This window comes from Janibacter endophyticus (genome assembly GCF_016888335.1).
In the GTDB taxonomy this organism is placed as follows: domain Bacteria; phylum Actinomycetota; class Actinomycetes; order Actinomycetales; family Dermatophilaceae; genus Marihabitans; species Marihabitans endophyticum.
In genome coordinates this window covers 2,648,055-2,705,725 of sequence record NZ_JAFEJG010000004.1, presented here as the reverse complement: position 1 = coordinate 2,705,725, position 57,671 = coordinate 2,648,055, and the positions used below count along the sequence as shown (strand labels likewise).

Genomic DNA, 57,671 nt, shown 5'->3' with positions numbered 1-57,671 from the left:
CATGGAGGGTGGCCCGGCGACCCCGGAGAACGGACTCCTCAAGATCACCGGTGACACCGCGCAGCTGTGGGAGTCGCCGGGCAAGGTCGGCATGCTCCTCCAGCTCGCCAAGGGACTGGTGAGCAAGGACAAGCCGGCCGACGACTCGGACGCACCCGTCGTCGACCTGTAGAGCGACCGCACCCCCCACCAAGGAGAGTCATGAGTGAGACCACCGGACCCGCGACCCCGACCAACCCCAAGGACAGTGCGCCGCAGGGCCCCAACCTCGGCAACGCCGGCCACTCGACGACCCTCGGTGGGGGCGCGGCCGCGTCCGACCGGCACAGCCTGACCCTCGGCCCGGACGGGCCGCTGCTGCTGCACGACCACCACCTCGTCAACACGCTGGCGCACTTCAACCGGGAGAACATCCCCGACCGCAAGCCGCACGCCAAGGGTGCCGGCGCGTTCGGCGAGCTCGAGATCACCGGCGACGTCAGCCAGTACACGTGCGCGGCGCTCTTCCAGCCCGGCACCAAGACCCGGATGCTCGCGCGCTTCTCGACGGTCGCCGGAGAGGCCGGCTCGCCCGACACCTGGCGCGACGTCCGCGGCTTCGCCCTGAAGTTCTACACGACCGAGGGCAACTGGGACCTCGTTGGCAACAACACCCCGATCTTCTTCCTCCGCGACCCCATGAAGTTCCCGCACTTCATCCGTAGCCAGAAGCGCATGGGCGCCTCCGGCCTGCGCGACCAGAACATGCAGTGGGACTTCTGGACGCTCAACCCCGAGTCGGCGCACCAGGTCACCTACCTCATGGGTGACCGCGGTCTGCCCCGCTCGTGGCGGTACATGAACGGCTACGGCTCGCACACCTACATGTGGCACAACGAGGCCGGCGAGAAGTTCTGGGTGAAGTTCCACTTCCACAGCAACCAGGGCGTCGAGAGCTGGACCGGTGCCGATGCCGAGCGGATCGCCGGCGAGGACGCCGACTTCCACCGCCGCGACCTCTTCGAGGCGATCACGCAGGGCGACCACCCGAGCTGGACGCTGCGCGTGCAGGTCATGCCGTACGACGAGGCGAAGACCTACCGCTTCAACCCCTTCGACCTCACGAAGACCTGGTCGCACCACGACTACCCGCTCATCGACGTCGGCACGATGACGCTCAACGAGAACCCGGAGAACTTCTTCGCGCAGATCGACCAGGCCTCCTTCGCGCCGAGCAACATCGTGCGCGGCATCGGCTTCTCGCCCGACCGCATGCTCCTCGCGCGGGTCTTCGCCTACGCGGACGCCCAGCGGGCGCGGGTCGGGGTCAACCACGACCAGCTCCCGGTCAACCGGCCGATCGTCGAGACCAACACGTACACCTTCGACGGGCCGATGCGCTACGACCACTCCGGTCCGGCGGCGACGTACGCAGCGAACTCGGCCGGGCGCCCGTACGCGGACGACGACGGCCCGGCGGCGGACGGCTGGGAGGCCGACGGCGAGATGCTCCGCGCCGCCCAGACCCTGCGTGAGGACGACGACGACTTCGGTCAGGCGGGCACGCTCGTGCGCGAGGTCTTCGACGACGCCGCGCGCGACCGCTTCGTCGAGACGGTCGCGGGCGGGCTGCTCTCGGGCGTCAGCGAGCCGGTCCTCGAGCGGGCCTTCTGGTACTGGAAGTCGGTCGACGCCGAGATCGGTCGCCGCATCGAGGAGCGGGTGCGCGCCGGCGGTGCCGACGGCGGGCCGGGCTTCGACGCCGACAAGGCCGAGGCCAAGGAGCCCCAGACGATCCGGGAGAGCGACACCAACGCGGCCACGTGAGGACAGAGCCGCAGGCGAAGGGGGTCCCGCCGGGGCCCCCTTCGTCGTGCCCGGGGAGAGGGGCGACCGTTCGCACCACGATCCTGGTCGGAGCAGCGGGGCGGGTCTAGCCTCGCCGCACGGCCAGCGGCACCCGCCGCCGACCCCATCACTCTGGAGGTCGTACCGATGACAGCTCAGCTCCGCCGCCCCCTGACGGCCACCGCTCTCGCACTCGCACTCACCGCCACGGGCGCCGCGACGCTGCCGGCGTCGGCCCACGGCCCGGACCACCCGCCGACCGTCGTCGCGACCGGCCTCAGCAGCCCGCGCCACCTCTCCTTCGCGCCGAACGGTGACCTCTACGTCGCCGAGTCGGGCGCGCCCTCGGACACCCAGGGGCCGTGCATCGAGCACCCCGAGTTCGGCGCGGTCTGCCTCGACGACACCTCCTCGATCACGAAGGTCTCGCGCCGTGGCGGGCAGTCCCGTGTCGTCACCGGGCTGCCGAGCCTCGTGAGCGGGCAGGAGTCCACCGGCGCCTTCGACGTCCTCGTCCACGGCAGCACCCTGACCGTCGCGATGGGTCTGGGCGGGACCCCGGACCTGCGCGCCCAGCTCGGGCCGAGTGCGGCCCCGCTCGGCACCGTCGTCGACGTCCGGCTCCGCCGGGGCACGGGCGACGGCACGAAGGCCCGGATCCGGACCGATCTTGCCGCGTACGAGGCGGCCCACGACCCGGGCGGCGAAGGGGTGGACAGCAACCCGGTCGACCTCGCACCGATGCGCGGTGGACGGGTCGTCGCGGTGGACGCCGGCGGCAACGACGTCTTCACCCTCAGCCGTCGCGGGCGCGCGGACGTCCTCGCGGTCTTCCCCTCCCCGGGGGAGGCTGAGCTGCCGCCCTTCACCGGTGCGCCTCCCGGGACGATGGCCCCGTTCGAGTCGGTGCCGACCGCGGCGGCCCAGGGGCCGGACGGCGCCTGGTACGTCTCGGAGCTCACCGGATTCCCCTTCCCCGCCGGCAGGGCGAGCATCTACCGGGTGGGCAAGCACGGCCAGCGCACGGTCTACGCGACCGGCCTAACGAACGTCACGGACCTTGCGTGGCACGGCCGTTCGCTCTACGCCGTGCAGATGGCGGACGAGGGCCTGCTCACCGGGTCGACGGGCTCGGTCGTGCGCGTCAGCACGCACGGCGCGCACCGGACGGTCGTCGACGACCTCCCGACGCCGTACGGCATCGCGATCCGGCACGACAAGGCCTACGTCACGACCGGGTCGACCTCGCCCGGTGACGGTCAGGTGGTCGTCGCGCGGCTGCGCTGAGGGTCAGTCGTCGGAGGCCGGCGGGACCTGCGCCCCGTAGGCCTCGTCGCGCTCGGCCTACCCGAGCAGCGGTGCGAGATCGACGTGCTCGTCGTCGATGCTCGCGTGGAGGTCGCCGAGCGTGGCGAAGCGGTCCGGGACCGTGAGCACGGTGAGGTCCTGCGGCTCGACGTCGGCGACCTCGTCCCACGTGATCGGGGTCGAGACCGTGGCCCGGGCGTTGCCGCGGACGGAGTAGGCGGCGGCGATCGTGTGGTCGCGCGCGTTCTGGTTGTAGTCGACGAAGACGGCGGTGGGGTCGCGGTCCTTGCGCCACCAGGTCGTCGTCACGTCGTCCGGCGCCCGCCGCTCGACCTCGCGGGCGAAGGCCAGCGCCCTTCGGGAGCCGCTTCTGGTGGACCTTCGGCCCGTCGATCCCCTTGGGGTACCGGTGCAGCATGGTCGGCCGCTCGCGCAGCGCGCGGAGGATGCCGTCGCCGACGGCGAGGTAGTACTGCGCGAGGTCGAGCTTGGTCACCCCGGCCTCGGGGAAGTAGACCCGCTCGGGCGAGGAGATCCGCACGCCTTCACCCTGCTGCACGAGAGCGAGCGCGAGGCCTTCGAGGCGCAGGTGGCGTCCCTGGGAGTCGGCACCACCCTGCTCGTGGACACCTACGACGTGACCGAAGGGGTGAGGACGGCCGTCGAGGTCGCCGGCACCTCCCTCGGTGGCGTGCGTCTCGACTCGGGTGACCTCGTGGTCCAGGCGAGCGAGGTCCGCGAGCAGCTCGACGCGCTGGGCGCGACCGAGACCAAGATCGTCGTCACCTCCGACCTCGACGAGTACGCCATCGCGGCCCTCGCGGTCGCCCCCGTCGACACCTATGGCGTCGGCACCCGGGTGGTCACCGGGTCGGGCCACCCGACGGCGTCGATGGTCTACAAGCTCGTCGCCCGCGAGGACGACGAAGGGCGGATGATCGGCGTCGCCAAGAAGAGCAAGGACAAGCAGTCGGTCGGCGGCCGCAAGTACGCGCTGCGTCGGCGCAACCCGCTCGGGCGCGAGCACGCCAGCCTCGAGGGCGCGCGTGCCCGGCACGAGGCCTCGGTCGCCGAGCTGCCCCGCTCGGCCCACCAGCTGAGCCAGGGTCAGCCCGCGGTGGAGACGGTCTTCCTCACCGAGACCCCGTAGCGGTCTCGACCCGCCCTCACAGCGCAGCGCCCCCGGGTGTGCGGGCAGGGTAACGCGGCCTTTACGTCCGCAGACCGGGCGCGAAACACGGCCTTGCGAGCCTCTCGGCATGACCACGACGCTGCCCACGAGCACCGCTGCCGCAACACCCGCCGCTGGTCCCGTCCGCCGAGCCGGGCGCTGGATCGACCACTGGGAGCCGGAGGACGCGGGGTTCTGGGCCGCCGGGGGTCAGGCCGTCGCCCGCCGCAACCTCGGGTGGTCGGTGCTCGCCGAGTTCCTCGGCTTCTGCGTGTGGGCGCTGTGGAGCGTCGTCGTCCCGCAGCTGAACGGCGTCGGCTTCGCCCTCACCCTCGACCAGCAGTTCTGGCTCATCGCGGTGCCGAGCCTCGTCGGCGCCTTCCTGCGCGTCCCCTACACCTTCATGGTCCCGCTCGTCGGCGGGCGCAACTGGACGATCATCTCCGCGCTGCTGCTCCTGCTGCCCACTCTCTCCCTGGCCTGGGTCGTGGGCCGGCCGGAGACCCCCTTCGCGCTGCTCCTCGGCATCGCCGCACTCGCCGGCTTCGGCGGGGGAAACTTCGCCTCGTCGATGACCAACATCTCCTTCTTCTTCCCCGAGGCGGAGAAGGGGAAGGCCCTGGGGCTCAACGCCGCTGGCGGCAACCTCGGCACCGGCATCGTGCAGCTCGTCGTCCCCGCCGTGATCGCGATCGGCGCCGGGATCCACCTCGAGCGGGCCGGCCTGCTCTTCGTGCCGCTCGTGCTGCTCGCCGCGCTCGGCGCCTGGCGCGGCATGGACAACCTCAGCACCGCGCGGTCCGACCACCGCAGCTGGGCGAAGGCCGCGACCCACCCCCACACCTGGATCATCTCCTTCCTCTACATCGGCACCTTCGGCTCCTTCATCGGCTACTCGGCGGCCTTCCCGACGCTGCTCACGAGCCAGTTCCCCGAGGTGACGACGTCGATCGCCTTCGTCGGCGCGGTTCTCGGTGCCGCGAGCCGGCCGCTCGGCGGGACCATCGCCGACCGGCTCGGCGGCGCGCGGGTGACCATCGCGGCCTTCGTCGTCATGGGGCTCGCCGCGGGGCTGGCGATCCTCGCCCTCTCCGCGCACTCCTTCGTCCTCTTCCTGCTCGCGTTCCTCGTGCTCTTCACCGGGGCCGGCATCGGCAACGGCGCGACCTATCGGATGATTCCGGCCGTCTTCCGGGCCGGGGTGCGTGACGGGGCCGAGCTCGCGATCGCCCGCCGCAGTGCCGCCGGCTGCATCGGGATCGCCGGTGCGGTCGGTGCCGTCGGCGGCTTCCTCGTGCCGCGTGGCTTCGCCATGTCGACGACGGGCTTCGGCTCGCTCGTGCCGGCGATCGGGGTCTTCATCGCGGCCTACGTCCTCATGGCGACGCTCACGTGGGCGGTCTACGTCCGCCGCGGCGCGCGCCTGGCCGGCGAGGGCATCTGATGGTCGACAGCCACTGCCCCTACTGCGCGCTGCAGTGCGCGATGACGATGGAGCCGGTGGGTCTCGGGACGGCAGGTCTCGAGGGTCGGCCGCGGACGGCCTCCCACCTCGACCAGCGAATTGAGGTGGAGGGCCGCGACTTCCCGACCAACCGGGGCGGCATGTGCCGCAAGGGGTGGACGTCGGCCGAGGTGCTGCGCGCACCCGACCGGCTCACCACTCCCCTGGTGCGCGGCTCCGAAGGCGAGCTGCACCCGATGGGCTGGGACGAGGTGCTCGACCTCCTCGCCGACCGGCTGCGGTCGATCGCTGCCGAGCACGGGCCGGACGCGGTGGCCGTCTTCGGCGGTGGCGGGCTGACGAACGAGAAGGCCTACCAGCTCGGCAAGTTCGCCCGGGTCGCGTTGCGCACCAAGCACATCGACTACAACGGCCGCTTCTGCATGGCCTCTGCCGCGGCCGCCGCCAACCGTTCGCTGGGTATGGACCGGGGCATGCCCTTCCCCATCACCGACCTGGACACCTCCGGCGCGATCCTGCTCCTCGGCAGCAATGTCGCCGAGACGATGCCTCCCTTCGTCGGGCACCTCGCGGGAGCTCGCGCGGCCGGTGGGCTCGTCGTCGTCGACCCGCGCCGCTCGGCCACGGCCGACCTCACCGACGACGGGCAGGGCGTCCACCTGCAGCCCGTCCCCGGGACCGACCTCGTCGTGCTCCAGGCGCTGCTGCACGTCGTCCTCGCCGAGTCGCTCGCCGACGAGGCCTACCTCGCCGAGCGGACGAGCGGGCTCGACAACGTCGCCCGCTCCGTCGCCGCGTGGTGGCCCGAGCGGGCCGAGCAGGTCTGCGGGGTGCCCGCTGACGACCTGCGGGCGACCGCTCGGCTGCTCGCGGCGGCCAGCCCCGCACGGGGAGGCGCGGGCGTCCACGTCCTCACCGGGCGCGGCGTCGAGCAGTCCACCCAGGGCACCGCGACGGTCACCGCCGCGATCAACCTCGCCCTCGCGCTCGGCCTCGTCGGACGCGAAGGGAGCGGCTACGGCGCCCTCACGGGTCAGGGCAACGGCCAGGGTGGGCGCGAGCACGGGCAGAAGGCGGACCAGCTGCCCGGCTACCGGATGATCGCCGACCCGGCCGCCCGCGAACACGTCGCCGCGGTCTGGGGCGTCGACGCCGACGACCTGCCCGGCCCGGGCCTGCCGGCCGTCGAGCTGCTGCGCTCCCTCGGCACCCCCGGCGGACCCCGGGCACTTCTCGTCCACGGGGCCAACCCCGTCGTCAGCGCGCCGCGTGCCGACGCGGTCGCCGAGCGGCTGCGTGCCCTCGACCTGCTCGTCGTCTGCGACGTCGTCCCCTCCGAGACCGTCGCCCTCGCCGACGTCGTCCTGCCCGTCACGCAGTGGGCCGAGGAGGAGGGCACGATGACCAACCTCGAGGGCCGAATCATTCGCCGCCGCAAGGCGATCGACCCGCCCGAGGGAGTCGTCTCGGAGCTGTGGGTGTGGTCGCAGCTCGCCGCTCGCCTCGATGCCCCGGGCACGTGGTCGACGGTCCCGTCGGAGGTCTTCGACGAGCTGGCCAGGGCGAGCGTCGGCGGCCGCGCCGACTACTCCGGGCTGAGCCACGCCCGCCTCGACCGCGAGAGCGACCTGCACTGGCCCTGCCCCGCCAGCGGCGAAGGGGAGGCACCTCACCCGGGCACACCGCGCGCCTTCCTCGACGACTTCCCCACGCCCGACGGCCGTGCCCGGCTCGTGCCCGTCGACCACGTCGGCCCGGCCGAGGACCTGCGGCGCGATGCCCCGCTCTTCCTCATCACCGGGCGCGTCCTCGAGCACTACCAGTCGGGGGCACAGACCCGCCGGGTGGCAGCGCTCCTCGCGGCGCAACCGACCCCCTTCGTCGAGGTGCACCCACTCCTCGCCCACCGCCTCGGCATCGAGGAGGGCGACCAGCTCGACCTGCGCACCGCGCGGGCCACGGTCAGCGCGCCCGCGCGGATCACCGACCGGGTCCGGCCGGACACGGTCTTCATGCCCTTCCACTTCGCCGGTGCCGGGAGCGTCAACCGGGCGACCAACGACGCGGTCGACCCGATCTCGTCGATGCCGGAGTTCAAGGTGTGCGCCGTCGACGTCGCCGCCAGCACCACCGATCTCGTCCCCGAGCCGCTGGAGGTCAGCGCATGAGCCACATCGTCGTCATCGGCTACGGGATGGTCGGGTCCCGATTCGTCGAGGACCTCACGGCCGCCGACCACGCCGGCGAACACCTCGTCACGGTGCTCGGCGACGAGGCCTGCGAGCCCTACAACCGGGTGCTGCTCAGCGACGTCGTCGCGGGCACGCGCGGGCTCTCGGCGATCGCCCTCCCCGCGCCCGACCACCCGCGCGTCACGGTGCAGCGCGGCGTCGCGGTGCGGGCGATCGACCGTGGGCGCCGCGACGTCGTCCTCGCCGACGACTCGCGCATCCCCTACGACGAGCTCGTCATCGCCACCGGGGCGGCCGCCCGGGTCCCGGCGCTCCCGGGTCTCGGTGACGGTCCCGGCCGGGGTGACCTGCCGAGCGGGGTGCACGTGCTGCGTTCCATCGACGACGCCCGCGAGATCATCGCGGCCACGCTCAACGCGCGCCGCGCGATCGTCCTCGGCGGCGGCGTCCTCGGACTCGAGGCGGCGAGCGGGCTCGCCCGGCGCGACCTCGCCGTCACTGTCGTCCACCCCTTTCCCGCACTCATGGAGCGCCAGCTCGACGAGGGGGCCAGCCGGGTCGTCGAGTCGACGCTGCGCCGCACGGGTGTCGACCAGCGCGTCGGCGTCGGGGCGCAGGAGGTCGTCGTCGAGGAGGGCCGGCTGCGGCGGGTGCACCTGACCAACGGCGAGGTGCTCGCCGCCGACCTGCTCGTGCTGTCGACCGGCACCGTGCCGAGCACCCAGCTGGCCGAGGCGGCCGGGATCGACGTCGACCGCGGCGTCCTCGTCGACGCCGACCTGACGACGAGCGACCCGCACGTGCACGCCATCGGCGACTGCGCCCAACCTCCCGGCGGCGCCAGTGGTCTCGTCGCCCAGGGGTGGGAGCAGGCCCGCCGTCTCGCCGACCGGCTCACCGGTCGCGACCCCGAGGCCGTGACCACCGGCGTCGGCGACGTCGTCAAGCCCAAGACCCACGGTGTCGACATCGTGACGATGGGCGTGTGCGGCAGCGGGCGCGTCGACGACCCCGCCCACCGTGTGGTCCGGCTGAGCGACCCGGCTGCCGGACGGCACCTCGAGATCGTCGTGCGCGACGGCCTCCTCGTCGGCGCCACCGCCGTCGGGGCAGGCCGCGTCGGCACCGACCTCATCACGAGCTACACCCGCCGTACTCCCCTGCCGGCCGACCCGGCGCACCTGCTGCTGCCGGCCATCGCGCCGGCCGCCACGACGATGCGACGGGACTCCCCCTCGCTCATCCCGGACCGGGCGACGATCTGCCGCTGCAACGGCGTGACGAAGGGGGACATCCGCACCGAGTTCGCCTCCGGCGCAACGACGCTGGAGCAGGTGGCCGAGAGCACCCGGGCGACGACCGGCTGCGGTGGGTGCACCGACGCGGTGTGCGGGATCCTCGACTGGCTCGGCGCCGACGCAGGCCCCTCACAGACCGCGACCACGCCCGGTGAGGGCGGGTTCACACCGGGGAAACACGACCAAGACCGAGCCGAAACGAGGGCTTCCTAAGTTGAGCGCCATGTCAGAGACCACCACCCCCACCACCGAGCCGCAGCAGCTCGTCGTCGTCGGCGGCGGCATGGTCGCGCGCCGACTCGTCGACGCGCTGCGTGCCCGCGACGACGCCGGCCGGTGGGCCGTCACGCTGCTGTGCGAGGAGCCGCGCGCACCCTACGACCGCGTCGCCCTCACCTCCTACTTCACCGGACGGCACCCCGAAGACCTGGCCCTCGGCGGGCAGGAGCTGTGGGACGACCCGCTCGTCACGCTCCGCCGCGGCGTCCGGGCGGAGAGTATCGACCGCGAGGCCCGGACCGTGACGACGAGCACCGGCCAGGTCCTGCCCTACGACTCCCTCGTCCTCGCGACCGGCTCCTACGCCGCCGTGCCGCCCGTGCCCGGGAAGGACCTGCGCGGGGCCTTCGTCTACCGCACGATCGACGACGTCGCCGACCTGCGCGAGTTCGTCGAGACCCGCCGCGAGGAGCTCGACCGGCCGGTCCGCGGCGCGGTCGTCGGCGGCGGCCTGCTCGGCCTCGAGGCGGCCGGGGCCCTGCGAGCGCTCGAGGTCGAGACGACGGTCGTGGAGTTCGCGCCCCGGCTCATGCCGCTGCAGGTGGACGAGGGTGGCGGCGAGGGCCTCAGGCGGCTCATCGAGGGCCTCGGTGTCTCGGTGCGCACCTCGACCGCGACGTCGAAGATCGTCGGCGAGCGCGGTGCCGTCTCCCGGATGAGGTTCACCGAGGGACCCTCGCTCGACGTCGACGTCGTCGTCTTCGCCGTGGGGGTCCGCCCGCGCGACGAGCTCGCCCGCGAGGCCGGTCTGGAGATCGGCGAGCGCGGCGGAGTCGTCGTCGACGACGCTTGTGCCACAGCCGATCCCGCGATCCACGCGATCGGTGAGGTCGCCTGCATCGGCGGTCGCTGCCTCGGCCTGGTCGCTCCCGGCTACACGATGGCAGAGATCGTCGCCGACCGGCTGCTCGGCGGCGCGGGGACCTTCCCCGGGGCCGACCTGTCGACCAAGCTCAAGCTCCTCGGTGTCGACGTCGCGAGCTTCGGCGATGCCTTCGCGCAGGAGCCCGGCTCGCTCGAGGTCGTTATCTCCGACCCGGTGGCCGGCGTCTACAAGAAGCTCGTCATGAGCGACGACGCCCGCACCCTGCGCGGCGGCATCCTCGTCGGCGACGCCAGCGCCTACTCCTCCCTTCGCCCGATGGTCGGCCGTGAGCTCGGCGGCGACCCCGCGGCCTACCTCCTGCCCGAGGGGGCTGCCGCGGCACCCGCCGGGGACCTGCCGGACGAGGCCGCGGTCTGCTCCTGCAACAACGTCACCGCAGGTGAGATCCGCTGTGCCGTCGGCGAAGGGGGCTGCACCGACCTCGCCGGGGTCAAGGCGTGCACCAGGGCGGGCACGAGCTGCGGCTCCTGCCTGCCGCTGGTCAAGAAGCTCGTGACGAGCGAGCTCGCCGCCTCCGGCGTCGAGGTGAGTAGTGCCCTGTGCGAGCACTTCGAGCAGTCGCGGGCCCAGCTCTTCGACATCGTGCGGGTCCAGGGCCTGCGGACCTTCAGCGAGATCATCGAGCGCCACGGGACCGGCCGAGGGTGCGACATCTGCAAGCCGGTCATCGGCTCGATCCTCGCCTCGCTCGGGACCGGCCACATCCTCGACGGCGAGCAGGCGGCGCTGCAGGACACCAACGACCACGTCATGGCCAACCTGCAGAAGGACGGCTCCTACTCGGTCGTCCCGCGCATCCCCGGTGGCGAGGTCACGCCCGAAGGACTCATCGCGATCGGTGAGGTCGCCAAGGACTACGGCCTCTACACCAAGATCACCGGCGGCCAGCGGATCGACCTCTTCGGCGCCCGGATGGACCAGCTGCCCGGCATCTGGCGGCGGCTGGTCGACGCGGGCTTCGAGTCGGGGCACGCCTACGGCAAGTCGCTGCGCACCGTGAAGTCGTGCGTCGGCTCGACCTGGTGCCGCTTCGGCGTCCAGGACTCCGTGGGCCTCGCGATCGACCTGGAGCTGCGCTACCGCGGGCTCCGCTCGCCGCACAAGATCAAGCTCGGCGTCTCCGGGTGCGCCCGCGAGTGCGCCGAGGCCCGCGGCAAGGACGTCGGGGTCATCGCCACCGACCACGGGTGGAATGTCTACGTCGGCGGCAACGGCGGATTCACCCCCAAGCACGCACGCCTGCTCGCCGAGGACCTCGACACCGAGACGCTCGTGCGCACCATCGACCGCTTCCTCATGTACTACGTGCGCACCGCCGACCGCCTGCAGCGCACCGCCCCCTGGGTCGAGGAGCACGAAGGGGGTCTGGAGGCGATCCGCGCCGTCGTCATGGACGACAGCCTCGGCATCGCCGACGACCTCGACGCGGCCATGGCCGCGCACGTCGGCAACTACCGCGACGAGTGGGCAGCCACGCTCGCCGACCCCGACAAGCTGGCCCGCTTCGCGTCCTTCGTCAATGCCCCGGACGCCGTCGACGACTCGCTCGCCTACGTCGGCGAGCGCGGCCAGGCCCGCCCGGCCACCCCGCAGGAGCGCTCGGACGAGTCCGTCCTCATCGCCGGCACGACACTGGAGGTCCGCTCATGACCACTGCTCCCCCGCAGACCCGGGTGCATCTGTGCGCCCTCACCGATCTCGTCCCCGAGCGTGGCGCCGTCGCCCTCGTCGACGGGTTGCAGGTCGCGCTCGTCCGCACGCACGACGATCTCGTCCACGGCATCGCCAACCTCGACCCCTACAGCGGCGCCCACGTCATCGCCCGTGGGCTCGTCGGCACGCGGGGCGGGGTCCCGACGGTCATCTCGCCGATGTACAAGCAGGTGTGGGACCTGCGCACGGGCGCCTGCCTCGACGGCGCCGGCAGCGACCCGGTCGACCTGCGGACCTGGCCCGTGGCGGTCGTCGACGGCGAGGTCTGGATCGAGCCGTCCGGCGACGAGGTGACGGGCTCCCCCTTCGACCGCAGCGTCACGTGAGCCTGCCGCAGCTGCTCGCCGGGTGCGTCGTCCTCGTCACCGGGGACCGGCGTGCCGGTGACCTGCGCGCCGCCCTCGAGCGGCGCGGTGCCCGGGTCGTGCACACCCCGGCGCTGACGATCGTGCCGCACACCGCCGACGCGGAGCTCGTGGAGCGGACCCGGGCACTGCTCGCCGCGCCACCCGACATCGTCGTCGTGACGACGGCGATCGGGTTCCGCGGGTGGGTCGAGGCGGCCGACGCCGCCGGGCTCGGCGAGGAGCTGCACGACGTGCTCGACGCCACCCGGATCATCGCCCGCGGGCCCAAGGCCCGGGGGGCGATCCAGGCCGCCGGGCACGACGCCGACTGGGTCGCCGAGTCGGAGACCTCGGTCGAGATCCGCGACTTCCTCATCACCGAAGGCGTTGCCGGACAACGCATCGCGGTCCAGCACCATGGCGCTGGGTGCGAAGAGCTCGACGTCGACCTCGCCGCCGCCGGCGCCTCGGTGACTCCCCTCGTCGTCTACCGGTGGGGCCCACCGCCGGACACCGCCGCGGTGACCTGCGGCGTGGAGCAGGCGGCGGTCGGCGACGTCGACGTCGTCGTCTTCACCTCCGCCCCCGCCGCCGCGGCCTGGCTCGACGCCGCGCAGGACGCCGGCGTCCTGCCGTCGATCATCGGCCGGGCCCGCACCGGGCGCCTCGTCGTCGCCGCCGTCGGGCCGGTCACCGCACGTCCGCTCGAGCACGTCGGCATCGCCCCGCTGCTCCCGGAGCGGGCGCGGCTGGGGTCGCTCGTGCGCGCCGTCGTCGGTCACTACGAGGCGATGGTGTCCACGGCCGTCGAGACCGTCGCCGGACCGCTGCAGCTGCGCAGCACCGCCGCCGTCCTGGGTGATCGCGTGCTCGCCGTCTCCCCGAGCGGCATGTCCGTGCTCCACCTGCTCGTCGACGCGAAGGGGGACGTCGTCACCCGCGCCGACGTCCTCGAGGTGCTGCCGGGCGACTCCGCCAGCGGTCACGCCGTCGAGGTGGCCGTCGCCCGGCTGCGCGAGGCCATCGGTGACCGTCGCGTCGTCGAGACCGTCGTCAAGCGGGGCTACCGCCTGGCCACGGCCTGAGGCAATCCGCTTGCGGCGACGGACCACCGGGTGCTCTTCATCGAGGTGCCCGGCCCGACTCCGGCAAGAACAAGATGCACTTCGACCTGCGGCCGACCGACGCCACACAGGACGAGGACGAGCGGCTGCTCTTCCGTGCGAAGGGAGCCACCCCTCCCTTCGCCGCGCCCGGGCAGATCCGTGCCACGGTGGAGCAATGCGTGCACTCGAGGACCTCACCCGCACCCTCGACCGGCTGCTGGGCGCCGGCGACCTCGCGGGCTGGGCGGTCGGCGTGGCCGATCCCGACGGAGCGAGCGTGCGCGTAGGCGGGCACGCTCGTGCGCGAGGTCTTCGACGACGCCGCGCGTGACCGGTTCGTCGAGACGGTCGCGGGCGGGCTGCTCTCGGGCGTCAGCGAGCCGGTGCGCGAGCGGGCCTTCTGGTACTGGTCGCAGGTCGACGCCGAGATGGGTCGCCGGATCGAGGAGCGGGTCCGGGCGGGCGGCGCCGACGGCGGTCCGGGCTTCGACGCGGACGACGCCGAGGCGCGGGAGCCGCGGACGATCCGGGAGAGCGACACCAACGCCGCGACCTGACCGTCGGGTCGCGGTGCCCGCACCTCAACCGGCGGGCTGCTCGGGGTCCGGCGGGGTGTCTGCCCCGTCGGCCTCGTCGCGCTCCGCCCACCCGAGGAGCGGCGTGAGGTCGAAGGCCTCGTCGTCGATCGTCGCGTGGAGGTCGCCGAGCTCGGCGAAGCGCCCGGGCACCGTCGCGATGGTGCAGTCCTGCGGCTCGACGTCGGCGACCTCGTCCCACGTGATCGGCGTCGAGACCGTGGCCCGGGCGTTGCCGCGGACGGAGTAGGCGGCGGCGATCGTGTGGTCGCGCGCGTTCTGGTTGTAGTCGACGAAGACGGCGGTGGGGTCGCGGTCCTTGCGCCACCAGGTCGTCGTCACGTCGTCCGGCGCCCGCCGCTCGACCTCGCGGGCGAAGGCCAGCGCCGCGCGCCGTACCTCGCCGAAGTCGTGCTCCGGCCGGACCCGCACGTAGACGTGCAGCCCGTTGCCGCCCGAGGTCTTGGGGTACCCGGTCATCCCGAGGTCGTCGAGGACCTCGTGGACGACGCCGGCGACCCGGCGCACCCGCTCGAAGGGGGCCTGCGGCATGGGGTCGAGGTCGATCCGCCACTCGTCAGGCCGGTCGACGTCGCTGCGGCGCACGTTCCACGGGTGCAGCTCGACGGTGCTCATCTGGACCGCCCAGATGATCTCGGCGAGCTCGGTGGGGCACAGCTCGTCGGCGGTCAGGTCGTAGCGGGGGAAGTGCAGCTCGACCGTCTTGACCCAGTCCGGTGCGCCCTTCGGGAGTCGCTTCTGGTGGACCTTCGGGCCGTCGATCCCCTTCGGGTAGCGGTGCAGCATCGTCGGCCGGTCGCGCAGCGCCCGGACGATCCCGTCGCCGACGGCGAGGTAGTACCGCGCGAGGTCGAGCTTGGTCACCCCGGCCTCGGGGAAGTAGACCCGCTCGGGCGAGGAGATGCGCACGTCGCGCCCGCCGACGTCGAGGTGGACGTCGTCACCGTGCTCGCTGGTCATGGGTCGAGACTACGGCGAAGGGGGTGACCCCAGCCTGCGGACGAGGGGAGCCAGGCCGAGCCACCACTGGTCGAGCGGGCGGCGGGCCTGCCAGTCGACGAGGTGGTCCATGGCGGCGACCGGGGTGGCCGTCAGCTCTCCCCGTTGCAGGCCCACCATGACGGCCGGGCTGGTGCCGGTGGTCACCGCGTCGTCCAGGGCGTCGATCGCGCGGGCGGCGAGCCGGGTCGCGAGCACCCGGTCGAAGGGGGAGGGCCGGCCGCCCTGCTGGGTGTGCCCGAGCACGATGGGCCGGACGTCGAAGTCGCCGTGCGACTCCGCCTCGAAGAGCGTCGTGAGCACGTCGGTCGTGTACTCCTCGTCGGCGCCCTCGCTGCGCACGACGAGGAAGAGCTTGCCGCCCGCCTCGAAGCGCTCGCGCATCGCGGCGATGTCGTCACGCACGGTGTCGAGGGTGACGCCGTCCTCGGGCAGGTGGACCCGCTCGGCGCCTCCGGCGAGGGAGGACATGAGGGCGAGGTAGCCGCACCGACGTCCCATGACCTCGACGACGAAGCACCGTCGCGCCGCCATCGCGGACGCCTTGATCTGGTCGATCGCGGTGACGATCTGCTGCAGCGCGGTGTCGGCGCCGACGGAGAGCTCGGTGGCCGGGAGGTTGTTGTCGATGCTCGCCGGGACGCAGACGACCGGGATCTCGAGACCGGGGTGCTCGCCGCGCGCCCGGTCGAGCCGGTGGGCCAGCTCGTAGGCGTCGAAGCCGCCGACGAGCAGCAGGGCGTCGATCCCGTGCGCCGCGAGGGCTTCGGCGACCCGGCCGGACGTCTCGGGGGCGAAGGGGTCGCGCCGGCTGCCGAGGGCCGCGCCGGCATCGGCGACCCAGCTCTCGACGTCGTGCGGTGCGAGGTCGACGAGGTGACCGTCGAGGAGCCCGCGCAGACCCCCTTCGACCCCGACGAAGGCCAGCCCGCGACCGCTGCCGAGCCGGACCGCCGCCCGGACGGCGGTGTTCATCCCCGGCGCGAGCGCGCCGACGTGGAGGATCGCGACGCGGGCGCGCGGGTCGGTGGGCGCCTCCGCAGGCGCCCCGAGCTCGTGGACGAGCCGGTCGAGCGCGGCGAAGGAGTGCCCGCGCCCGGCCATCGCCTCGTCGTAGCGGCCCTCGTCGACCAGGCGGGAGACCTGCCGGTTGCGGCGGACGGCGGGCAGCAGCGCGGAGCGATGGGCCCGGTTGTGCCGCACGCCGATCACCTGCGGCTCGGGGTCGCCGGTGAGCAGGACATCGATCGCCGTGGCGCCCATCGTCGTCGCCATCGAGCGGTCGTACGCGCTCGGCGTCCCGCCGCGCTGGACGTGGCCGAGGATCGTGCTGCGGGCGTCCTCACCCAGCCCCTGGGCGAGCAGCTCGCGGACCATCTCGGTGGAGATCGGCTGCCCGTCGCGGTCGCGCGCACCCTCGGCGACGACGACGGTGCTGTCGCGCCGACCGAGGCTGCGACCGGCCCGCAGGCTCGTCGCGAGCCGGGTGCCCCAGTCGGGACCGGGCGGGTCCTCGGGGATGAAGGTCGCGTCGCACGACCCGGCGACCGCCGAGGCGAGGGCGAGGTACCCGCAGCGGCGCCCCATGACCTCGACGACGAAGGCCCGCTGGTGGCTCGCGGCGGTCGAGGAGATCGAGTCGAGCGCGTCGACGATCCGGTGCAGCGCGGAGTCTGCGCCGATCGTCATGTCGGTGCCGACCATGTCGTTGTCGATCGAGCCGACGATCCCGCAGACGTGCAGCCGGGGGTGCGCGTCGGCGTCGGCCTGCTCCAGCTCGCCGGCGGTGACGAGCTCGGCGAGCAGCTCCGGCCACAGCTCGGCGAGCTCTGCCGCGCCCGCGAGCGAGCCGTCGCCGCCGATGACGACGACCCGGTCGATCCGCTGCTGGACGAGGTGGAGGAGCGCCCGCCTCATCCCTTCGCGCTCGCGGAACGCCGGGCACCGCGCGGTCCCCAGCACGGTCCCGCCCCGGTGCTGGATGCCGGCGACGTCGTCCCAGCCGAGGCGCCGGATGCCCGACCCGCCGTCGACCGCACCCTGCCATCCCTCGAGCACGCCGTAGACCTGGGCGCCCCGCTCGAGACCGCTGCGGACGGCCGAGCGGAGCGCGGCGTTCATGCCGGGGGCGTCGCCGCCGCTCGTGAGGACCGCGATCCGGGGCTGGCGAGCGCTCATGCCCCCAGTCAACCCTCCGCCCCGCTCCCGGTCGAGGTGGGGGGATGACGGGGGCCGCCACGGTCGTTCGCACGAGCCTTGGCTCGTGCGAACGGGTCCCGCCACCGGTCCATCGCACGAGCCTTGGCTCGTGCGACGGGGGGAGAGGGGTGTCACCGGCCCGACGTAGGGTTGGACCCGAGATGAGCAGCCTCTTCGACGACCTCCCCGACGCACTCCCCGGCGACTGGACCAGCGCCGTGACCGACGCCGGCGTCCCCACCTGGGCGATGACCGACGAGGGGCCCTCCCGCACCGGCGAGCACCCCCCTTCGCGCCCCTCCCAGGACCCCGCGGAGCTGCTCGAGGGGCTCAACCCGGAGCAGCGCGAGGCCGTCCTCCACGAGGGCGGGCCGCTGCTCATCGTCGCCGGCGCCGGCTCCGGCAAGACCCGCGTCCTGACCCACCGGATCGCCCACCTCCTCGCGGCCCGCGGTGTGCAGCCGGGGCAGGTCCTCGCGATCACCTTCACCAACAAGGCCGCCGCCGAGATGCGCGAGCGGGTCGAGGCTCTCGTCGGCCCGCGGGCCAAGGCGATGTGGGTCATGACCTTCCACTCCGCGTGCGTGCGCATCCTGCGCCGCGAGGCGAGCAAGGTGGGGATGAAGAGCAGCTTCTCCATCTACGACGCCGCCGACAGCCAGCGGCTCATCGCGATGGTCATGCGCGACCTCGACCTCGACCCGAAGCGCTACCCGCCGCGCTCCTTCGCCCACGAGATCTCCAACCTCAAGAACGAGCTCGTCGACGAGGAGGAGTTCGCGCGCAAGGCGGGCAGCGAGCACGACGCCGACGCGGGCATCGCCTCCGGCGGCGGCCAGCGCGACCAGGTGCTCGCCGAGGTCTACACGATGTACCAGCGGCGGCTGCGGCAGGCCAACGCGCTCGACTTCGACGACATCATCATGACGACGGTGAGCATCCTCCAGGCCTTCCCGGAGGTAGCCGAGCACTACCGGCGCCGCTTCCGGCACGTCATGGTCGACGAGTACCAGGACACCAACCACGCGCAGTACATGCTCATCCGCACGCTCGTCGGCGGACTCGAGCCGGAGGGCGAGCGCGACCCGCATGCCGTCGAGCCGAGCGAGCTCGTCGTCGTCGGTGACGCCGACCAGTCGATCTACGCCTTCCGCGGCGCGACGATCCGCAACATCGTCGAGTTCGAGCAGGACTACCCCGACGCGCGCACGATCCTCCTGGAGCAGAACTACCGCTCCACCGACACGATCCTGCGGGCCGCCAACTCGGTCATCGAGCGCAACGAGTCACGCCGCAAGAAGCGGCTGTGGACCGAGGCCGGCGCCGGCGCCCCGATCGTCGGCTATGTCGCGGACAACGAGCACGACGAGGCGAGCTTCATCGCCACCCGCATCGACTCCCTCTCCGACGAGCACGGGGTGCGCCCCGGCGACGTCGCCGTCTTCTACCGGACCAACGCGCAGTCCCGCGCGATCGAGGAGGTCTTCGTCCGGGTCGGCCTGCCCTACAAGGTCGTCGGCGGCACCCGCTTCTACGAGCGCCGCGAGATCAAGGACGCCCTGGCCTACCTGCGCGTCATCGCCAACCCGACCGACACCGTCAACCTGCGGCGCATCCTCAACGTCCCCAAGCGGGGCATCGGTGACCGGGCCGAGGCGGCCGTGGCCGCGCTTGCCGAGCGTGAGCGGATCCCCTTCGTCGCGGCGCTCGGGCGACCGGAGGACGCCCCGGGCCTGGTCACCCGGTCCGTCACCGCGATCCGGGGTTTCACCTCGCTGCTCGAGGGGCTGCAGCGGGTCCGCGAGGAGGGCGAGGGGGTGGGCGACCTCCTCACGGCCGTCCTGGAGCGCTCCGGCTACGTCGAGGAGCTGCGGCAGAGCCGCGACCCGCAGGACGAGACCCGGCTGGAGAACCTCGCCGAGCTCGTCGCGGTGGCCCGCGAGTTCGACGCGACCCGCGTGGCGACGGGGGAGGAGATCAGCCTCGACGACTTCCTCGAGCAGGTGAGCCTGGTCGCCGACGCCGACGAGATCCCCGACGCCCCGGCCGACGCCGAGGGCGCCGCGCAGGCCGAGGAGCAGGGCGTCATCACGCTCATGACGCTGCACACGGCCAAGGGGCTGGAGTTCCCCGTCGTCTTCCTCACCGGCATGGAGGACGGCACCTTCCCGCACATGCGCTCGCTTGGCAAGAGCTCCGAGCTCGAGGAGGAGCGGCGGCTCGCCTACGTCGGCATCACGCGGGCGCGCGAGCGCCTGCACCTGTCGCGCGCGACGGTCCGCTCGGCCTTCGGCACGCCGTCGTACAACCCCGAGTCGCGCTTCCTCGGCGAGATCCCGGAGGAGCTCATCACGTGGGAGCGGACCGGGCCGACCTCGCCGGTCGCCCGTCGGGGCGAGCCCGCCGTCGCACGGCTCGCGGCGCGACCGGGCGTGCGCTCACCGGGCAACCGGCCGGTCATCGCGCTGTCCGCCGGCGACAAGGTGACGCACGACGCCTTCGGCCTCGGCACGGTCATCCGGGTCGAGGGCCAGGACCAGAAGGCGATGGCGCACGTCGACTTCGGTGGCGAGACCGGGGTCAAGCGGCTGCTGCTGCGCTACGCGCCGCTCGAGAAGCTGTAGGCACAGACGAAGGGAGGGCCGCACCGGATCGGTGCGGCCCTCCCTCGTGCTCGCTGAGGTGCGAGGAGCTCTGCGACGAGCCTCGAGGCGCGGCTCAGTAGTGCAGGCCCTTGCCCGCGAGCCAGGCCTGCGGGGGCACGGGTGCGCCGCCGCCGGGGTGGATCTCGAGGTGGAGGTGCGGGCCGGTGGAGCGGCCGGTGTTACCGGAGAGCCCGACGGTCTGGCCGGTGCTGACCTGCTGGCCGACCGAGACGTGGATGGCGCTCATGTGGCCGTACCGCGAGATGGTGCCGTCGCTGTACTTGATGTCGACCATCGTGCCGTAGCCGCTCTGCTGGCCGGCGAAGACCACGACGCCGTTGCTCATGGAGCGCAGGGGGGTGCCGACGGCGACGCCGAAGTCGTCACCGGCGTGCAGGCGGCCCCAGCGCGGGCCGAAGCCGGAGGTGAGGACCGGGTTGGCGAGGGGGAGGACCCAGGTGCCCTCCGCGATGGTGGCCTTGCCGTCCGCGCCGACCTTGACGCTGTCGGGGGAGACGCCCATGTCCTCGGCGGCGGCCTTCTTGGCCTGCTCGCGCTTCTTCGCGGCGATCGCCTTGCGCTTCTTGTCGCGCGCGATCCGCTGACGCTCCTGCTGGCGACCCTGGCTCTCGGCGACCGAGAGATTGCTCTCCTGGCGGCGCTCAGCGAGGTCGCTGTACGTCGCGACCGTCTCGGCCACCTCGGTCTTCGAGCGCTGGGCGAGGGCCGGGTCCGTGAGAGCGGTCTGGGCCTTGGCCTGCGGCGCCCCGAAGGCAGCGAGCTGGGTGCCGTTGATCCCGGAGGTCAGCGCGCTGCTCTGGGCGGCGGTGGCACCGCCTGCGGAGAGCACGAGCGTCGCGGCAGCGGCGGTCGGCAGGGCGTAACCGGCGGTCAGGGCCTTCGGCAGGCGGCGCCGGCCCTCAAGGGCACGGCGCTCGGCACGGGTCTGCGGGCGATGGCGCCCGACATAGTTCGACATACAGCTGAGTCCTCGCAGGGGGTCGTGGACAAACCTCGGCGAGCCTAGCGTGACCACTTCGTTACACAAAATGCGAGCCCCGGAGGGCCCCACGAAGCGTCTATGTCTGCTCGCCCCGGACGACACGTCCGGCTGCGTCGGCTGACCGAGAGCCCAGGCAACCTCGCCCAAGGGGGCTGGCGCACCCCCTTCGCCCGAAGAGTGACGCACCTCACCCACCGCAGCCTCCCCTGCGGCCCTCACGTCATCGACCCTGCGCAGTCGCCACGCCGACGTGACGGTCGGGTACTGCTGAGGTTGGAGGAGGCGAAGGGGGGTCCGTCGCCAGATCTCGTGGCGCCAAGGGTGAACCTCAGCAGGACACGTCAGCGGTGAGTGGTCACGGTGTCGGGCGAGAGGGAGGTAGGAGCCTTGGCTCGTGCGGTGGGCGGGCGAAGGGGGGTGACGGTCAGGGGGCGATCGCGGTGACCGAGGCGGTCGGCTCGCCCTCGTGGTCGAGCTGGGTCAGGCTCGTGCAGATCCGGTGGGTGATGCTCGGGAGGATCGGCAGGGAGAGGTGGCCCGCCCCGCTGAGCTCGACGTTGGTGACCTTGAGGTCCGGGTGGCGCAGCTCGGCGTAGTGCGCGGGGAAGATCGCCTCGTCGACGTCGGACCAGAAGCAGAGGAAGCGGGTCGAGCAGCCCGGGACCGGCCGGGCCAGCTCGCGCACCAGGGGGCTGCCGGGGGAGAGCTGCCGGGTGATCGGCAGCGGCAGGAGGCGGGCGAGGTGCGTCCCGTGGTGGGGCGAGCCGAGGGTGACGACCGTGTGGACCCGCTCGTCACCGCCGAGGCGGGTGACGTAGTAGCGGGCGATGAGGCCGCCGAGGCTGTGCGCCACGATGTGGATCCGCTCGTAGTCGGTCTCCTCGCAGATCTCCTCGACCTCCCGGGCCAGCTGGGCCGCCGCGGTGCGCACGTCCTGGGTGAGCGGGGAGTAGTTCATCGAGTAGACCCGGCTGAAGCCCCGTCGCTGCAGACCGCGACGCAGCAGCGCGAAGATCGAGTGGTTGTCGGCCATGCCGTGCAGCAGCAGGATCGGGGTCCCGCTCTCCGCGACCCCAGCGACGACCCGGCCGCGCTGGAGCGGGGAGAGGTGCTCGATCCGGTAGCGGTGACCGGCGCTGCCGCGCTTGGGCGCCATCGCGCCGAGGGGGTAGAGCGCGATGTGGCTCAGTCCCCAGGTCGTCTCGATGACCGACCCGAGCAACGCGTGCGGGCTCGCCATCGCCCGTGCCCGCTCGAGCAGCATCTGCCCGAGTCCCTCGAAGCGCTCCTCGACCGGAGGGCCCGGGATCGGGAGGTGGATCGGCAGCGGCGACATGGTCTCCCGACAGTAACCGCCGGTCGGGGTGCGTGGGCCCGGTTGCCGACCCTTTCGACCGTTGACGGGGATCGCGTTCCCGAGGGCCGGTCCGGGTGTGCCCGGCCCGCGCCTCGCGGTCTAGGCTCGCAGGTACACCTTCGGGGCCACGCCACCGTGTCGGCCCTGTGTCGAGAAAGAGGACGGATAACGCTCGTGGATCTCTTCGAGTACCAAGCACGTGACGTGTTCGAGAAGCATGGTGTCCCGGTCCTGGCCGGCGCCGTCGCCACCACCCCGGCCGAGGCGCGTGCCGCTGCCGAGGAGATCGGTGCCAAGAGCGGCGGGGTCACCGTCGTCAAGGCACAGGTCAAGACCGGCGGCCGAGGCAAGGCCGGCGGCGTCAAGGTCGCCAAGACGGTCGACGAGGCCGAGCAGCACGCCGAGGCCATCCTCGGGATGGACATCAAGGGCCACACCGTCCACCAGGTGATGATCGCCCAGGGCGCGCAGATCGCCGAGGAGTACTACTTCTCGATCCTGCTCGACCGCGCGAACCGCAGCTACCTCGCCATGTGCTCCGTCGAGGGCGGCATGGACATCGAGCAGCTCGCCGAGGAGCGCCCCGAGGCGCTCGCCAAGGTCGAGGTCGACCCCAACGTCGGCATCGACGACGCCAAGGCCCAGGAGATCGTGGAGGCGGCCGGCTTCGACGCGGAGACCGCAGCGAAGGTCGCACCGGTCCTCAAGACGCTGTGGACGGTCTACTCCGAGGAGGACGCGACCCTCGTCGAGGTCAACCCGCTCGTCAAGACCGAGGCCGGCGACATCGTCGCCCTCGACGGCAAGGTGACGCTCGACGCGAACGCCGACTTCCGTCAGCCCGACCACGCCGCCCTCGAGGACGAGGCCGCGGCCGACCCGCTCGAGGCCAAGGCCAAGGGCATGGGCCTCAACTACGTCAAGCTCGACGGCAACGTCGGCATCATCGGCAACGGCGCGGGCCTGGTCATGAGCACCCTCGACGTCGTCGCCTACGCGGGCGAGGACCACACCGACGGCGTGAGCAAGCCGGCGAACTTCCTCGACATCGGTGGCGGTGCCTCGGCCGAGGTCATGGCCAACGGTCTCGACGTCATCCTCCACGACGAGCAGGTCAAGTCCGTCTTCGTCAACGTCTTCGGCGGCATCACCGCGTGCGACGCGGTCGCCAACGGCATCGTCGGCGCCCTCAAGACCCTGGGGGACGAGGCCTCCAAGCCGCTCGTCGTGCGCCTCGACGGCAACAACGTGGTCGAGGGCCGCCAGATCCTGGCGGACTTCAACCACCCGCTGGTGACCATCGAAGAGACCATGGACGGCGCGGCCCGCAAGGCCGCCGAGCTGGCCGCGAAGTAAGGGACGCAGACAACAATGGCAATCTTCCTCAACGAGAACTCCAAGGTCATCGTCCAGGGCATGACCGGCTCCGAGGGCATGAAGCACACGACGCGCATGCTCGCCTCGGGCACCGACGTCGTCGGTGGCGTCAACCCGAAGAAGGCCGGCCAGACGGTTGACTTCCCGGAGGGCAAGCAGGTCCCCGTCTTCGGCTCCGTCGCCGACGCGATGAAGGAGACCGGCGCTGACGTGTCCGTCGTCTTCGTGCCGCCGGCCTTCGCCAAGAGCGCCGTCATCGAGGCGATCGACGCGGGCATCGGCCTCGCCGTCGTCATCACCGAGGGCATCGCGGTCAAGGACTCCGCGGAGTTCTACAACTACTCCAAGGGCAAGGGCACCCGAATCATCGGCCCGAACTGCCCGGGCATCATCAGCCCCGGCAAGTCCAACGCGGGCATCATCCCCGCCGACATCGCCGGCCCCGGCCGGATCGGCCTCGTGTCCAAGTCGGGCACGCTGACCTACCAGATGATGTACGAGCTGCGTGACTTCGGCTTCTCGACCGGTGTCGGCATCGGTGGCGACCCGATCATCGGCACGACGCACATCGACTGCCTCGAGGCCTTCGAGAACGACCCCGAGACCGACGCGATCGTCATGATCGGCGAGATCGGTGGCGACGCCGAGGAGCGGGCCGCGGCCTACATCAAGGACAACGTGACCAAGCCGGTCGTCGGCTACGTCGCGGGCTTCATGGCTCCCGAGGGCAAGACGATGGGCCACGCCGGCGCCATCGTCTCCGGCTCGTCGGGCACCGCCCAGGCCAAGAAGGAGGCCCTCGAGGCCGCCGGGGTCAAGGTCGGTAAGACGCCGTCGGAGACGGCCGAGCTCATGCGCGAGATCATGAAGGGTCTCGGCGGCTGAGGCTCACGTCTCCCCAGCACGAAGGGGGATCGCCGCGGGTCAGCCCGCGACGGTCCCCCTTCGTCGTGCCGGGGCGCGAACCGCCCGGCGGATGTGATGCAGATTTCAACGGAACCACCCGGACTTCGCTGATGCGGACGTGGTCGAGGGCCTATCGTTCGAGGTACAGCGCCGACCCGGTCGACACCCCCTGCTCCCGGGTCGGCGTTGTGCTGTCCGGGCGCGACTTCTGCGACTCCCCGGCGTTGCTCCCGCGAGACCTCGCCCGGGTGACCGACGATGGCAGCAATGACCGTCATCGACCGCATCCGCGCCGTGACCGCCGACGAGCAGGGGGACTCGCGCCCTGAGCTCGCCGCGGCGTCGCACGGTGCCCTGACGGCGCTCGCGTCGTGGGCGCTCGTCGTCCTCGTCACGGTCGTCGCGGTGACCACGGCAGGTGGCCCGGTGGGCTCGGCCGTGGGCGCCGGGTCTGCCGTCTGGCTCGGCCTGGGTGGGGCCCGCCTCGGTCTCGGCGCGGCCACCGTCGCCCTCGTGCCGCTGCTCGCCCTGGCGGCCGTCGTCGTCGCCGCCCGGCTCGGCGCCCGCCGCTCCCTCACCGACCTCGACGGGTCCCCGTTCGTCGAGGGTGGGGTCCGCGACCAGCTGGCCTCTCCCGTCCTGCGCCGCTGCCTGGCCTGGCTCGGCGGTTACGCCGGCGTGGCCCTCCTCGCGTGGGCCGTCAGCGCTGCGGGGCCCTTCGCCGTGCGGGCGCTGAGCGTCGTCCTGCCGGTGCTGCTCGTGCCGCTCCTCGCTCTCGTGCTGGCCCAGCCGGCTCTCGTCGAGCCGCTGGCCGAGCGGCTGCCCGCGTCGCTGCGCCGAGGGCTTGTCCCCGGCCTCAAGGGGGCAGGGGCCCTGGTCGCGGTCGGCTCGCTCCTCGTCGTGGCGATGGTCGTGCTGCACATCTCCCGGGTCCTGCACGTCCACTCCGAGCTCGGCGCAGGGGTGGGTGGTGGCCTCCTCCTCGGTGCGCTGCAGGCGCTCTCGCTGCCCAACCTCGCGCTCTGGGGCGTCTCGTGGCTCGCCGGTCCCGGCTTCTCGGTCTCGCTCGGCGCGGACACGACGTGGGTGGAGTCGCAGACCTCGCTGCTGCCGATGGTGCCGGTGCTCGCCGCCCACCCCGACCCGGGTGCCTTCCCGTGGGTCGTGCGGGCCGTCGTCCTCGTGCCGGTGGCCGTCGGCGCCTGGGTCGCGCGTGACGCGCTCCGTGGCCTCCCGCGCCTCTCGCGCACCTCGACGAAGGCCTCGGCAGTCGCCTCCGCTGTCGGGGTGGCGGCTGTGACGCTCGGTCTGCTCGACGCCCTCGGTGGCGGTTCGCTCGGGGCTGATCGCCTCGCTGACATCGGTGCCCCGGCGTTGCGGATGGTCCTCGCCCTGATCGTCACCCTCGGGATCGGCGCGGCTGTGATGCTCGCGCGCGACTGGTGGCGGCTGCGCCGCTGACCCTGCGGGATAGATTCGCCCCGTGCGTCTCGTCGTCCTCGTCTCCGGCTCCGGCACTAACCTCCAGGCGATCCTCGATGCCTGCGAGGACCCGTCCTTCGGCTGCGAGGTCGTCGCGGTGGGCGCTGACCGCCCGGCCATCGCCGGGCTGGACCGCGCGGAGCGAAGGGGGGTCCCCACCTTCGTCGTCGCGGTTGCCGACCACCCTGACCGGGCGAGCTGGGACGCGGCCCTCGCCGACGCAATCGGGGCGCACGACCCCGACCTCGTCGTCTCGGCCGGCTTCATGAAGATCCTCGGCCCGGCGGTGCTCGAGCGTTTCGGCGGCAGGGTCATCAACACCCACCCGGCGCTGCTGCCGTCCTTCCCCGGCGCCCACGGTGTCCGCGACGCCATGGCCCACGGGGTCAAGGTGACGGGCTGCACCTGCCACTACGTCGACGCGGGCGTCGACACCGGCCCGATCATCGCTCAGCGCGCGGTGGCGGTCGAGGACGACGACACCGAGGGGAGCCTCCACGAGCGGATCAAGGTCGTCGAGCGGGAGATGCTCGTCTGCGTCCTGCGCGAGTTGGGGGAGCGGCACCGCTCGGCCTAGGCTGGTCGCATCACGACTGGCGAAGGTGGGTCACCACCGGGGAGTGGACGAAGGGTGCGCATCGCCCGCCTGGGTGCGGCCCGAGGAGTACCGCCTACCCTAGGAGCCCTCATGGCCGTCACCGTCTCCCAGCCCGGTCCCACCGAGGACGTCCGCCCGGTCCGCCGCGCCCTCGTCTCGGTCTTCGACAAGTCTGGCCTCGAGGACCTCGTCCGTGGCCTCGCCGGCGAAGGGGTGGAGCTCGTCTCGACTGGCGGCTCGGCTGCCCTCATCGAGGGCCTGGGTTTGCCGGTGACGAAGGTCGAGGAGCTCACCGGATTCCCCGAGTGCCTCGAGGGCCGGGTCAAGACCCTCCACCCGATGGTCCACGCCGGGCTGCTCGCCGACACCCGCAAGCCCGACCATCTCAGCCAGCTCGACGAGCTGGGGGTCGTCCCCTTCGACCTGGTCGTCGTCAACCTCTACCCCTTCGCCCAGACCGTCGCCTCGGGCGCCGAGCACGACCAGGTCGTCGAGAACATCGACATCGGCGGGCCCTCGATGGTCCGCGCGGCCGCCAAGAACCACCCGAGCGTTGCGGTCGTCGTCGACCCGGCCCGGTACGACGACGTCCTGAGCGCGGTCCGCTCGGGCGGCTTCACCTTCGAGCAGCGCAAGGCTCTGGCCGCCCAGGCCTTCGTCCACACCGCCGAGTACGACACCGCGGTCGCGTCGTGGATGGGCAGCCAGTACGTCGCCACCGACGACGGCACGGGCTTCCCCTCCTGGATGGGCGCGACGTGGACCCGTCAGGACGTCCTGCGCTACGGCGAGAACCCCCACCAGTCGGCCGCGATCTACGTCACCGAGGGCGCGGCTGGCCTGGCGCAGGCCGAGCAGCTCCACGGCAAGGCGATGTCGTACAACAACTACATCGACGCCGACGCGGCCCTCCGCGCCGCCTACGACCACGGCGACCAGCCGACCGTCGCCGTCATCAAGCACGCGAACCCGTGCGGCATCGCCGTCGGCACCGACATCGCCGAGGCCCACCGCAAGGCCCACGACTGCGACCCGGTGAGCGCCTTCGGCGGGATCATCGCGACGAACCGGCCCGTGACCAAGGCGATGGCCGACACCGTCAAGGACATCTTCACCGAGGTCGTCGTGGCTCCGGCCTTCGACGACGACGCACTCGCGGTCCTCACGGGGAAGAAGAACATCCGCCTCATCACGTGCGCCGCGCCGACCCCCGGTGGCCTCGAGACCCGGCCGGTCTCCGGCGGTCTGCTCGTCCAGCAGCGCGACGCCATCGACGCGCAGATCGAGCGCGGCGAGGACGACAAGCCGACTCAGGGGTACGGCGACGACGCGTCGCGCTGGACCCTCGTGGCCGGTGAGGCCGCCGACGAGGCGACCCTCGCCGACCTGCAGTTCGCGTGGCGCGCGGTGCGCGCCGTGAAGTCCAACGCGATCCTCCTCGCGAAGGACAAGGCGTCGGTCGGCGTCGGCATGGGCCAGGTCAACCGGGTCGATTCCTGCCACCTCGCGGTCAACCGGGCCGGGGAGGACCGGGCGACAGGGGCCGTCGCGGCCTCGGACGCCTTCTTCCCCTTCGCCGACGGGCTACGGGTCCTCCTCGATGCGGGAATCCGCGCTGTCGTCGCCCCCGGTGGCTCGATGCGTGACGCCGAGGTCGTCGAGGCCGCGCAGGCGGCCGGGGTGACGCTCTACTTCACGGGCACCCGGCACTTCGCTCACTGAGCCCGTGGCCACCGACGAGCGGCACGACGATCCCCAGCACGCGGTCGCCCTCGTCGCGGCCACCCTCGGCGGGGTCCTCGTCACCGGGCAGTCCCGGATGAACGGCGAGCTGTCGCGCACCATCGAGGCGCCGATCCAGGCAGCGGTCTACAGCTTCGGGTCCGGTCTCCTCCTGCTCCTGGCGCTCCTTGTCGTCCCGGACATCCGCGCCGGGATCGCTCGGATCCGCGACGCGCTGCGCGAGGGCAGGCTGCGCTGGTGGCAATGTCTCGGCGGCATGGGCGGCGCGCTCTTCGTCGCCGTCCAGACCTATGCGGTGCCGCTCGTCGGGGTCGCGGTCTTCACCGTCGCCACGGTCGCCGGGCAGACCGGCAACGCGCTCGTCGTGGACCGGTTCGGCATCGGACCGGGCGGGCGCCGCCCGGTCGCTCTGGGTCGCGTGCTCGCCGCAGGACTAGCGATCGTCGGAGTCGCCATCACCGTGAGCGGATCCCTGGGCGAAGGGGGCCTGGCCGTCCTGCCGGTCGTCCTCGCCGTCCTCGTCGGGGGAGGGGTCGCCCTGCAGCAGGGGGTCAATGCCCGGGTCAACCTCGAGAGCCTCAACGTCCTGTCGACGACGGCTCAGCACTTCGCGACCGGGACGACGCTCCTGCTCGTCATCGCGGCGGTCCAGCTCGGTCGTGGTAGCTACTCGCCGACCGACTTCGATGGTGTCCCGTGGTGGGCGTGGTGGGGCGGCCTTCTCGGGATCGCCTACATCGCGATCGCGGCGTGGGCGGTGCAGCACGTCGGGGTCCTCGTCTTCGGCCTCGCGCTGCTCACCGGCCAGCTCGGGTCGGCGCTGCTCGTGGACGTGCTGTGGCCCACCGCCGGGCGCGAGGTGAACCTGTCGATGGTGCTCGGCCTCGCCGTGACCTTAGCCGCTGCTGCGCTCGCCGGGTGGTTCGCCCGGCCTCGGCGCCGGGTGCGAGGATGAGTGCCGTGACAGCGACAATCCTCGACGGCAAGGCCGTGCTGGCCGACATCAAGCGCGAGCTGGCGGTGCGGGTCGCCGCCCTCAAGGAGCGCGGTATCACGCCCGGGCTGGGCACCGTCCTCGTCGGTGACGACCCGGGGAGCCACTGGTACGTCGGCGCGAAGCACAAGGACTGCGCCGAGATCGGCATCACGAGCATCCGCCATGACCTGCCGGCGACAGCGACGCTCGAGGAGGTGCTCGAGGTCGTCCACGGGCTCAACGAGGACCCGGCCTGCACCGGCTTCATCGTCCAGCAGCCGACGGGTCTGGACGAGAACGCGATCCTCTCGGCCGTCGACCCGGTCAAGGACGTCGACGGGCTGCACCCGACGAACCTCGGCTGGCTCGTCCTCGGCAAGGAGGCGCCGTTGCCGTGCACGCCCGTGGGCTGCGTCGAGCTGCTGCGCCGTTACGACGTGCCGATCGCCGGTGCGCACGTCGCCATCGTCGGCCGTGGCATCACCGTCGGCCGCCCGCTGAGCCTCATCCTCACCCGACGCAGCGAGAACGCGACGACGGTCTCGTGCCACACGGGGACGCGCGACCTCGCCGCCGAGGTCAGGCAGGCCGACATCGTGGTCGCCGCGGCCGGCGTGCCCGGCATCATCACCAAGGACATGGTGAAGCCGGGTGCAGCGGTGCTCGACGTCGGCGTCAGCCGGGTCGTCGCCGAGGACGGCCGCAGCGTGGTCGCCGGTGATGTCGCGCCCGACGTCGCCGAGGTCGCCGGCTGGATCAGCCCCAACCCCGGTGGGGTCGGCCCGATGACGCGCGCCATGCTCCTGAGCAACGTCGTCGCTGCCGCCGAACGTCAGCTCTGAGGCCGACGTGCCCGACGAGCAGCCCCCCATGGGGGTCGAGACCGAGGCTCGGGTCATCGATGCCGAGGTCCGGCCCCCCGCAACGAGCACGCTCGGAGCCTGGTGGATCGTCGTCCTCGCGGGCGCCAGCGGTCTCGTGCTGCTGGCCTTCGACCGGCTGCGGTGGGCGGTGGTCGCTCTCGCGATCTCGCTGTGGCTCGGCGCCGCGATCCGGGCCGTCGTGCCGGAGCGGACGGCCGGTGGTCTCGTCGTGCGCTCGCGGGCCTTCGACGTCGTCGCTCTCGTCGTGCTCGGGGCGGCGGTCCTCACCGCGGGGCTGGCCTTGCGTCGCACCTGACCGTCTGTCGCAGTACGCCCGAAGGGGTGTGGCGCGGCCCCGGGTGCCGGTAGAAGTGTGCGAGAGACCCCTCCATTGGGGAGGGTCGTTCGGAGCCGGGAGAGGCCTGGCTCGGTCTCACAAGGGGGAAACTTCATATGAGGGCACGACATGCTGGTGCAGGTCTGACCGCGCTGGTCCTGACAGCCGGGGGCCTGACTCTCGCCGCGGGTGTCGCTTCTGCCGATCCGGCGACCCACGTCAACATCTGCCACGCGACGGGGACTCCCGACGACGCGGGCAACGGTTACGTCGCCATCGCGCCCTCCGAGGCCGGGACGTACAACGGGCACCTCCAGCTCACGGACGACGGGGAGCTCGTCGTCGAGGAGGGCCACCGCGCCGACATCATCCCCCCCTTCTCCTACACGTGGCGGGGCGAGACGCGTCACTTCGACGGCCAGAACTGGGACGCCGAGGGCCAGGACATCTGGGCTGACGGTGCCTGCGACGGTGACGGCGAGGTCACGCCCACGACGCCACCGACCTCGACCACCACGACGACGGAGCCGCCCACGACCACCACCACGACGGAGCCGCCCACGACCACCACCACGACGGAGCCGCCCACGACCACCACGACGACGGACGCCGGGACGACGCCGCCGACGACCACCACGACGACGGACGCCGGGACGACGCCGCCGACGACCACCACGACGACGGACGGCGAGACGACGCCGCCTACGGGCACCGAGCCGCCTCCGACGTCGACCACCGGCGACGATGAGGACGACGACACGCCGCCTGACACGTCGACGCCGCCGCCGAGCTCGACGGGTGGCGACCCGACGCCGCCGCCTGGCGCCGGCCCGCCGACGCCGGGCGTGGTCCACACCGACGGTGGCCCGCTCGGTTCACCGGCCGCCCCGCTCGCCCTGCTCGGGCTGGTCGGCGCCGGCCTGGCGGCCGAGATCGCCCGACGCAAGCTCGCGTACTCGCGTCAGCACTGACCCGTCACCACGGCGAAGGGGTTCCCACCAGCTGGTGGGAACCCCTTCGGTCTGTGCGGGAGGTCGGCTCAGATGAGGCCGAGACCCTTGACCGCCTCGCGCTCCTCCTCGAGCTCGGCGACCGACGCGTCGATCTTCGAGCGGGAGAAGTCGTTGACGTCGAGGCCCTGGACGATGCTCCACTCGCCACCGGAGACGGTGACCGGGAAGGAGCTGATGAGGCCCTCCGGGACGCCGTAGGAGCCGTCGGAGACGACCGACATCGAGACCCAGTCACCCTCGGGGGTGCCGAGGGCCCAGTCGCGGGCGTGGTCGACGGTCGCCGAGGCGGCCGACGCGGCGGAGGACGCACCGCGCGCCTCGATGATCGCCGCGCCGCGCTTGGCGACGGTGGGGATGAAGGTGCCCTCCAGCCACTCCTGGTCGCCGACCGCTTCGGCGGCGTTCTTGCCGCCAACCTCGGCGTTGAAGAGGTCCGGGTACTGGGTGGCGGAGTGGTTGCCCCAGATCGTCATCTTCTTGATCTCGGTGACCGGGACGCCGAGCTTGGCGGAGAGCTGGCTGATCGCCCGGTTGTGGTCGAGGCGGGTCAGCGCGGAGAAGCGCTCCTTGGGGATGTCGGGAGCGTTGCTCATCGCGATGAGCGCGTTGGTGTTCGCGGGGTTGCCAGTGACGGTGACCCGGATGTCGTCGGCCGCGACCTTGTTGAGGGCCGCGCCCTGCGGCGCGAAGATCCCGCCGTTCGCCTCGAGGAGGTCACCGCGCTCCATGCCGGGACCGCGGGGGCGGGCGCCGACGAGCAGGGCGTGGTTGACGCCGTCGAAGACCTTCTCCGGGTCGTCGCCGATCTCGACACCGGCGAGGGTCGGGAAGGCGCAGTCCTCGAGCTCCATGACGACACCCTCGAGCGCCTTGAGGGCGGGGGTGATCTCGAGCAGGCGCAGCTCGACCGGGGTGTCCGGGCCGAAGATGGAGCCGCTGGCGATGCGGAAGAGAAGGCTGTAGCCGATCTGGCCGGCGGCGCCGGTGACGGCGACCTTGACGGGAGTGGTGCTCACTGGGACTCGAACCCCTTCGTACGGCGGCAGTTACCTCTCCACCCTAGTGCGGAGACGGGCCGGCCGGGCCCCCGGCCTGCGAGGATCAGTCGCGGATCTTCACCTCGATGTCGACGCCGGAGCGGTCCTCACCGGTGATGAAGGCGTAGGTGGCTCCGGCGATGGCGGCACCCACGATCGGCGCCACCCAGAAGAGCCACAGCTGCCCCGCTGCGCCGTCCTGGAAGAAGGCGACCGCCGTGGAACGGGCCGGGTTGACGGAGGTGTTGCTGATCGGGATGGAGATGAGGTGGATGAGCGTCAGCGCCATACCGATCGCGATCGGGGCGAAGCCGACCGGTGCCCGCCCGTCCGTGGCGCCGAGGATGACGTAGAGGAAGAAGGCGGTGAGGACGACCTCGGCGATGAGGACCGCGACGAGGCTGTAGCCGCCGGGGGAGTGCTCGGCGTAGCCGTTGGCTGCGAAGCCGGCGCCGGCGTCGAAGCCGTCCTTGCCGGAGGCGATGGCGTAGAGCACGCCACCGGCGAGCAGGCCGGCGACGACCTGGGTCCCGATGTAGGCCGGGACGTCCTTCCAGGCGAATCGCTTGGCAATCGCAGCACCGATCGTCACGGCCGGGTTGAAGTGTCCGCCGGAGACGTGGCCGACGGCGTACGCCATCGTCAGGACGGTCAGACCGAAGGCGAGCGAGACGCCGACGAAGCCGATCCCGAGACCGGTGTCGGTGTCGTCCGCCATGTGCTGCGCGGCGAAGATCGCGCTGCCGCAGCCGCCGAGGACGAGCCAGAAGGTGCCGAGGGCCTCGGCACCGAGGCGGTGGGCGAGCTTAGGGGTACGCATGAGTGATCTGCTCCTGCAGGTCGAGGGTGAGGTGGTCGTCCGACAGCTGTGTCGAGGGGGCACCGCAGGTGCCCTGTATCACGACGAGACCAGTGTGCCCAAACGCTGCGTCGCCCGCACGATCTGCCGGCCCTCGGCGCGGGGGCGCGGCCTGCGGCGTCGCGGGCGATAGCCTTCGACGCAGCCTGCGGCCGACCGGTGAGCAGGGATGAGGAGAGACGGATGAGCACACGGTGGGGAATGGCGGGGCTGATCGCCATGGTCCTGGCGGACATCCTCCTCGTGGCCTGGGCGCTCGGGCTCGTCGGAGGCGAGAGCGACACCGCCCGGCCCCAGCGCCCGGCGCAGACGACGAGCGCGACCTCGTCCACCTCGAGCCCGACCCCGGCCCCGTCGCCGGAGAGCCAGGCGTCGACGGTCCTCCTTGACGCGGCGAGCGCCTCCCATGCCCTTCGTTCCGCCTATGCCCCGTGCACGACGGACGGCCCGACGACCGCCGAGGTCGAGCGCACCGATGACGGCGGCGCGACGTGGGAGGCTACCGAGGTGCAGGCGAGGAGCGTCCTGCGCGTGCGGATGATGAGCGAGCAGCAGGGCTTCGCGGTCGTCGCCGACGACGACTGCGAGCCGGCGGTCCTCACGACGGCGGACGGCGGGGCGACCTTCAGCGGACCCGGACCGGCGACGGCGACGTGGGGTCTGTGGCCGGAGGCAGGGCCCGAGGTCCTCGTCCCGGGCGGCCGTCCCGCGAAGGCCTGCGCGGCAGGCGACGCCGTGGCTCTCAGCGCCGCCGACGGTCAGCTCGCCCTCGTCCTCTGCGACGACGGATCGGTCCGTCGCACCGCTGACGCCGGCCAGACCTGGGCCGACGCCGGTGACGTCGACGGCGCGGTGAGCCTGGCCGTCCGGGACGACCAGGTCGCGGTGCTCCTGACGTCGGACGGCTGCGAGGGGGTCGGCGTGAGGACCGGTGACCTCGGCGAGTCGCTCGACCTCGGGAGCGAGACGGCCTGCGTCGAAGGGGTGTCCGCACCGGCCGCCGTCGCGGTCGCCGAGGAGGGTGGCTGGGTTTCCGGTCAGAGCAAGACGCGGGTGACCTCGGACGCGACCGGCTGGACCCTCTCCTAGCTGTCGGCCTGGGGCATGATGACCCCATCAGCCTTGACGGATCGGAGCTCTACCGGTGACTCCCCAACGTGGACGACAGTCGCTCGGCGGACTGGTCGTCCTCACGATCATCGTGGGCTACCTGCTGGAGCAGTTCACCAGTCGTGTCATCGACGGCACCCGGGTCGTGGCGTCCGCCTCGGGTGGCTTCACCTACGTCTCTTCGTCGAGCTACTCGCGGTGGGTCACCTTGCTCACTCTTGCAGTGGTCCTTGCCCTGACCGGGTTGGCACTGATCAGGACGCGGTTCCGGCAGGATCCCCGGTCGCTGTACGCGGTGCTGTGGATGGGCTTCGTCGCGTGGTGGATCGCGGCGGTGTGGGTGCTCCAGCGCTCCGGGACCCAGAACACGATGATCGTCCAGGTGCTGGTGGTCGCAGGAACCGCGGCAGTTCTCGCGGACCCGCCGAATCGCCTCACCATCCAACGGCTCGACCTCGTTCGTGACGTGATGATCGTCGTGAGCCTGCTCATCAGTCTTGGCCTGCCGGAGATCGGCCAGCAACCGTGCCGCGCCGACAAGTGCGGGATCTTCGGCGGGATGGCGACAGGCTTCTTCGAGCACGAGAACCTCGCCGCTGCGGCGACGATCGGGCTGTTCCCCGCCCTCGCAGCCCAGACGTCTGCCCTGCGCAGGGTGGTATCAACCGTCCTCGTCGTGGTGATGTGCCTGGCAACTGCCAGCCGTGCCTCGTTGCTCGCCATGGCCGTGCTCATCGTCTTCTTCCTGTGCACGTCGCGGAGGGCTCAGCGAGGGGTCTACTTCCCCGCAGTCTGGAAGATGCTCCCGGCGGCTGGTCTGGGGGTGTCGCTGCTGGTCTTCCTGACCGCCTCGGGGAGCGAGCTGACGAGCCGTGGGGTCATCTACGACGCCATCCGGGACGAGTTCCATGGTGTGGCGGTCGCCATTGGCTCCGGAGCCGACACCATGGTGCGGGTCTACGCCAACAGCGAGATCAACTTCTTCGTGAGCCATGAGCATGGGCAGGCGCCCCATCTCCTGTCGCACACGGGAGCGATCGGTCTGACCATCTTCTTCGTCATGCTCCTGGCGGCACTGCGTCTCGACCTCCGCGACGACGGGTCTGTCTTCGCGCTCGCCACGCTCATCGCGATGGCGGTGATCGCGCCGTTGGAGGTGTCGTGGAACCTGGGCGCTGCTGCCATGGGCGTGGGTCTCATGGTGAGTGCTGTCGGTTTCGCCGTCGACACGTCGGAGCGCGCCCGGCTCTCTCAGCCCGACCCCGATGAGCACGATCTGGAGGGCGCGCAGACAGACCGCTGGGTAGAGAGCCCCCAGCCGTCTGGTGGGGCGTAGGTTTGACGCGTGATGCTCCTTCGGACGGTCCTGCGGCTGCCGCTCGTGGCGCTCTACCTCATGGCACCTGCGACGACGCGGGCACTGATCGACGCAGATGCGCGTCGCTTCAGCGAGGTCTATCGATGGGGTGCTCCTCCGGGTGTGGCCGCCGTCGTCAGGGCCTGCGGCCATCGCACACCCGAGTTTCGCAACATCTTCTACTACCGCCTCGACCGCGCCTCGTTGCCCTTGAAGGTCGCGTCCCACCTGGTCCGACGGTTCTATCCGGGCCAGTGCACGTTGTTCGTCCGAGCGGACGAGATCGGTCCCGGCCTGTTCATCCAGCACGGCTTCGCCACGACCATCGGGGCCGCCCGGATCGGGAAGAACTGCTGGATCAACCAGCAGGTCACCATCGGGCACGTCTATGACCGGGGTGCTCCGACCATCGGCGACGACGTCACGATCTCGGCAGGTGCAGTCGTCGTCGGGGGGATCTCCGTCGGGGACGGCGCTCGGATCGGTGCCAACACAACGGTCGTCAAGGACGTCCCGCCGGGGATGATCGCAGTGGGGATGGGGATGCGCCTCATCGAGCAGACACCGGAGAAGACACCATGACAGGGCCGCACAGGTCATCGCACGACGTGGCAGGTGACCGTCCCGGCCGGGACCGCGTCGACGTCGGAGGCATCGCCATCGACCGGGTGGACACCCGACAGACCGTGGCACGGTGCTCCGAGCTGGTCCGCCTCGGTGGTCCCCGGCACGCCGCCGGGGTCAACGCCTCGAAGATCGTCGACGCCCAGGACGACGCCAACTTCGCGCGCACACTCAGGGAGGCCGACCTCGTCAACGCGGACGGGATGTCGGTGGTGTGGGCGTCGAGAGTCCTGGGTGACGGGCTGCCAGAGCGAGTCACGGGGATCGATCTCGTGGGGCCTATGCTCGACATGGCCGTCGACAACGGTTGGCCCGTGTACTTCCTCGGGGCCCGGGCGGAGATCATCGCTCGCGCCGTGAGGGTCCTTGAGGAGGCGCACCCAGGGCTCGAGGTGGCTGGGTTCCGCGACGGCTACATCAGGGGTGAGGAAGAGGCCGCGGTCGCGGGTGTTCGTGCCTCGGGGGCGCGGGTGGCCTTTATCGGGCTCCATAGTCCCATGAAGGAAGAGTTGTTCGACGAGTATCGGGATCACTGGGGTGACTGCCTCGTCGTCGGCATCGGAGGTTCGTTCGATGTCATCGCGGGGGAGATCAGCCGTGCTCCTCGCTGGGCCCAGCGCATGGGACTGGAGTGGCTCCACCGGCTCATGAGCGAGCCGCGGCGCCTCTGGAAGAGGTACCTGTTCGGCAACACCCGGTTCATCGCGCTGGTGCTGCGGCAGCGCATCCGACCCCGGTGAGTCTCGTCGTCACGCGTCGAGGACGCCCGTCGTGAGCCGGCTGGGTGCGCGCGGGATCTCGTCATCGACGCTGGGCAACTACTCGATGGTGGCCGGGCAGGCCGTGCGCACCCTGCTCGTCGCAGGTCTGTTGCGACCGGGAGACTTCGGAGTCCTCAACCTCACGAACGTGCTGACGAACTTCAGCACCTACGCCGACGTCAGCACCGGGGTGATCGGTCAGCAGCGGGCGTCGGCCGCGCGCGGGTCGCAGAGGTGGACCGATGCTGACCGCGAACTGCGCGACATGGCGGGTGCCAGGATGGTCCCCGCTCTCGGACTCTCCCTGGTCCTGCTCCTCGGGGCGATCGTCGCCTGGGGAGTGGGATCGAGCAGGACGGCCACGGTCCTGGGCTTCGTCGCTCTCTCTGCCGTTCTCCAGTCGACCTGGTTCTCGGCGCGCGGGTGGCTCCGGGTTCTGGGGGAGTTTCGACTCACGATGCTGGCCCAGCTCTCGCAGGTGCTCGTCTGGGTCACGCTGGTCCCGCTGGGGGCGTGGACGTCAGGACTTCTGGGCGCCCTGGGGGCCCTGGCGATCAGCTACCTCCCACCGATCCTCGTGAGTGCTCGTCGCGTTCCTCTACCCGCGCTCGTCACACCCCGTCCCCGAGCCTTCACGATGCTTGTTCCCGCGGGGATCCCCATGTCCCTGCTGCTCGTCACAGCATTCCTGCTCGTCAACATCGAGCAGCTCGTCGTAGGTGCGGGCCTCGGTGATGTGGCTCTGGCCATTTACGGCATCGCGATGCTCACGGCCAACGCTGTCGTGGCGGTGAGTGACGGAGCAGCCGCAGCGGCACACCCGCAGACGCTGGAGGCGCACGCACGAGATGGGCATCTCGATGTCCGTACCCCGTCGGTCACTCGCGTCATGAGGGTGGTGGAGGCAGCTCTAGGCCTGGTCGTGCCCTTGTCGTGGGTCGGGATGGGCGTCCTCACCGCCGTGTTCCTCACGGAGTACGAGGAGGCCCTTCCCGTGGTGGCATTCGTCTGCGCGGGAGCATCCTTCGTCGGGACGGCGACCGCCAGCAACGCAGCCCTGCTTGCGGTGGGTCTGCACCGTCGAGTGCCGCGAGTGACGGTTGTCGCCATCCTCGTGAAGTTGGTTCTCGCGTCTGTCGTCATCGTCGTTGGCGGTCCGTTGTGGGTCGTCGCGGCTCTGTGCGTGGTCGGGTCGGCCGTCTACGCCGTGGGGTATCTACGTCTCGTGGCCCAGGCCCTCGGGGTGGACGAGAGCTGGAGGTTCATCGGTAGTCACCTGCCTGTACCGCTCACCCTGGTGGCTCTGGCGACCGTGTCGTCCTGGGCCCACCTGGAGCAGGGGCTGATCGGCTTCCTGATCGCGAGCGCGATCTCGGTCCTCGTCGCCTCAGGCGTCGGAGGTCTCGTCCTCCTGCGCAACCGACCGGTTGCGCGCTGACCCGGCGCTGCTCCCGCGGAATGACCCACTGCTGAGGTTTGCCAGCCGAGACGTCATGCGATCAGTGAGAGCGACGGCGCTGATGAACTTCACCAGGGGCCTGACGTCGACATCCCGAGAACTCGCTGTCCGCAGCCCCAGACGGACAGCCTCGGCTCGCCGCCCCTCGGCGACGAGGAGACGCACGACGTACGTCAGGAGGAAGTTGTGGTGGGCCCTGCGACTGCGCGGTGCGATGACACGATCGGCCCATGACCGGCTCGCGTCGGCACGCGCTCGGTGACTCTGCGAGGGTGCCTCACCGAGATCGTGACGGACCTCGACCAAGGGTTCAGGGCACACGACGAACGTGCAGCCCTGGTCCGTCATCCGCACGAGCCAGTCGACGTCCTCCCAGTTGGTGAGCTCCGTGTCGAACAGGACGGCGAGAACCATCGAGCGAGGTGCCAGCATGGTGGACGTCCACGTCCCGCGTGACCGAGCGCGCCTGACCTCAGGCTGGAGGAAAAGATCCTCGACAACGCTGAGGCTGGGGTCAGGAAGCTCTTCCGGGGTCAACCAGGTGCCTGTCCTGGCGAGGACGCGCGCCCGGGTGCCGACCACGACGCAGCCTGGGTCGTCCGCGGCGGCCAGCTGGGCCAGCTGAGCCGCGAGCTTGCCCGGCAGCCATCGGTCGTCGTCGTCGAGAAAAGCCACCAGCTCACCCCTGGCCGCGGCGACCCCGCAGTTCCGAGCGCCCGCGGGCCCGTGCGGCCCCGCGTTGAGGATCACCCGGACCCGCTCGTCGTCGCCCAGGACGAGCGCGGGCTGGCCGACGCGGTCATCGACGACGATGACCTCGACGGGAGGCGGGTCCTGGGTCAGCGCCGACGTGACCGCGGTGTCGAGGCTCTCGAGATCACGGACGATCGTCGGGATGATGACGGAGACTTCGGGTCCGGAGGTCATGGGCCGATCTTCTCCTGAGGTCGAGGACTGGCGGCATCCGCGTAGATCGCCGCCAGCTGGGTCAGATGGACGGCCGGTGACCTGTGCTCCCGGACCCAGCTGGCGTTGGCGGCTCCGACCTGCGCGCGCTGCGCAGGGTCCTCGGCCAGCTGACGCAAACCCTCGCGGAGCGAGGAGCGATCACCGGCCGGGACGACGACGTTCCCCGGGACGGGGACGAGCAGGCTCGGGATGGAGCCGACTGCAGGCGCGATGCAGGGGAGCCCACGGCCCATCGCCTCGAGGAGGGAGAGCGGCTCGGCCTCGTTCCGGGAGAAGAGAACGAAGACGTCTGCCCGGTCGTAGAGCTCCGTGAGTGCCGGCCCACGCTGGGTGCCGTGCAGCACGCACGCGTCACTGTGCTCGAGGTGGCGACGCTCGGCATCCGGCAGGGGACCCCACGGTCCGACAACGTGGTACTCGATCTCGACCCCCTCCGAGCGCAGTGCCTCCACCTCGCTGAGGATGGCAGACATCTGCTTGAGCTCGTTGATCTCACCTACGGTGAGAACGCGGACGGGGTCTGCGTGCGCGGCCCGCTCGGGCGCAGCGGTGTCGACGTTCGACGCAGGGTTCGGCAGCACCCGCACCACGCCGCTCCGTCGCGGACGGTGCTCCCGGATGTGAGCGGCGACAGGTTCAGACATCACGAGGACCGTCTCTGCGCGGCTCAACGCCTCGTCGAGGGCACGGTCGGCGTCCTGGTCGGGCGACTCGTCGTCGAGGAAGCCGGAAGTGTGGAGGTGCGCGACGACTGGGCGTCGCAGGGCGTGTGCGATCCGGAGGTACAGCAGGTCACGTCGCGCCCCAGGTGCAGACATCTGAAGGTGGACGACCTCCGGTCGGTGCACGAGCAGGGCTGCCGTCCAGCGGGCCAGTCCGAGGAGGTGGATCCCCAGCCGGACGAGGGAGCTCTGCGAGCGCACAGACAGCGGCCACCACTGGTCGAAGGGTCGCGCGTCCGGCAGTCCCGTCGTCACGAGACGGGTGTGCTGAGCCACCCCGCCGATCGCGTCCACCGGCGGGGAGGCGACGAGGACGCGCGTCATGTGGCGGCGAGGCGCCGCAGCGAGAAGTCGGGCAGTCGCTCGCCGACCCCGAGGAGCTCGGCGATCGCGGCCTCGGCACGCTCCGCGGCGTGGCCGTCCCCGTAGGGATTGACGGCGTTGGCCATGCTCTCGTACTCGTCGACGTCGTCGAGGAGATGGTTGACCTCGAAGCGGATGCGGTCGAGCTCCGTGCCCACGAGCCGGACGACCCCGGCATCGATCGCCTCGGGACGTTCGGTGCTGTCCCGCATGACGAGGACCGGCTTGCCGAGACTCGGGGCCTCCTCTTGCACGCCCCCGGAGTCGGTGAGCACGAGCGTGCTCGCGGCGAGCACGGTCGTGAACTCGTGGTAGCTCATCGGCTCGGTGAGCACGACGTTGGGCAGGCTATCCAGCACAGGGGCGATGACGTCACGAACGACGGGGTTGCGGTGCATCGGCAGGACGACCCGGAGATCGGGGCGCTGCCGAGCGAGGCTCGCGACGGCCTCCATGGCCTCCTCCATGCGATTGCCCCAGGACTCGCGACGGTGCGTCGTCACGAGGAGGAGGGGCCCATCGGCGGCGATCGCCTCGGCGACGCGCTCGTCCTGGATCGTCGCGGGCACGGCGGTGGCGCGTCGGAGCGCGTCGATCACGGTGTTGCCCGTGATGACGATCTCCGAAGGATCGATGGCCTCGTGGAGGAGATGACGACGCGCCCGCTCCGTCGGGGCGAGATGTAGCGTCGAGATCGGCGCGGTCAGTCGCCGGTTGGCCTCCTCGGGGAAGGGGGTGTTGATGTCCCGGGTTCGCAGCCCGGCCTCGAGGTGCACCACGGGGACCCGGGCGTAGAAACCGGCCAGAGCCGCGGCGAAGGCGCTCGTCGTGTCGCCCTGCACCATGACGGCGTCCGGCCGGACCTCTTCGATGAGCTCGGTCACGCGGTGGATCGCGAGCGCCGTGATCTGCGCGACCGTGGCACCCGGTCGCATAAGGTCGAGGTCGTGCTCGGGCGCGATGTCGAAGAGCGAGTTGACCTGATCGAGCATCTCCCGGTGCTGCCCGGTGACGGCCACGAGGGGCTCGAGCCGCGTGCTGCGCTCGAGCTCCTTGATGACGGGTGCCACCTTGATGGCCTCCGGACGCGTCCCGTAGACGCACATGACTCGCGGTGTACCCATGTCCCCTTGCACTCTCGGACCCGTTGCGGAGCGGTCGCCACGTGGCGAGCCTTCGGAGACGCTACCCCCTTCGCCCAGGTCAGAGGCGCAGGTGGTGAAACAAGGTCCCCAAGTGCATAGACGCGCCCGGTCCGTCGATCCGCTGCATCGTCCTTGCAATCTCCGCTCGTGACATCGCATCGGCGCTCCGCGCCCCGTCAGGACATCCAGGCACTCAGAGCGCTGGCGGTCGTCGCCGTCGTCGCCTTCCACGCCGGGATGCCGCTGCCCGGCGGCTTCGTCGGAGTCGACGTCTTCTTCGTCATCAGCGGCTATCTCATCGTCGGGCTCCTGGCCCGCGAGCTCATCGACGACGGACGCATCAGCTGGCGCAGATTCCTCGCCCGTCGTGTGGCGCGACTGCTGCCCGCGGCACTGCTGACCGTCGGTGTGACAGCGCTGGCCCTGCTGCTCCTCGTCGACGCGGTGACCGCCGGGCCGGCGCTCGCCGACCTGGCCGCGGCCAGTGCCTACGCGGCGAATCTGTGGTTCATCGCGAACAGGGTGGGTACTTCGCCGAGGACGAGCCGTCTCCAGCCCTTCACTTCTGGTCGCTCGCGGTGGAGGAGCAGTTCTACCTCTTCGTCCCGCTGGCTCTCATGCTCGCGTGGCGGGTCAGAGCCTCTCTCCGTTGGGTGGGTGGCTGTCTTCTCGTCCTGACCGCGGGATCGTTCGCACTGTCCGTCGTGGTCACCCCGATCCTGCCGTCCCTCGCGTACTACGGCCTGCCGACCCGGGCCTGGCAGCTGGGGCTCGGAGCGTGCCTCGCGCTCGTGCCGCTGCACCGGAGGATGTCTCCCCGCTTCAGGCCCTGGGCAGCAGTTCTGGGCAGCGTGGCGGTCTCATGGTCGATCTTCACCCTGGACGCGTCTTGGGCCTATCCGGGCTGGGTCGCGATCGTTCCCACCGCGGGAGCAGCCCTGCTGCTCGCGGGAGGAGATCCGCAGTGGAGCACGAGTACGAGCCTGAGCGCGCCGCGGAGGTCGTTCCCCAAGGTCATCATATTGCTCGGCGATGTCTCGTACTCGCTCTACCTCTGGCACTGGCCCGTGCTCGTCATCCCGACCCTTGCCTCCGGTCAGCCCCTGACGGTGTGGGAGACCCTGGGTGCGGTAGCACTCTCGGTCCTGCTGGCCGGCCTCACGTATCGCTATGTCGAGCAGCCCACCCGGCGTGCCGGAGCATGCAGCCAGAAGCCGTGGCGGCTCGTCTCCTTCGGCGTGGTGACCTCGATGGTCGTGGCTGGGGTGCTGGCCGTCGTCCCGGCCGCCTTCACCCTGACCTCGACGGAGACCGTGCCGACCTTTGTAGGCGGACAGATTCCTGAGCGTCTGGAGGCGCCACGCGCGGTGCCGCTGAACATCTCGGACAGTCTCGCGAGCCCGTCGCGAGCGGCGATCTTCAGCGGCTGCACGGACCTCACACCGACCGACGACGAGGCTCAGCTCGAGCGCTGCCGCGGGGGCGACACCGACGGGTCCGCAGCCAGCGTCGCTCTTATCGGGGACTCCCACGCTGGTCATCTGCAACCGACACTCGACGAGATCGGCGAGGACGAGGGCTTCACCGTCGATACGTACCTCCGCAACGCCTGCCCCGTGTTTGCCGCACCCATCACCCACTACGACTCAGGACGTCCTCATCCCGAGTGTCAACCATGGCGGGAGGATCTCCTCATGGGGCTACGCGCTGTGCCGCCCGACGTCATCGTCGTCTCCCACAACGACGCGGGATACTTCGATGACCTCGGTGTCGCCCCCTCGGTTGACGAGTGGCTCGGGTGGGAACGAGAGCTCATCAATGACCTGCCGGACGTCCCCGTGCTCATCGTCTCCGAGACGCCCCACTGGGTCCGCTCTCCCGCGACGTGCCTGGCCGAGAACCTCGACGACGTCGCTCCATGCTCGTTGCCCGCCGACGGTGCTTACCCTTTCGACCACGCCGCACTGCTAGGCGCAGACCTCGACGCGGGTCGGGAGTCGCCGGTAGGGGTACTCGACGGTCACGATCTCGTGTGCGCCAACCGCTGCTACGCGATCGCCGGATCCATCCTTCTCTACTCGGATCGGGACCACCTGACCGACACGGGGGCACGTGCCCTGGCGAAGCGCTTCCAGACCCGCTGGGAGGCCTCGGGGATTCCGGTTCCGTGAAGCTCAGCGCGGATAGGGTGACCGCGTGAGCAGCGAGACAGTGCCCCGGATCCTCGTCGTGTGCACGGGCAACGTCTGCCGCTCGCCCTACATGGAGCGGGTCATCCAGCAGGTCGTCGACAAGGCGTGGGGGGCCGGTGCCGTCGAGGTCCACAGCGCTGGGACGGGAGCCCTCGCCGGGCGGGGTATGGACCCAGGCACCGAGGAGATCCTCCGATGCGCCGGGGTGAGGACAGAGGGATTCAAGGCCCGGCAGCTCGTCAAGGACCACGTCGCGTCCTCCGCGCTCGTCCTCACAGCCACCCGGGCTCACCGGGGCCCTGTCGCCTCACTCCACCCGCGAGCCTTGCGTTACACCTTTGCGCTCGGCGACTTCGTCCACCTCGCCTCGAGCCTCCCCGACGAGAAGATGCCCCGCACCGACGACCCCGCGAAGTGGCTGAGCGAGATCACCCAGGGCGTCGCCCAGCGCCGCGGTCTCGTTTCCCCGAGGGACCCTGTCGAGGTTGACGTCACCGACCCATTTCGGCGCGGTCCGGAGGTCTTCGCGCAGATGTCTCGTGAGGTCGACGTGCTCCGCCCCGGACTCGAGCGCGCGCTGGGTGGCCACCGGACGCGCTGAGCCGACAGGAGCCCGGTGGCTCTCAGACCTTGTGACCTCGGGCGGTCCGGGTCCGGCGACGCAGTGACGTCTCCGAGGTGTCTGCCGATGGGAGCGCCTGGTAGCCCTCGCCGTAGTAGCTGTAGGCATCGACGCCCTTCGTCGGGATGCGGTTGACGATGATCCCGAGGACCGAGGCGTTGACGCGGCCGAGCGCCTCGAGAGCGCGCGAGAGGTGCTCCTTCTTGATGACGCCCGACCCGGCGACGAGGATCGTGCCGTCGCAGATGCGGCCGAGCACGGCGGCGTCGGTGACCGGCAGGACCGGCGGTGCGTCGAGGAGGACGTAGTCGAAGCGGCGCTCGAGCTCGTCGAGCGTGTGGCGCATCTGGGGCGACCCGAGCAGCTCGCTGGGGTTCGGGGGGATCGGGCCGGCACCGAGGATCTCCATCCGGCCGGTGCCGAAGGGCTGGAGAACGTCGTCGAGGTCGGCCTCGCCGATGAGGACGTTTGTCAGCCCGACAGTGCCGTCCATGCCGAGGTAGTCGAGCAGCCGGGGGCGACGCAGGTCGGCCTCGATGATGCAGACCGAGCTCCCGGCCTCGGCCATCGTCACGCCGAGGTTGGCGGTCGTCGTCGTCTTGCCCTCACCAGGCAGCGACGAGGTCACGACGATCGTGCGGATCTCGTGGGCGGCGTCGACGAACTGGAGGTTCGTCCGCAGCGCCCGGAATGCCTCCGCGCGGACGCTGTGCGCGTCGTCCTGGACGACGAGGGGGTGCTTTGGCGCCTGCGCGTCGAAGTGGATGGCACCGATGATGGGCTCCTCGGTGACCTCCCGCACCTCCTTCTCGGTCTTGATCGAGGTGTCCTGCATGTCGCGGATGAGCGCCAGGACGAGGCCGAGCAGGAGGCCCAGGACACCGCCCAGGGCGAGGTTGAGCAGCGGGTTGGGGCTGACCGGGACGGTCGGTACGGCAGCGGGACGCGTCACGGTGACAGTGATCGGTGCGGAGCGGTCGCCACGGGAGGTCTCGATCTCGCCGACGGTTCGGATGAACTGGTCCGCGATCCCCTCCGCGATGTCGGCGGCGGTCTGCGGGTCGTTGTCGCGGACAGCCACCTCGATGAGCACCGTGTCCAGCGGCACGTTCGTCGTTACCCGCTGCTCGAGGACCTCCGAGGGGACGTCGAGCCCGAGCTCGTCGATCACCGGGTCGAGGACGACGGGGCTCTTGATCACGTCGGCATAGGACTTCACGCGCTGCTGGGTGAAGCTGCTGCCCTGCAGCAGGGAGTCGGCACCTTCAGATGCCGACGTAGAGACGAAGAGGGCGGTCTTCGACTCGTAGGACTTGGGAGCGAGGATCGTGTACGCCGCGGCGGCACCGATGGTGAGCAGCAGGGTCAGCGCGATGACGGGCCAGCGCTTCCGCAAGATCCGGAAGTACTCCTGCAGCTCCATCGGTGTCCCTTCGTCGTCATTCGTCGCCCCCAATGTGTCGGTGGACGGCCCAGGGGACAGTATGTCCTCCCATACCCGGCACAGATGAAGGGGACGGCCCACCGTGCCGGGGGGCGCCCCCTTCGTCCGTCGTGTCCGCAGGTCACATGCCGTCGATGATCCCGTTGAGGGTGGCGGAGGGCCGCATGGCCGCGGAGGCCTTGGCCGGGTCCGGGCGGTAGTAGCCGCCGAGGTCGACCGGGCTGCCCTGGGCGTCGATGAGCTCGGTGTTGATCGTGTCCTCGTTGCTCGCGAGGGCCTCGGCGACGGGGGCGAAGCGCTCGGCGAGCTCGGAGTCCTTCGACTGGGCGGCGAGCGCCTCGGCCCAGTAGAGGGCGAGGTAGTAGTGGCTGCCGCGGTTGTCGATCGAGCCGAGCTTGCGGGCCGGCGACCTGTTCTCGTCGAGGAACCGCGCGATGGCCTCGTCGAGGGTGTCGGCGAGGACCTGCGCCTTCGGGTTGTCCTGCGTCGTCGCGAGGTGCTCCAGGGAGGCGCCGAGCGCCAAGAACTCACCCAGGCTGTCCCAGCGGAGGTAGTTCTCCTTGAGGAACTGCTGGACGTGCTTCGGGGCGGACCCGCCGGCGCCGGTCTCGAAGAGGCCACCGCCGTTGAGCAGCGGGACGATCGAGAGCATCTTCGCGCTCGTGCCGAGCTCAAGGATGGGGAAGAGGTCGGTGAGGTAGTCGCGCAGGACGTTGCCCGTCACCGAGATCGCGTCCTTGCCGGCGCGGATCTGCTCGAGGCAGTAGGTGATCGCCTCGACCGGTGCGAGGATCTTGATCTCCAGGCCGTCGGTGTCGTGCTCGTTGAGGTACTCCTCGACCTTCGCGATGACGTTGCGGTCGTGGGCGCGTTGCTCGTCGAGGTAGAAGACTGCCGGGGCGCCGGTCGCGCGGGCACGGGTGACGGCGAGCTTGACCCAGTCACGGACCGGGATGTCGCGGACCCGGGACATGCGCCAGATGTCGCCCTCGGCGACGTCATGCTCCATGAGGGTCTCGCCGGCGCCGTTGGTGACCTTGACGGTGCCTGCTGCGGGGATGACGAAGGTCGTCGGGTGCGAGCCGTACTCCTCGGCCTTCTGCGCCATGAGACCGACGTTGGGGACGCTGCCGATGGTCGCCGGGTCGAGGGCGCCGTGCTTCTTGTGGTCCTCGACGACGGCCTGGTACATCGGGCCGTAGCTGCGGTCGGGGACCATCGCGAGGGTCTCCTGCTGCTCGCCCTTCGCGTTCCACATCTGGCCGGAGTCGCGGATGACGACGGGCATCGAGGCGTCGATGATGACGTCGCTCGGGACGTGGAGGTTGGTGATGCCCTTGTCGGAGTCGACCATCGCGAGCGCCGGGCGCTCGGCGAAGACCGCGTCGATGTCGGCGCGGATCTCGTCCTGCTTCTCCTGGGGGAGGGACTCGATCGCGGAGTAGAGCGAGCCGAGCCCGAGGTTGGGGTTGACGCCGGCCTCCTTGAGGGAGTCGGCGTGCTTGGTCATGACGTCGCCGAGCCAGACGCGCACGGCGTGGCCGAAGAGGACCGGGTCGGAGACCTTCATCATCGTCGCCTTGAGGTGCAGCGAGAGGAGCAGGTCCTCGGCCTTGGCAGCCTCGATCTGCTCGGCGTAGAAGGCCTGGAGGGCCTTCGCCGACATGAAGGTGCCGTCGACGATCTCGCCGGCGAGGACGTCGACACCGTCCTTGAGCACGGTGTCGCCCTGCGGGGTGACGAGGGTGATCGCGAGGGTGTCGTCGGCGGGCATGACGACGGACTGCTCGTTGCCGTAGAAGTCGTCGCCGCTCATCGAGACGACCTGCGCCTTGTTGTCGGCGGTCCAGGGGCCGAGGCGGTGCGGGTGCTTCTTGGCGAAGTTCTTGACCGACTGAGGGGCGCGTCGGTCGGAGTTGCCCTCGCGCAGGACCGGGTTGACGGCGGAGCCGAGGACGTTGGCGTAGCGGGCCTGGACGTCCTTCTCCTCGTCGGTGCTCGGGTCGGAGGGGTAGTCGGGGATGTCGTAGCCCTGCTCCTGCAGCTCCGCGATGGCGGCCTTCAGCTGCGGGACGGAGGCAGAGATGTTCGGCAGCTTGATGATGTTGGCCTCGGGCGACTGGGTCAGCTCGCCGAGAGCGGCCAGGTTGTCGGGCACGCGCTGCTCGTCGGTGAGGCGCTCGGGGAACTGGGCGAGGATACGGCCGGAGAGGGAGATGTCGCTCGTCTCGACCTCGACGCCGGTGCCCTTGGTGAAGGCCTGGACGATCGGCAGCAGCGAGTAGCTGGCCAGGGCCGGCGCCTCGTCGATCTGGGTCCAGATGATCTTGGACGTGCTCATGCGGTTCCCTCCGTTGAAGAGTTGGGGTGTGGTGCTGGTCTCGATCCTCCCACGGGGCCGGGCAGGGGGGCGCCGACACCGGCTTGTCTTAGAATTGGCAAGGAATGGTCAGTAGTTGGTAAAGTCAGCGGGGCAGTTGTGGCAGTCCGGCGGGGATCCATCACATGGGTCACGGGCTGTTCGTCTTGGGGAGGTTCTGGTGCACGTCGAGAGCTTGATGTTCGCGGGGGGGGCAGCGATGCCTGTCGTGGGCTTCACCGCGAGCTCGCTCATGATCCGCCGCGCCAACCGGGAGGCCGCCGAGCGGCCACGGATCACCCACGAAGACCGGCTGGCCGAGCTGCGTCGCCGTTCGGCCGAGCGAGGCGTGACGCGGGGTCGGATGGCTGAGGCCATCCGCCTCGCCGAGGCCCCGATGGCCGACGCGCTGTCGCTGCGTCGAGGCTGACCTTGATCAGGCCTGCCCCCGTCGTCGGGGCAGATGTCGGAGCGGGGCGCCAGGCACTGCGCCCCCTGCAGGTGATGCTCGCGATCACCGACCTGCTCGTCATCGCGTGGGCGACGTTCGGTGCTCAGGTGGTCCGCTTCGGTGCCGAGGGACGCACCGACGTCGCCGCCAGCGCCGAGAGCTTCACCCTGAGCTACACGACGTTCAGCGCGGCGCTGACCGTGATCTGGTGGCTGACGTTGCGCCTCCATGGCGCCTACGACGCGCACATCCTCGGTCACGGGGCCGCGGAGTACCGGATCATCGGCACCACCTCGCTGAGGGTCTTCGCCGGCGTCGCGATGCTGGCCTTCGCCCTCCAGGTCGATGTGGCGAGGGGCTACATTCTGCTGGCCCTCCCCGCGGGGATCCTCGGCCTGTGGGCCGCCCGGAGGGTGTGGCGCAAGTGGCTCGGGGGACGCCGCACGGCCGGCGAGCTCAGCCACGACGTCCTCGTCGTCGGGCACGCCGCCGCGGTCGGCGAGCTGGTCGAGGTCTTCGCCAGCGTGCCCGAGGCCGGTTACCGGGTCATCGGAGCGTGCAGCTCCACGACGGAGAGCGCCATCCACGGGGTTTCTGTGCTCGGGACCGAGCGTGAGGCCGGCCGGGTTGCCATCGACCTCGGGGTCGACGTCGTGGCCTGCTCGAGCACCCATGGGCTGGGGGTGGCTGGCCTGCGGAGACTGGGGTGGTCCCTCGAGGGCAGCGACATCGACCTCGTGGTCTCCCCAGGCCTGACCGAGATCGCTGGGCCGAGGGTCCTCACGCGGCCGGTCGCGGGCCTGCCGCTGCTGCACGTCGAGGCGCCGAAGTTCACCGGCCCACGGCTCGCGCTGAAGTCGGTGATCGACTGGGTCGGCGCGCTGCTCCTCCTCGTCGTCTTCTCCCCGCTCATGCTCGTCGTGGCCGCCGTCATCAAGCTGTCGGACGGCGGGCCGGTCTTCTTCCGGCAGCAGCGGGTCGGTCTTGACGGCGAGATCTTCAGGATGACGAAGTTCCGCTCCATGGTCGTCGACGCCGAGGAGCGACTCGAGGAGCTCCGGGCCAGGCACGCCGGCGCCGAGGAGCGGGGAGTTCTCTTCAAGATGGAGGACGACCCGCGGGTCACCCCCTTCGGCCGGTTCATCCGCCGGTACTCGATCGACGAGCTGCCGCAGCTCTTCGACGTGCTCGCGGGGAAGATGAGCCTCGTCGGTCCTCGGCCGCCGCTGCCGCACGAGGTCTCGCAGTACGGGGACGACGTCCGTCGTCGGCTGCTCGTCAAGCCCGGGATGACCGGGCTCTGGCAGATCAACGGACGCAGCGACCTCACCTGGGACGAGTCGGTGCGCTTCGACCTCTACTACGTGGAGAACTGGTCGGTCGCCCAGGACCTCCTCATCCTCTGGCGGACCCTCGCGGCCGTCATCCGCAAGGAAGGTGCCTACTGATGGACGCTCGCCGACGCCGCAGTGCGCCCTGAGGAAAGTGGCGAGCCCCGCCTGCGGGGCGAGCGCTGCCTCGTGGACCACGCACCGGTCGCCGCAGGCCGCGACGTTCTGGCGGAGGGTCTGCAGGTTGTGGGGCACCGAGGGTGTGGAAGGCAGCTCGGTAGTTGCGCAGCCGGAAGGGGTTGGCGGTCACGGTGAAGAGGGTCGCGGTCTGGTACGGGGCCGTGAGCCAGAGCAGGGACCGCAGGGCAGGGCTGGGTGGGTGGCGCGAGTAGACGAGGACGGTCAGAGTGGTGACCCCAAGGGCCGCGTCCGAGACGGACACGTCAGTCCCGCCCACGCTGAGCCGCGCGGCGCCGTAGAGCAGAGGCAGCGCCAAGAGCGGGACCGCCACCGGGTGGAGGGCGGTGACCCCGAGGAGCAGGACGACGGCGGCCACCGCAGGAGCCACCACGGGTCGCTGAGGTGCCAGCCATCCGATCCCGGTCGCTACCAGGAGGCCGACGATCAGGCCGACCGGGGCGATGAGGCTGATGGGCAGGGTGCACCACGTCGTCGGCCTAGACGCCCTCCGGATCCTGGCCGCACTGGCTGTCTTCGTCTGCCACCTCGCGGCCTACTGGGAGCTGCAGGATCTGCCCCTGAAGCTGCCCGAGCTCCTCGCCAACGGCTCGCACGGGGTCGACGTCTTCATCGTGCTGTCGGGGTTCGTGCTCAGCCTCCCGGTGCTCGTGACGGGCAGAGAGCTCGACACGGCCAACTTCCTCCGACGCCGAGCCTCGAGGATCCTGCCTCCGTACTACGTCGCCCTGGCGCTGGCGGCAGCACTGGCGCTCTCGCCCGCCGCCTGGATGATCGTGGCGGAGCGTGCCTCCCTCGGTGACCTGGCGTGGCACGCGGTCCTCCTCCAGCCGTGGACCCCGTCGCGGTTCGGCACGATCAACGGGTCGCTGTGGAGCGTCGCGCTCGAGGTCCAGCTGTACGCGCTGATGCCCTTCCTCATGCTCTTCGCGCGACGCTGGGGGGTCATGCCCCTCGCCGTCGGGACGGCGGTCCTCTCGGTCGGCCTGACAGCTGTGGACGTCCCGGGCGCCCTCGGCGCCGCGGTCAGCGACGAGCACAACCTCCTGGTGCGTCTCTTCCAGTTCGTCGCGGGCATGGCATGCGCTCGTCTCGTCGTGGATCGTCGGGTGCCTCCCAGCTGGGTCCTCTGGCCTGCCCTGCTCGTCAGCGGTCTGGTGGCCATAGGTGCCAACACGGCAGAGATGCGGGTGGGGCAGGCGGTCCTCTGGGGCGTGGCCTCGAGCTGTCTGCTGCTCCTCGTCGTCAGCGACCTCGGGGGGAGGATGGCGCGCACCCCGCTCGAGCGTTGGGGCCTCGGGGCCTACAGCTTCTACCTGCTTCACCAGCCGATCGTCCTGGTGCTGGGGAAGGTGGTCCGGCCTCATGTCATCGATGACCGGCTCGCCCTTGTCGTGGGGATCCTCGTGTGCCTGCCGCCGGTGGGGCTCGCCGCGTGGGCCCTCTACCTCGCCGTCGAGCGCCCGGCACACCTCTTTGGCAGGGCCCGGTACCGCTCGCTCAAGCCGTCGGGCCAGCCCGCGCCCTAGGGTGTGGCCGGGAGCACCGGTGACAGGAGGACGAGTGGCCAGATCGCGGGACCTGACCGTCGACATCGCCAAGGGCATCACGATCGTCCTCATCGTCCTCAGCCACGCCATCGTCGGCGTGTGGCACGCCGAGACGGTCGACGACGAGGCGCGCGGTGCGCTCATGCCCGCCCTCTACCTCGTGCACATCGTCGTCTTCGCCTTCCTCTCCGGGCTCTTCGTCGCCCGCGGTGTGGAGAAGTCCGGTGCTGCCCGCTACCTCGCCTCCCGGGCCGCACTCTTCGTCTGGCTGTACCTGCTGTGGACCCTGCTGCAGCGTGGGGCGCGGGTCATCGGCGGCCCCTTCTCCGCCAACCAGGCCTCACCGCTGGAGCTGCTCACGGTGTGGCGCCCCGAGGGTCAGCTGTGGTTCCTGCCGTGGCTGCTCGCCGCGACCGTGCTCGTCGTCCTCGCCCGCCCCTGGGCCTCCGCGCTGCGTGGGTGGGGCCTGCTCGTCGCGACGTCGGTGATGGCCCTGCTCGTCTGGGGGTGGGAGCCCAACGTCGTGGTCGTCCAGGGCCTGGCGATCACCCCCTTCTTCGTCGCCGGCGCCCTGGTGCGGGGGGACCGCTTGTCCGAGCTCGTCCGGCGGCTCGGCGTAGCGGCCCTCACCGCTGCCGTCGTCGTCGCGGGCGGCCTCTACGCGCTGGTGGTCACCGTGGCCCACTTCGCCATGCCGACCGCGGCCAGCCCGGACCGCTCACCCGTCCCGCTCGCCTGGGGGGTCCTCGGCTCGGTGAGCGGGCTCGTCCTCGTCCTGGCCGTGAGCGCCCTCCTCGCCCGGAGCGTCGGCACCGGTGCGGTGGCCGCCCTCGGCCGGCGCAGCATGGAGATCTACCTCGGCCACATCCTCGTCGGCTCGCTGACCCGGGCCGCCCTGGTCGAGGTGGGGGTGAGCGACGGGCTCGTCCATCTCGTCGTCGGCACGGTCACGGGCGTGCTCGTCCCCGTCCTCGTGTGGTGGGTCGCCACGCGCGTCGGCGCGGGCTGGCTCTTCGCCCCGCCGAAGGGGGTCGAGCGTCGGCTGGCGGGTCGACCGGTCTGACGGGGTCTCGAGGCTCGCAAGCTCGCACCTCGACCCGCATGAAGCTCGCACTCGACCAGCGGAGGGTCAGACCTCCCGGGCCGCCGGGCCGGAGGGGAGCGCAGCGTAGAAGACCGGCGCGTCCCACCCCTTCGCCGCGAAGACCCGTTCCGTCGCCTCCCGGACCGCCCCGACGCTGTCGTGGGCGACGAGGGTGACGGTGGACCCGCCGAAGCCGCCCCCGGTCACCCGTGACCCGAGAGCCCCCGCAACCAGCGCCGACTCGACGGCGACGTCGAGGTGGGGGACGGTCACCTCGAAGTCCTCTCGCAGCGAGACGTGCCCTGCGGTGAGGCACGCACCGACGGCTGCGAGGTCTCCGGTGTCGAGAGCGGCCACGACGGCACGGACCCGCTCATTCTCGGTGACGACGTGCCGGGCACGTCGCCCGACGACCTCGTCCACCGCAGCGAGGAGCGAAGGCAGGTCCGCCGGCCCGAGCGAGCGCAGGCTCGGCACCCCCGCGGCCGCAGCCGCCGCCTCGCAGGCGCGTCGCCGCGCCTCGTACTGCCCGTCGAGGAGCTGGTGCGGGCTGCGGGTGTCCGTGACGAGCAGGCTGTGCCCAGGCAGGGCGGCGGGGATGTGCTCGACCGCGCCGTCCTGGCAGTCGAGCAGCAGCAGGTGCCCGGCGCGCGCCCGCAGCGAGACGGTCTGGTCCATGCCGCCGGTGGCGGCTCCGGCGACGACGTTCTCCGCCCGCACGCACGCGGCCGCCAGCTCCGCGCGACCCTCGTCGGACCCCAGCAGCCCGAGCCCGAAGAGGTCGCTCGCCGCGGCCCCCACCGCGCACGCCAGCGCCGCCGAGCTCGACAGCCCCGCCCCCGTCGGCACGTTCGAGGCGAAGGCCAGCTCCATCCCGCGCACCTCGTGACCCGCCTGCCGCAGCGCCCACAGGACCCCGACGACGTAGGCGGCCCACCCCTTCGGACGACCGGGACCGGCCTGGCCCAGGTCGCACCGCAGCACCCGGCCGAAGCCCGCCGAGGACAGGACGACGAGGTCGTCGTCGCGGCGCGACGCGGCGACCCGGGTGCGCAGCGGGAGAGCCAGCGGCAGGCACAGCCCGTCGTTGTAGTCGGTGTGCTCACCGATGAGGTTGACCCGCCCCGGCGCAGACCACACCCCCTCGGCGGGTGCTCCGGTGCGCTCCTGCAGGACCTCGGTGACCTCCACGATCAGACCGTACCGACGAGCGACCACGCGCGTCGGCACCGGGGGAGCCCCTGACATGATGGGGCCCATGCCCGAGCACACCCCTGCCACCCAGCCGCGCTCCCTCTCGGGGATGCAGCCGACGAGCGACTCGCTGCACCTGGGCAACTACATCGGTGCGCTGATCAACTGGGTCGAGCTCCAGGAGCGCACCGACGCCTTCTACTTCGTCGCCGACCTGCACGCGCAGACCGTGCCGACCGACCCCGAGGTCATCCGCCGGCGCACCCGGATCACCGCCGCGCAGTTCATCGCCGGAGGGGTCGACCCCGAGCGCTCGGCCGTCTTCTGCCAGAGCCATGTCCGGGAGCACACCGAGGTGGCGTGGATCCTGTCCTGCCAGACGGCGTTCGGCGAGATGAACCGGATGACGCAGTTCAAGGACAAGACCGCCAAGGGGCAGAACGCCAACGTCGGGCTCTTCTACTACCCGATCCTCATGGCCAGCGACATCCTCCTCTACCGGCCGGAGTACGTGCCCGTCGGCGACGACCAGCGCCAGCACCTCGAGATCACCCGCGACCTCGCCACCCGCTTCAACACCCGCTTCGGCGAGACCTTCGTCGTGCCCGAGCCGTACATCCTCAAGGAGTCGGCGCGGATCATGGACCTCCAGGAGCCGGCGCAGAAGATGTCCGGCTCCACGTCGAGCGACAAGGGCCTGCTGCTCCTCAGCGACGAGCCGTCCCGCCTGGCGAAGAAGCTGCGCTCCGCCGTCACCGACACCGACGCCGAGATCCGCTTCGACCCCGAGGCCAAGCCCGGCGTCTCCAACCTGCTGACCATCCACTCCGCGCTCTCAAGACGCCCGGTCGACGAGCTCGTCGCCGAGTACGCCGGCCGCGGCTACGGCGACCTCAAGAAGGACGTCGCCGAGGTCGTCGTCGCCGCCGTCGAGCCCTTCCAGGTCCGCATGGCCGAGCTCATGGACGACCCGGCCGAGCTCGACCGGATCCTCGCCACGGGTGCCGAGCGAGCCACCGAGGTCGCCAGCCAGACCCGCAACGCCGTCTACGACGCCGTCGGGGTCCTGCCCCCGGCCGGAGGGTTCTGAGCGGTCATGGCGACCTACGGCGTCTCGATCGCCATCCCCTCGCCCTGGGGGGACGAGCTCCAGCTGTGCAGAGAGGGGTACGGCGACCCGCAGGCGCACGCCATCCCACCGCACGTCACGCTGCTGCCGCCGACCGTCATCGAGGACGCCGACCTGCCCGCCTTCGAGGCCCACCTCGAGCTCGTCGGGGCACGCTTCGCCCCCTTCGACATGCTGCTGCGCGGGACCGGCACGTTCCGGCCGATCAGCCCCGTCGTCTTCGTCCAGGTCGCCGCCGGCATCCCGTGGTGCGAGCTGCTCGAGCAGGCCGTGCGCAGCGGACCGGTGCACCGCGAGCTCGAGTTCCCCTACCACCCGCACGTGACCGTCGCCCACGCCGTGCCGGAGGCCAACCTGGACCAGGCCTTCGCCGGGCTCGAGCACTTCGAGGCGGCCTTCACGGTCGGGGACATCCACCTCTACGTCCACGGGGACGACGAGGTCTGGCGGCCGCTGCGGGCCTTCGAGCTCGCCGGCTGAGGAAGAGCTCGCCACCCCGACGCCCGGCGGGGGCACCAAGGTGTCACCCACGCGTCACCCGGCACCACCCCCTTCGTCACCGGATGACGCACCGGTGACGCGACGGTGGGCGTCGTGAGAGTTGCCATCGCGACCGAGTCCTTCCTGCCGAGTCTCAACGGCGTGACCACGAGCGTGTGCCGGGTCACCGAGGAGCTGGCCGAGCAGGGGCACGAGGCGATGATCATCGCCCCCGGCCCCGGACCGTCCTGGTTCGCCGGGCAACCCGTCCGACGACTGCCGGGCATGACCGTGCGCGGCTTCCGGGCCGGGCTGCCGACGCGCGAGCTGCGGCGGGCGGTGCGCGACTTCCGGCCCGACGTCGTCCACCTCGCCTCGCCCTTCCTCGTCGGTGCCCGCGGTGTCCGGGAGGCCGTGACCGCGGACGTCCCGACCGTGGCGATCTACCAGACCGACATGCCCTCCTACGTGCAGCAGCACGGGCCGGGGGCGCTCGGACGCGGCGCCGAGGCGCTCACCTGGCGGTGGATCCGCAACCTCCACGAGCGGGCCGACCTCACCCTGGCACCCTCACAGCCGACGCTCGACGAGCTACGGGCCCACGGCGTCCCGCGCACCGGGCTGTGGGGGAGAGGGGTCGACACCCGCCTCTTCAACCCTCGCCGGCGAGACGAGGAGGGCACCCTCGCACTGCGCCGCGCGCTGGCCCCCGAGGGCGAGGTGCTCCTCGGCTACGTCGGCCGGCTGGCCCCGGAGAAGGAGCTGCACCGGCTCGTCGAGATCGCCCAGCTGCCCGGCACGCGGCTCGTCCTCGTCGGGGAGGGCCCGAGCCGCAACGAGCTCGGCGCGCGGCTCTCCGAGGCCGTCGCCTCGAGCGGCCGGCGACCGAACCTGCCGCCCGCCTTCCTCGGTCCGCTCACGGGCGACGCACTGGCCCGTGCCTACGCCGCCTTCGACCTCTTCGTCCACACGGGCACCAAGGAGACCTTCGGCCAGACGCTCCAGGAGGCGGCCGCGACCGGGCTGCCCGTCGTGGCGCCCGGCGCCGGTGGACCCCTCGACCTCGTCATGCACGGCGAGACCGGGTACCACTACGACCCGACGCTGCCCGGCTCGCTCCTCGAGCACGCACGTCGTCTCGCGGTGGACCCGTCGCTGCGGGACGCCATGGGGCGCGCCGGTGCCCAGCGCGTCGCCGGCCGGTCGTGGGCCGCCCTCACCGGACAGCTCGTCGACCACTACGACCGCGTGCTCACCGGCCGCGTCGCCTGAGCCCGGTCGTCCTGCCAGGTACGGTCCTGGGCATGAGCGGCGAGACCTCGGCGGCAACGGGCGACGGCACGGACGAAGGGGTGATCCCGGGCTTCTGGGCGGTCGTGCCCGCCGGGGGAGCGGGGACCCGGCTGTGGCCGGTGTCCCGGGCCACGTCGCCGAAGTTCCTCCACGACCTCACCGGCAGCGGCCGCACCCTCATCCAGGCGACCGTCGACCGGCTCCGCCCGCTCGCCGGCGACCAGGTCGTCGTCGTCACGGGCGAGGCGCACG

The 57,671-nt window shown here is 71.4% G+C and carries 48 protein-coding genes, 2 pseudogenes and 1 riboswitch (2 of these 51 cut by a window edge); of the genes and pseudogenes, 37 read left to right on the top strand and 13 right to left on the bottom strand.

Annotated elements, in window-relative coordinates; genetic code table 11:
* The 3 genes from JNO54_RS12940 to JNO54_RS12930 form a co-directional block, all read left to right on the top strand.
* Positions 1-172, top strand: partial view of a pyridoxamine 5'-phosphate oxidase family protein gene (locus tag JNO54_RS12940; RefSeq protein WP_204144261.1) — the final stretch only. It extends 308 nt beyond the left edge of the window; the window shows 172 of its 480 coding nt (coding positions 309-480); the start codon falls outside the window, past its left edge; the stop codon is at positions 170-172.
* 29 nt (positions 173-201) lie between these two features.
* The gene (locus JNO54_RS12935) at positions 202-1,806 is read left to right on the top strand and encodes a catalase (protein ID WP_204144260.1); all 1,605 of its coding nucleotides are present in this window, start codon (positions 202-204) and stop codon (positions 1,804-1,806) included.
* A 168-nt stretch (positions 1,807-1,974) separates the two neighbouring features.
* Positions 1,975-3,114, top strand: a complete 1,140-nt coding sequence (locus tag JNO54_RS12930) for a ScyD/ScyE family protein (RefSeq protein WP_204144259.1) — start codon at positions 1,975-1,977, stop codon at positions 3,112-3,114.
* A gap of 57 nt (positions 3,115-3,171) precedes the next feature.
* On the opposite strand, the pseudogene ligD (JNO54_RS12925) reads toward JNO54_RS12930, so the two are convergent.
* Positions 3,172-3,724, bottom strand: a pseudogene (ligD, locus tag JNO54_RS12925) (non-homologous end-joining DNA ligase LigD).
* Between ligD (JNO54_RS12925) and JNO54_RS12920 the strand changes: the two are divergent.
* The 8 genes and pseudogenes from JNO54_RS12920 to JNO54_RS12885 form a co-directional block, all read left to right on the top strand.
* Positions 3,674-4,285, top strand: a pseudogene (locus tag JNO54_RS12920) (nicotinate phosphoribosyltransferase); the annotation flags it as partial. The pseudogenes ligD (JNO54_RS12925) and JNO54_RS12920 overlap by 51 nt on opposite strands.
* Before the next feature lie 109 nt (positions 4,286-4,394).
* Entirely contained in the window at positions 4,395-5,750 is a 1,356-nt protein-coding gene (locus JNO54_RS12915; protein ID WP_204144258.1) for an MFS transporter, read from the top strand.
* Positions 5,750-7,939: a molybdopterin oxidoreductase family protein gene (locus JNO54_RS12910; protein WP_204144257.1), complete on the top strand. Its 2,190-nt coding sequence runs from the start codon at positions 5,750-5,752 to the stop codon at positions 7,937-7,939. Before JNO54_RS12915 ends, JNO54_RS12910 begins: the two co-directional genes overlap by 1 nt.
* Positions 7,936-9,474, top strand: a complete 1,539-nt coding sequence (locus JNO54_RS12905) for an FAD-dependent oxidoreductase (protein WP_204144256.1) — start codon at positions 7,936-7,938, stop codon at positions 9,472-9,474. The genes JNO54_RS12910 and JNO54_RS12905 overlap by 4 nt, the downstream gene beginning before the upstream one ends.
* A gap of 10 nt (positions 9,475-9,484) precedes the next feature.
* On the top strand, positions 9,485-12,076 hold the full coding sequence (nirB, locus tag JNO54_RS12900; RefSeq protein ID WP_204144255.1) for a nitrite reductase large subunit NirB: 2,592 nt from the start codon (positions 9,485-9,487) through the stop codon (positions 12,074-12,076).
* Positions 12,073-12,465, top strand: a complete 393-nt coding sequence (locus JNO54_RS12895) for a nitrite reductase small subunit NirD (protein WP_068322328.1) — start codon at positions 12,073-12,075, stop codon at positions 12,463-12,465. Before nirB ends, JNO54_RS12895 begins: the two co-directional genes overlap by 4 nt.
* A complete protein-coding gene (locus JNO54_RS12890) occupies positions 12,462-13,571 on the top strand; it encodes a uroporphyrinogen-III synthase (protein WP_204144254.1) in 1,110 nt (369 codons plus the stop codon). Before JNO54_RS12895 ends, JNO54_RS12890 begins: the two co-directional genes overlap by 4 nt.
* 320 nt (positions 13,572-13,891) lie before the next feature.
* Positions 13,892-14,149: a catalase-related domain-containing protein gene (locus tag JNO54_RS12885; protein ID WP_204144253.1), complete on the top strand. Its 258-nt coding sequence runs from the start codon at positions 13,892-13,894 to the stop codon at positions 14,147-14,149.
* Between the two features lie 24 nt (positions 14,150-14,173).
* Here JNO54_RS12885 and ligD (JNO54_RS12880) read toward each other — a convergent pair whose 3' ends face one another.
* Positions 14,174-15,148, bottom strand: coding sequence for a non-homologous end-joining DNA ligase (ligD, locus tag JNO54_RS12880; protein ID WP_204144252.1), 975 nt, complete (start codon positions 15,146-15,148; stop codon positions 14,174-14,176).
* Positions 15,149-15,157: 9 nt separating this feature from the next.
* On the bottom strand, positions 15,158-17,365 hold the full coding sequence (locus JNO54_RS12875) for a 6-phosphofructokinase (protein ID WP_204144251.1): 2,208 nt from the start codon (positions 17,363-17,365) through the stop codon (positions 15,158-15,160).
* A gap of 182 nt (positions 17,366-17,547) precedes the next feature.
* On the opposite strand from JNO54_RS12875, the gene pcrA reads away from it, so the two are divergent.
* Positions 17,548-20,010, top strand: coding sequence for a DNA helicase PcrA (gene pcrA, locus JNO54_RS12870; RefSeq protein WP_204144250.1), 2,463 nt, complete (start codon positions 17,548-17,550; stop codon positions 20,008-20,010).
* Positions 20,011-20,104: 94 nt separating this feature from the next.
* On the opposite strand, the gene JNO54_RS12865 is transcribed toward pcrA, so the two are convergent.
* Both JNO54_RS12865 and JNO54_RS12860 read right to left on the bottom strand, forming a co-directional pair.
* On the bottom strand, positions 20,105-21,010 hold the full coding sequence (locus tag JNO54_RS12865; RefSeq protein WP_204144249.1) for a M23 family metallopeptidase: 906 nt from the start codon (positions 21,008-21,010) through the stop codon (positions 20,105-20,107).
* 448 nt (positions 21,011-21,458) lie between these two features.
* Positions 21,459-22,370 carry an esterase/lipase family protein gene (locus tag JNO54_RS12860; protein ID WP_233703252.1) on the bottom strand — a complete coding sequence of 304 codons (912 nt, stop codon included), beginning with the start codon at positions 22,368-22,370 and terminating at the stop codon, positions 21,459-21,461.
* Positions 22,371-22,565: 195 nt separating this feature from the next.
* On the opposite strand from JNO54_RS12860, the gene sucC reads away from it, so the two are divergent.
* The 9 genes from sucC (at position 22,566) to JNO54_RS12815 (ending at position 31,644) form a co-directional block, all read left to right on the top strand.
* Complete coding sequence (gene sucC / locus JNO54_RS12855; protein WP_204144248.1) at positions 22,566-23,747, top strand: ADP-forming succinate--CoA ligase subunit beta; 1,182 nt, start codon at positions 22,566-22,568, stop codon at positions 23,745-23,747.
* A gap of 15 nt (positions 23,748-23,762) precedes the next feature.
* Entirely contained in the window at positions 23,763-24,653 is an 891-nt protein-coding gene (gene sucD, locus JNO54_RS12850; protein ID WP_204144247.1) for a succinate--CoA ligase subunit alpha, read from the top strand.
* 279 nt (positions 24,654-24,932) lie between these two features.
* Positions 24,933-26,135: a cell division protein PerM gene (locus tag JNO54_RS12845; RefSeq protein ID WP_204144246.1), complete on the top strand. Its 1,203-nt coding sequence runs from the start codon at positions 24,933-24,935 to the stop codon at positions 26,133-26,135.
* Positions 26,136-26,157: 22 nt separating this feature from the next.
* Positions 26,158-26,733 (top strand): phosphoribosylglycinamide formyltransferase, encoded by a 576-nt coding sequence (gene purN, locus JNO54_RS12840; protein ID WP_204144245.1) that lies wholly within the window; start codon positions 26,158-26,160, stop codon positions 26,731-26,733.
* A gap of 2 nt (positions 26,734-26,735) precedes the next feature.
* A riboswitch (ZMP/ZTP riboswitch) is annotated at positions 26,736-26,815 on the top strand.
* A gap of 29 nt (positions 26,816-26,844) precedes the next feature.
* The gene (gene purH / locus JNO54_RS12835; protein WP_204144244.1) at positions 26,845-28,476 is read left to right on the top strand and encodes a bifunctional phosphoribosylaminoimidazolecarboxamide formyltransferase/IMP cyclohydrolase; all 1,632 of its coding nucleotides are present in this window, start codon (positions 26,845-26,847) and stop codon (positions 28,474-28,476) included.
* A gap of 4 nt (positions 28,477-28,480) precedes the next feature.
* On the top strand, positions 28,481-29,452 hold the full coding sequence (locus tag JNO54_RS15040; protein WP_204144243.1) for a DMT family transporter: 972 nt from the start codon (positions 28,481-28,483) through the stop codon (positions 29,450-29,452).
* Positions 29,453-29,457: 5 nt separating this feature from the next.
* Positions 29,458-30,315 carry a bifunctional methylenetetrahydrofolate dehydrogenase/methenyltetrahydrofolate cyclohydrolase gene (locus JNO54_RS12825; protein WP_204144242.1) on the top strand — a complete coding sequence of 286 codons (858 nt, stop codon included), beginning with the start codon at positions 29,458-29,460 and terminating at the stop codon, positions 30,313-30,315.
* A 28-nt stretch (positions 30,316-30,343) separates the two neighbouring features.
* Entirely contained in the window at positions 30,344-30,652 is a 309-nt protein-coding gene (locus JNO54_RS12820; RefSeq protein WP_204144241.1) for a DUF3017 domain-containing protein, read from the top strand.
* Positions 30,653-30,789: 137 nt separating this feature from the next.
* Entirely contained in the window at positions 30,790-31,644 is an 855-nt protein-coding gene (locus tag JNO54_RS12815) for a hypothetical protein (RefSeq protein WP_204144240.1), read from the top strand.
* A gap of 68 nt (positions 31,645-31,712) precedes the next feature.
* Here JNO54_RS12815 and JNO54_RS12810 read toward each other — a convergent pair whose 3' ends face one another.
* Both JNO54_RS12810 and aqpZ read right to left on the bottom strand, forming a co-directional pair.
* On the bottom strand, positions 31,713-32,702 hold the full coding sequence (locus JNO54_RS12810) for a malate dehydrogenase (RefSeq protein ID WP_204144239.1): 990 nt from the start codon (positions 32,700-32,702) through the stop codon (positions 31,713-31,715).
* An 85-nt stretch (positions 32,703-32,787) separates the two neighbouring features.
* A complete protein-coding gene (gene aqpZ / locus JNO54_RS12805; RefSeq protein WP_204144238.1) occupies positions 32,788-33,543 on the bottom strand; it encodes an aquaporin Z in 756 nt (251 codons plus the stop codon).
* Between the two features lie 222 nt (positions 33,544-33,765).
* Between aqpZ and JNO54_RS12800 the strand changes: the two genes are divergently transcribed.
* From JNO54_RS12800 to JNO54_RS12780, 5 genes are all read left to right on the top strand, one after another.
* Positions 33,766-34,671: a beta propeller repeat protein gene (locus JNO54_RS12800; RefSeq protein ID WP_204144237.1), complete on the top strand. Its 906-nt coding sequence runs from the start codon at positions 33,766-33,768 to the stop codon at positions 34,669-34,671.
* A 55-nt stretch (positions 34,672-34,726) separates the two neighbouring features.
* The gene (locus JNO54_RS12795) at positions 34,727-36,028 is read left to right on the top strand and encodes a hypothetical protein (RefSeq protein ID WP_204144236.1); all 1,302 of its coding nucleotides are present in this window, start codon (positions 34,727-34,729) and stop codon (positions 36,026-36,028) included.
* Positions 36,029-36,172: 144 nt separating this feature from the next.
* On the top strand, positions 36,173-36,631 hold the full coding sequence (locus JNO54_RS12790) for a serine O-acetyltransferase (RefSeq protein WP_233703250.1): 459 nt from the start codon (positions 36,173-36,175) through the stop codon (positions 36,629-36,631).
* A 26-nt stretch (positions 36,632-36,657) separates the two neighbouring features.
* The gene (locus JNO54_RS12785; protein WP_204144235.1) at positions 36,658-37,413 is read left to right on the top strand and encodes a WecB/TagA/CpsF family glycosyltransferase; all 756 of its coding nucleotides are present in this window, start codon (positions 36,658-36,660) and stop codon (positions 37,411-37,413) included.
* A 31-nt stretch (positions 37,414-37,444) separates the two neighbouring features.
* Positions 37,445-38,872, top strand: coding sequence for a lipopolysaccharide biosynthesis protein (locus tag JNO54_RS12780; protein ID WP_204144234.1), 1,428 nt, complete (start codon positions 37,445-37,447; stop codon positions 38,870-38,872).
* Here the strand turns inward: JNO54_RS12780 and JNO54_RS12775 are convergent.
* Genes JNO54_RS12775 through wecB form a run of 3 tightly spaced genes read right to left on the bottom strand, consistent with a single transcriptional unit; the run spans position 38,822 to position 42,071 of the window.
* Positions 38,822-39,820, bottom strand: coding sequence for a glycosyltransferase family 2 protein (locus JNO54_RS12775; RefSeq protein ID WP_204144233.1), 999 nt, complete (start codon positions 39,818-39,820; stop codon positions 38,822-38,824). The two genes, JNO54_RS12780 and JNO54_RS12775, sit on opposite strands and share 51 nt — an antisense overlap.
* Complete coding sequence (locus JNO54_RS12770; RefSeq protein ID WP_204144232.1) at positions 39,817-40,908, bottom strand: glycosyltransferase family 4 protein; 1,092 nt, start codon at positions 40,906-40,908, stop codon at positions 39,817-39,819. The genes JNO54_RS12775 and JNO54_RS12770 overlap by 4 nt, the downstream gene beginning before the upstream one ends.
* The gene (gene wecB / locus JNO54_RS12765; RefSeq protein WP_068313323.1) at positions 40,905-42,071 is read right to left on the bottom strand and encodes a non-hydrolyzing UDP-N-acetylglucosamine 2-epimerase; all 1,167 of its coding nucleotides are present in this window, start codon (positions 42,069-42,071) and stop codon (positions 40,905-40,907) included. Before wecB ends, JNO54_RS12770 begins: the two co-directional genes overlap by 4 nt.
* 168 nt (positions 42,072-42,239) lie before the next feature.
* Here wecB and JNO54_RS12760 point away from each other — a divergent pair, with 168 nt between their 5' ends.
* From JNO54_RS12760 to JNO54_RS12750, 3 genes are read left to right on the top strand one after another with little or no spacing between them, the layout of a single operon-like run.
* Positions 42,240-42,770, top strand: a complete 531-nt coding sequence (locus JNO54_RS12760) for an acyltransferase family protein (RefSeq protein ID WP_204144231.1) — start codon at positions 42,240-42,242, stop codon at positions 42,768-42,770.
* Entirely contained in the window at positions 42,710-44,263 is a 1,554-nt protein-coding gene (locus tag JNO54_RS15035) for an acyltransferase family protein (protein ID WP_372430732.1), read from the top strand. The genes JNO54_RS12760 and JNO54_RS15035 overlap by 61 nt, the downstream gene beginning before the upstream one ends.
* Before the next feature lie 25 nt (positions 44,264-44,288).
* Positions 44,289-44,885 (top strand): arsenate reductase/protein-tyrosine-phosphatase family protein, encoded by a 597-nt coding sequence (locus tag JNO54_RS12750; RefSeq protein ID WP_204144230.1) that lies wholly within the window; start codon positions 44,289-44,291, stop codon positions 44,883-44,885.
* Between the two features lie 22 nt (positions 44,886-44,907).
* Here the strand turns inward: JNO54_RS12750 and JNO54_RS12745 are convergent, their stop codons facing one another.
* Positions 44,908-46,329, bottom strand: a complete 1,422-nt coding sequence (locus JNO54_RS12745; RefSeq protein WP_204144229.1) for a tyrosine-protein kinase domain-containing protein — start codon at positions 46,327-46,329, stop codon at positions 44,908-44,910.
* Between the two features lie 142 nt (positions 46,330-46,471).
* A complete protein-coding gene (locus JNO54_RS12740; protein ID WP_204144228.1) occupies positions 46,472-48,691 on the bottom strand; it encodes an NADP-dependent isocitrate dehydrogenase in 2,220 nt (739 codons plus the stop codon).
* 238 nt (positions 48,692-48,929) lie between these two features.
* On the opposite strand from JNO54_RS12740, the gene JNO54_RS12735 reads away from it, so the two are divergent.
* The 4 genes from JNO54_RS12735 to JNO54_RS12720 all read left to right on the top strand — a co-directional run bounded on the left by JNO54_RS12735 (position 48,930) and on the right by JNO54_RS12720 (position 53,302).
* Positions 48,930-49,139, top strand: coding sequence for a hypothetical protein (locus JNO54_RS12735; protein ID WP_204144227.1), 210 nt, complete (start codon positions 48,930-48,932; stop codon positions 49,137-49,139).
* A 74-nt stretch (positions 49,140-49,213) separates the two neighbouring features.
* Entirely contained in the window at positions 49,214-50,608 is a 1,395-nt protein-coding gene (locus tag JNO54_RS12730; protein ID WP_204144226.1) for a sugar transferase, read from the top strand.
* 533 nt (positions 50,609-51,141) lie between these two features.
* Positions 51,142-52,218: an acyltransferase family protein gene (locus JNO54_RS12725; RefSeq protein ID WP_204144225.1), complete on the top strand. Its 1,077-nt coding sequence runs from the start codon at positions 51,142-51,144 to the stop codon at positions 52,216-52,218.
* A 34-nt stretch (positions 52,219-52,252) separates the two neighbouring features.
* The gene (locus JNO54_RS12720) at positions 52,253-53,302 is read left to right on the top strand and encodes an acyltransferase family protein (protein ID WP_204144224.1); all 1,050 of its coding nucleotides are present in this window, start codon (positions 52,253-52,255) and stop codon (positions 53,300-53,302) included.
* A gap of 66 nt (positions 53,303-53,368) precedes the next feature.
* On the opposite strand, the gene galK is transcribed toward JNO54_RS12720, so the two are convergent.
* Positions 53,369-54,514 carry a galactokinase gene (galK, locus tag JNO54_RS12715; protein ID WP_307818213.1) on the bottom strand — a complete coding sequence of 382 codons (1,146 nt, stop codon included), beginning with the start codon at positions 54,512-54,514 and terminating at the stop codon, positions 53,369-53,371.
* A gap of 67 nt (positions 54,515-54,581) precedes the next feature.
* Between galK and trpS the strand changes: the two genes are divergently transcribed.
* The 4 genes from trpS to JNO54_RS12695 all read left to right on the top strand — a co-directional run.
* Entirely contained in the window at positions 54,582-55,607 is a 1,026-nt protein-coding gene (gene trpS, locus JNO54_RS12710; protein WP_233703248.1) for a tryptophan--tRNA ligase, read from the top strand.
* A 6-nt stretch (positions 55,608-55,613) separates the two neighbouring features.
* Positions 55,614-56,126, top strand: coding sequence for a 2'-5' RNA ligase family protein (locus JNO54_RS12705; protein WP_204144222.1), 513 nt, complete (start codon positions 55,614-55,616; stop codon positions 56,124-56,126).
* Positions 56,127-56,240: 114 nt separating this feature from the next.
* Positions 56,241-57,398: a glycosyltransferase family 4 protein gene (locus JNO54_RS12700; protein WP_204144221.1), complete on the top strand. Its 1,158-nt coding sequence runs from the start codon at positions 56,241-56,243 to the stop codon at positions 57,396-57,398.
* 32 nt (positions 57,399-57,430) lie between these two features.
* A protein-coding gene (locus JNO54_RS12695) for a mannose-1-phosphate guanylyltransferase (RefSeq protein ID WP_204144220.1) crosses the window boundary here: on the top strand, positions 57,431-57,671 show its 5' end (the start). 881 nt of this gene lie beyond the right edge of the window; only the first 241 of its 1,122 coding nucleotides appear in the window; its start codon is at positions 57,431-57,433; its stop codon lies off the right edge, out of view.

Bases quoted from the DNA above. Each gene is read 5' to 3' on its own strand.
- JNO54_RS12935 (WP_204144260.1), top strand. From the start codon at position 202: ATGAGTGAGACCACCGGACCCGCGACCCCGACCAACCCCAAGGACAGT.
- JNO54_RS12930 (WP_204144259.1), top strand. From the start codon at position 1,975: ATGACAGCTCAGCTCCGCCGCCCCCTGACGGCCACCGCTCTCGCACTC.
- JNO54_RS12915 (WP_204144258.1), top strand. From the start codon at position 4,395: ATGACCACGACGCTGCCCACGAGCACCGCTGCCGCAACACCCGCCGCT.
- JNO54_RS12910 (WP_204144257.1), top strand. From the start codon at position 5,750: ATGGTCGACAGCCACTGCCCCTACTGCGCGCTGCAGTGCGCGATGACG.
- JNO54_RS12905 (WP_204144256.1), top strand. From the start codon at position 7,936: ATGAGCCACATCGTCGTCATCGGCTACGGGATGGTCGGGTCCCGATTC.
- nirB (WP_204144255.1), top strand. From the start codon at position 9,485: ATGTCAGAGACCACCACCCCCACCACCGAGCCGCAGCAGCTCGTCGTC.
- JNO54_RS12895 (WP_068322328.1), top strand. From the start codon at position 12,073: ATGACCACTGCTCCCCCGCAGACCCGGGTGCATCTGTGCGCCCTCACC.
- ligD (WP_204144252.1), bottom strand. From the start codon at position 15,148: ATGACCAGCGAGCACGGTGACGACGTCCACCTCGACGTCGGCGGGCGC.
- JNO54_RS12875 (WP_204144251.1), bottom strand. From the start codon at position 17,365: ATGAGCGCTCGCCAGCCCCGGATCGCGGTCCTCACGAGCGGCGGCGAC.
- pcrA (WP_204144250.1), top strand. From the start codon at position 17,548: ATGAGCAGCCTCTTCGACGACCTCCCCGACGCACTCCCCGGCGACTGG.
- JNO54_RS12865 (WP_204144249.1), bottom strand. From the start codon at position 21,010: ATGTCGAACTATGTCGGGCGCCATCGCCCGCAGACCCGTGCCGAGCGC.
- JNO54_RS12860 (WP_233703252.1), bottom strand. From the start codon at position 22,370: ATGTCGCCGCTGCCGATCCACCTCCCGATCCCGGGCCCTCCGGTCGAG.
- sucD (WP_204144247.1), top strand. From the start codon at position 23,763: ATGGCAATCTTCCTCAACGAGAACTCCAAGGTCATCGTCCAGGGCATG.
- JNO54_RS12845 (WP_204144246.1), top strand. From the start codon at position 24,933: ATGGCAGCAATGACCGTCATCGACCGCATCCGCGCCGTGACCGCCGAC.
- purH (WP_204144244.1), top strand. From the start codon at position 26,845: ATGGCCGTCACCGTCTCCCAGCCCGGTCCCACCGAGGACGTCCGCCCG.
- JNO54_RS12820 (WP_204144241.1), top strand. From the start codon at position 30,344: ATGGGGGTCGAGACCGAGGCTCGGGTCATCGATGCCGAGGTCCGGCCC.
- JNO54_RS12815 (WP_204144240.1), top strand. From the start codon at position 30,790: ATGAGGGCACGACATGCTGGTGCAGGTCTGACCGCGCTGGTCCTGACA.
- aqpZ (WP_204144238.1), bottom strand. From the start codon at position 33,543: ATGCGTACCCCTAAGCTCGCCCACCGCCTCGGTGCCGAGGCCCTCGGC.
- JNO54_RS12800 (WP_204144237.1), top strand. From the start codon at position 33,766: ATGAGCACACGGTGGGGAATGGCGGGGCTGATCGCCATGGTCCTGGCG.
- JNO54_RS12775 (WP_204144233.1), bottom strand. From the start codon at position 39,820: ATGACCTCCGGACCCGAAGTCTCCGTCATCATCCCGACGATCGTCCGT.
- JNO54_RS12770 (WP_204144232.1), bottom strand. From the start codon at position 40,908: ATGACGCGCGTCCTCGTCGCCTCCCCGCCGGTGGACGCGATCGGCGGG.
- wecB (WP_068313323.1), bottom strand. From the start codon at position 42,071: ATGGGTACACCGCGAGTCATGTGCGTCTACGGGACGCGTCCGGAGGCC.
- JNO54_RS15035 (WP_372430732.1), top strand. From the start codon at position 42,710: ATGCTCGCGTGGCGGGTCAGAGCCTCTCTCCGTTGGGTGGGTGGCTGT.
- JNO54_RS12745 (WP_204144229.1), bottom strand. From the start codon at position 46,329: ATGGAGCTGCAGGAGTACTTCCGGATCTTGCGGAAGCGCTGGCCCGTC.
- JNO54_RS12740 (WP_204144228.1), bottom strand. From the start codon at position 48,691: ATGAGCACGTCCAAGATCATCTGGACCCAGATCGACGAGGCGCCGGCC.
- JNO54_RS12735 (WP_204144227.1), top strand. From the start codon at position 48,930: ATGCCTGTCGTGGGCTTCACCGCGAGCTCGCTCATGATCCGCCGCGCC.
- JNO54_RS12730 (WP_204144226.1), top strand. From the start codon at position 49,214: ATGCTCGCGATCACCGACCTGCTCGTCATCGCGTGGGCGACGTTCGGT.
- JNO54_RS12725 (WP_204144225.1), top strand. From the start codon at position 51,142: ATGGGCAGGGTGCACCACGTCGTCGGCCTAGACGCCCTCCGGATCCTG.
- trpS (WP_233703248.1), top strand. From the start codon at position 54,582: ATGCCCGAGCACACCCCTGCCACCCAGCCGCGCTCCCTCTCGGGGATG.
- JNO54_RS12705 (WP_204144222.1), top strand. From the start codon at position 55,614: ATGGCGACCTACGGCGTCTCGATCGCCATCCCCTCGCCCTGGGGGGAC.